General features: G+C 64.9%; 57 protein-coding genes, 1 tRNA gene and 1 other RNA gene (2 of these 59 running past the window's edge). 36 read left to right on the forward strand and 23 right to left on the reverse strand.

Annotated elements, in window-relative coordinates:
- The 3 genes in view from ACFMPD_RS04025 to ACFMPD_RS04035 are tightly spaced (at most 2 nt apart) and all read right to left on the reverse strand, a layout consistent with a single transcriptional unit that may run on beyond the window.
- Positions 1-2,035: the 5' portion of a xanthine dehydrogenase family protein molybdopterin-binding subunit gene (locus ACFMPD_RS04025; RefSeq protein WP_380992049.1), read on the reverse strand. Its footprint begins 215 nt before the window's first position; only the first 2,035 of its 2,250 coding nucleotides appear in the window; it begins with the start codon at positions 2,033-2,035; its stop codon lies beyond the left edge, outside the window.
- Entirely contained in the window at positions 2,035-2,514 is a 480-nt protein-coding gene (locus ACFMPD_RS04030; RefSeq protein WP_380992051.1) for a (2Fe-2S)-binding protein, read from the reverse strand. Before ACFMPD_RS04030 ends, ACFMPD_RS04025 begins: the two co-directional genes overlap by 1 nt.
- Positions 2,515-2,516: 2 nt before the next feature.
- The gene (locus ACFMPD_RS04035; protein WP_380992053.1) at positions 2,517-3,386 is read right to left on the reverse strand and encodes an FAD binding domain-containing protein; all 870 of its coding nucleotides are present in this window, start codon (positions 3,384-3,386) and stop codon (positions 2,517-2,519) included.
- Between the two features lie 185 nt (positions 3,387-3,571).
- On the opposite strand from ACFMPD_RS04035, the gene ACFMPD_RS04040 reads away from it, so the two are divergent.
- From ACFMPD_RS04040 to ribD, 9 genes are all read left to right on the forward strand, one after another.
- Positions 3,572-3,982: a hypothetical protein gene (locus ACFMPD_RS04040; RefSeq protein WP_380992055.1), complete on the forward strand. Its 411-nt coding sequence runs from the start codon at positions 3,572-3,574 to the stop codon at positions 3,980-3,982.
- Between the two features lie 102 nt (positions 3,983-4,084).
- Positions 4,085-4,522 (forward strand): hypothetical protein, encoded by a 438-nt coding sequence (locus ACFMPD_RS04045; RefSeq protein WP_380992057.1) that lies wholly within the window; start codon positions 4,085-4,087, stop codon positions 4,520-4,522.
- A 40-nt stretch (positions 4,523-4,562) separates the two neighbouring features.
- On the forward strand, positions 4,563-4,979 hold the full coding sequence (locus ACFMPD_RS04050) for a hypothetical protein (protein WP_380992059.1): 417 nt from the start codon (positions 4,563-4,565) through the stop codon (positions 4,977-4,979).
- Between the two features lie 14 nt (positions 4,980-4,993).
- Entirely contained in the window at positions 4,994-5,425 is a 432-nt protein-coding gene (locus ACFMPD_RS04055) for a secondary thiamine-phosphate synthase enzyme YjbQ (protein WP_380992061.1), read from the forward strand.
- A 58-nt stretch (positions 5,426-5,483) separates the two neighbouring features.
- Positions 5,484-6,008 carry a ubiquinone anaerobic biosynthesis accessory factor UbiT gene (gene ubiT / locus ACFMPD_RS04060; RefSeq protein ID WP_380992063.1) on the forward strand — a complete coding sequence of 175 codons (525 nt, stop codon included), beginning with the start codon at positions 5,484-5,486 and terminating at the stop codon, positions 6,006-6,008.
- The gene (gene ubiU, locus ACFMPD_RS04065) at positions 6,005-7,003 is read left to right on the forward strand and encodes a ubiquinone anaerobic biosynthesis protein UbiU (RefSeq protein ID WP_380992065.1); all 999 of its coding nucleotides are present in this window, start codon (positions 6,005-6,007) and stop codon (positions 7,001-7,003) included. The genes ubiT and ubiU overlap by 4 nt, the downstream gene beginning before the upstream one ends.
- A 17-nt stretch (positions 7,004-7,020) precedes the next feature.
- Entirely contained in the window at positions 7,021-7,932 is a 912-nt protein-coding gene (gene ubiV / locus ACFMPD_RS04070; RefSeq protein WP_380992067.1) for a ubiquinone anaerobic biosynthesis protein UbiV, read from the forward strand.
- Positions 7,933-8,073: 141 nt separating this feature from the next.
- Complete coding sequence (gene nrdR / locus ACFMPD_RS04075; protein ID WP_380992069.1) at positions 8,074-8,538, forward strand: transcriptional regulator NrdR; 465 nt, start codon at positions 8,074-8,076, stop codon at positions 8,536-8,538.
- Complete coding sequence (gene ribD, locus ACFMPD_RS04080) at positions 8,535-9,632, forward strand: bifunctional diaminohydroxyphosphoribosylaminopyrimidine deaminase/5-amino-6-(5-phosphoribosylamino)uracil reductase RibD (protein ID WP_380992071.1); 1,098 nt, start codon at positions 8,535-8,537, stop codon at positions 9,630-9,632. The genes nrdR and ribD overlap by 4 nt, the downstream gene beginning before the upstream one ends.
- Before the next feature lie 14 nt (positions 9,633-9,646).
- Here the strand turns inward: ribD and ACFMPD_RS04085 are convergent, their stop codons facing one another.
- From ACFMPD_RS04085 to ACFMPD_RS04095, 3 genes are all read right to left on the reverse strand, one after another.
- A complete protein-coding gene (locus ACFMPD_RS04085; RefSeq protein WP_380992073.1) occupies positions 9,647-11,650 on the reverse strand; it encodes a capsular polysaccharide biosynthesis protein in 2,004 nt (667 codons plus the stop codon).
- Between the two features lie 2 nt (positions 11,651-11,652).
- Complete coding sequence (locus ACFMPD_RS04090) at positions 11,653-12,744, reverse strand: polysaccharide biosynthesis/export family protein (protein ID WP_380992317.1); 1,092 nt, start codon at positions 12,742-12,744, stop codon at positions 11,653-11,655.
- A 118-nt stretch (positions 12,745-12,862) separates the two neighbouring features.
- Positions 12,863-14,170 carry a capsule biosynthesis protein gene (locus tag ACFMPD_RS04095; protein ID WP_380992075.1) on the reverse strand — a complete coding sequence of 436 codons (1,308 nt, stop codon included), beginning with the start codon at positions 14,168-14,170 and terminating at the stop codon, positions 12,863-12,865.
- A 163-nt stretch (positions 14,171-14,333) separates the two neighbouring features.
- Here ACFMPD_RS04095 and ACFMPD_RS04100 point away from each other — a divergent pair, with 163 nt between their 5' ends.
- The 5 genes from ACFMPD_RS04100 (at position 14,334) to ACFMPD_RS04120 (ending at position 17,801) form a co-directional block, all read left to right on the forward strand.
- The gene (locus tag ACFMPD_RS04100; protein ID WP_380992319.1) at positions 14,334-14,933 is read left to right on the forward strand and encodes a riboflavin synthase; all 600 of its coding nucleotides are present in this window, start codon (positions 14,334-14,336) and stop codon (positions 14,931-14,933) included.
- Between the two features lie 280 nt (positions 14,934-15,213).
- Positions 15,214-16,335: a 3,4-dihydroxy-2-butanone-4-phosphate synthase gene (gene ribB / locus ACFMPD_RS04105; RefSeq protein ID WP_380992077.1), complete on the forward strand. Its 1,122-nt coding sequence runs from the start codon at positions 15,214-15,216 to the stop codon at positions 16,333-16,335.
- A 2-nt stretch (positions 16,336-16,337) separates the two neighbouring features.
- Entirely contained in the window at positions 16,338-16,889 is a 552-nt protein-coding gene (locus tag ACFMPD_RS04110) for a 6,7-dimethyl-8-ribityllumazine synthase (protein ID WP_380992079.1), read from the forward strand.
- Positions 16,886-17,368, forward strand: a complete 483-nt coding sequence (gene nusB / locus ACFMPD_RS04115; RefSeq protein ID WP_380992081.1) for a transcription antitermination factor NusB — start codon at positions 16,886-16,888, stop codon at positions 17,366-17,368. Before ACFMPD_RS04110 ends, nusB begins: the two co-directional genes overlap by 4 nt.
- Positions 17,369-17,477: 109 nt before the next feature.
- Positions 17,478-17,801, forward strand: coding sequence for a hypothetical protein (locus tag ACFMPD_RS04120; protein WP_380992083.1), 324 nt, complete (start codon positions 17,478-17,480; stop codon positions 17,799-17,801).
- 171 nt (positions 17,802-17,972) lie between these two features.
- Here ACFMPD_RS04120 and ssrS read toward each other — a convergent pair.
- The 3 genes from ssrS to ACFMPD_RS04130 form a co-directional block, all read right to left on the reverse strand.
- Positions 17,973-18,125: non-coding RNA, 6S RNA (gene ssrS / locus ACFMPD_RS17580), on the reverse strand.
- Between the two features lie 47 nt (positions 18,126-18,172).
- Positions 18,173-18,592, reverse strand: coding sequence for an SRPBCC family protein (locus tag ACFMPD_RS04125; RefSeq protein WP_380992085.1), 420 nt, complete (start codon positions 18,590-18,592; stop codon positions 18,173-18,175).
- Positions 18,589-18,909 carry an ArsR/SmtB family transcription factor gene (locus ACFMPD_RS04130; RefSeq protein WP_380992087.1) on the reverse strand — a complete coding sequence of 107 codons (321 nt, stop codon included), beginning with the start codon at positions 18,907-18,909 and terminating at the stop codon, positions 18,589-18,591. The genes ACFMPD_RS04125 and ACFMPD_RS04130 overlap by 4 nt, the downstream gene beginning before the upstream one ends.
- Positions 18,910-19,034: 125 nt before the next feature.
- On the opposite strand from ACFMPD_RS04130, the gene ACFMPD_RS04135 reads away from it, so the two are divergent.
- Positions 19,035-19,505, forward strand: a complete 471-nt coding sequence (locus ACFMPD_RS04135) for an MmcB family DNA repair protein (protein ID WP_380992089.1) — start codon at positions 19,035-19,037, stop codon at positions 19,503-19,505.
- Between the two features lie 18 nt (positions 19,506-19,523).
- Here ACFMPD_RS04135 and ACFMPD_RS04140 read toward each other — a convergent pair whose 3' ends face one another.
- A complete protein-coding gene (locus ACFMPD_RS04140; RefSeq protein ID WP_380992091.1) occupies positions 19,524-19,730 on the reverse strand; it encodes a DUF6324 family protein in 207 nt (68 codons plus the stop codon).
- Between the two features lie 78 nt (positions 19,731-19,808).
- Between ACFMPD_RS04140 and ACFMPD_RS04145 the strand changes: the two genes are divergently transcribed.
- Positions 19,809-20,300, forward strand: coding sequence for a GNAT family N-acetyltransferase (locus ACFMPD_RS04145; RefSeq protein ID WP_380992093.1), 492 nt, complete (start codon positions 19,809-19,811; stop codon positions 20,298-20,300).
- 44 nt (positions 20,301-20,344) lie between these two features.
- Positions 20,345-20,421 (forward strand) — tRNA-His (locus ACFMPD_RS04150).
- A gap of 101 nt (positions 20,422-20,522) precedes the next feature.
- Here the strand turns inward: ACFMPD_RS04150 and ACFMPD_RS04155 are convergent.
- Positions 20,523-22,067: a caspase family protein gene (locus tag ACFMPD_RS04155; RefSeq protein ID WP_380992095.1), complete on the reverse strand. Its 1,545-nt coding sequence runs from the start codon at positions 22,065-22,067 to the stop codon at positions 20,523-20,525.
- 85 nt (positions 22,068-22,152) lie between these two features.
- Positions 22,153-22,473 (reverse strand): DUF6476 family protein, encoded by a 321-nt coding sequence (locus ACFMPD_RS04160; RefSeq protein ID WP_380992097.1) that lies wholly within the window; start codon positions 22,471-22,473, stop codon positions 22,153-22,155.
- Here ACFMPD_RS04160 and ACFMPD_RS04165 point away from each other — a divergent pair, their 5' ends adjacent.
- From ACFMPD_RS04165 to ACFMPD_RS04175, 3 genes are all read left to right on the forward strand, one after another.
- Entirely contained in the window at positions 22,474-23,526 is a 1,053-nt protein-coding gene (locus tag ACFMPD_RS04165; RefSeq protein ID WP_380992099.1) for an RluA family pseudouridine synthase, read from the forward strand. It abuts the gene before it with no gap.
- Between the two features lie 162 nt (positions 23,527-23,688).
- Positions 23,689-24,585, forward strand: coding sequence for an RNA polymerase sigma factor RpoH (rpoH, locus tag ACFMPD_RS04170; protein ID WP_380992101.1), 897 nt, complete (start codon positions 23,689-23,691; stop codon positions 24,583-24,585).
- A 181-nt stretch (positions 24,586-24,766) separates the two neighbouring features.
- Complete coding sequence (locus ACFMPD_RS04175) at positions 24,767-25,036, forward strand: DksA/TraR family C4-type zinc finger protein (protein ID WP_380992103.1); 270 nt, start codon at positions 24,767-24,769, stop codon at positions 25,034-25,036.
- A gap of 12 nt (positions 25,037-25,048) precedes the next feature.
- Here the strand turns inward: ACFMPD_RS04175 and ACFMPD_RS04180 are convergent, their stop codons facing one another.
- From ACFMPD_RS04180 to ACFMPD_RS04195, 4 genes are all read right to left on the reverse strand, one after another.
- A complete protein-coding gene (locus tag ACFMPD_RS04180) occupies positions 25,049-25,870 on the reverse strand; it encodes a class I SAM-dependent methyltransferase (RefSeq protein WP_380992105.1) in 822 nt (273 codons plus the stop codon).
- Between the two features lie 57 nt (positions 25,871-25,927).
- Complete coding sequence (locus ACFMPD_RS04185; RefSeq protein ID WP_380992107.1) at positions 25,928-27,751, reverse strand: M3 family oligoendopeptidase; 1,824 nt, start codon at positions 27,749-27,751, stop codon at positions 25,928-25,930.
- A 152-nt stretch (positions 27,752-27,903) separates the two neighbouring features.
- On the reverse strand, positions 27,904-28,881 hold the full coding sequence (locus ACFMPD_RS04190; RefSeq protein ID WP_380992109.1) for an alpha/beta fold hydrolase: 978 nt from the start codon (positions 28,879-28,881) through the stop codon (positions 27,904-27,906).
- A complete protein-coding gene (locus ACFMPD_RS04195; protein WP_380992111.1) occupies positions 28,881-29,171 on the reverse strand; it encodes an SCP2 sterol-binding domain-containing protein in 291 nt (96 codons plus the stop codon). Before ACFMPD_RS04195 ends, ACFMPD_RS04190 begins: the two co-directional genes overlap by 1 nt.
- Positions 29,172-29,243: 72 nt before the next feature.
- Between ACFMPD_RS04195 and ACFMPD_RS04200 the strand changes: the two genes are divergently transcribed.
- From ACFMPD_RS04200 to ACFMPD_RS04225, 6 genes are all read left to right on the forward strand, one after another.
- Positions 29,244-29,822, forward strand: a complete 579-nt coding sequence (locus tag ACFMPD_RS04200) for a hypothetical protein (protein ID WP_380992321.1) — start codon at positions 29,244-29,246, stop codon at positions 29,820-29,822.
- Positions 29,823-29,868: 46 nt separating this feature from the next.
- Positions 29,869-32,904, forward strand: coding sequence for a helicase-related protein (locus ACFMPD_RS04205; RefSeq protein WP_380992113.1), 3,036 nt, complete (start codon positions 29,869-29,871; stop codon positions 32,902-32,904).
- 2 nt (positions 32,905-32,906) lie between these two features.
- Positions 32,907-33,269 (forward strand): RNA-binding S4 domain-containing protein, encoded by a 363-nt coding sequence (locus ACFMPD_RS04210; protein WP_380992115.1) that lies wholly within the window; start codon positions 32,907-32,909, stop codon positions 33,267-33,269.
- A 150-nt stretch (positions 33,270-33,419) separates the two neighbouring features.
- Positions 33,420-33,758 (forward strand): ferredoxin FdxA, encoded by a 339-nt coding sequence (fdxA, locus tag ACFMPD_RS04215; protein ID WP_380992117.1) that lies wholly within the window; start codon positions 33,420-33,422, stop codon positions 33,756-33,758.
- A 264-nt stretch (positions 33,759-34,022) separates the two neighbouring features.
- Complete coding sequence (locus ACFMPD_RS04220) at positions 34,023-34,532, forward strand: CarD family transcriptional regulator (protein WP_380992119.1); 510 nt, start codon at positions 34,023-34,025, stop codon at positions 34,530-34,532.
- A 116-nt stretch (positions 34,533-34,648) separates the two neighbouring features.
- Positions 34,649-36,280 carry an MFS transporter gene (locus ACFMPD_RS04225; RefSeq protein WP_380992121.1) on the forward strand — a complete coding sequence of 544 codons (1,632 nt, stop codon included), beginning with the start codon at positions 34,649-34,651 and terminating at the stop codon, positions 36,278-36,280.
- Here the strand turns inward: ACFMPD_RS04225 and cobS are convergent.
- Positions 36,277-37,035 (reverse strand): adenosylcobinamide-GDP ribazoletransferase, encoded by a 759-nt coding sequence (gene cobS, locus ACFMPD_RS04230; protein WP_380992123.1) that lies wholly within the window; start codon positions 37,033-37,035, stop codon positions 36,277-36,279. The two genes, ACFMPD_RS04225 and cobS, sit on opposite strands and share 4 nt — an antisense overlap.
- A gap of 78 nt (positions 37,036-37,113) precedes the next feature.
- Between cobS and cobT the strand changes: the two genes are divergently transcribed.
- The gene (cobT, locus tag ACFMPD_RS04235; protein WP_380992125.1) at positions 37,114-38,130 is read left to right on the forward strand and encodes a nicotinate-nucleotide--dimethylbenzimidazole phosphoribosyltransferase; all 1,017 of its coding nucleotides are present in this window, start codon (positions 37,114-37,116) and stop codon (positions 38,128-38,130) included.
- Between the two features lie 122 nt (positions 38,131-38,252).
- Here cobT and ACFMPD_RS04240 read toward each other — a convergent pair whose 3' ends face one another.
- Positions 38,253-40,130, reverse strand: a complete 1,878-nt coding sequence (locus tag ACFMPD_RS04240; protein WP_380992127.1) for a monovalent cation:proton antiporter-2 (CPA2) family protein — start codon at positions 40,128-40,130, stop codon at positions 38,253-38,255.
- Between the two features lie 32 nt (positions 40,131-40,162).
- Complete coding sequence (locus ACFMPD_RS04245; RefSeq protein ID WP_380992129.1) at positions 40,163-40,618, reverse strand: Lrp/AsnC family transcriptional regulator; 456 nt, start codon at positions 40,616-40,618, stop codon at positions 40,163-40,165.
- Positions 40,619-40,763: 145 nt separating this feature from the next.
- Between ACFMPD_RS04245 and hppD the strand changes: the two genes are divergently transcribed.
- A complete protein-coding gene (gene hppD, locus ACFMPD_RS04250) occupies positions 40,764-41,858 on the forward strand; it encodes a 4-hydroxyphenylpyruvate dioxygenase (RefSeq protein WP_380992131.1) in 1,095 nt (364 codons plus the stop codon).
- A gap of 97 nt (positions 41,859-41,955) precedes the next feature.
- On the opposite strand, the gene ACFMPD_RS04255 is transcribed toward hppD, so the two are convergent.
- Complete coding sequence (locus tag ACFMPD_RS04255) at positions 41,956-44,412, reverse strand: hypothetical protein (RefSeq protein WP_380992133.1); 2,457 nt, start codon at positions 44,410-44,412, stop codon at positions 41,956-41,958.
- 166 nt (positions 44,413-44,578) lie between these two features.
- On the opposite strand from ACFMPD_RS04255, the gene ACFMPD_RS04260 reads away from it, so the two are divergent.
- Complete coding sequence (locus tag ACFMPD_RS04260; protein WP_380992135.1) at positions 44,579-45,286, forward strand: SIMPL domain-containing protein; 708 nt, start codon at positions 44,579-44,581, stop codon at positions 45,284-45,286.
- 46 nt (positions 45,287-45,332) lie between these two features.
- On the opposite strand, the gene ACFMPD_RS04265 is transcribed toward ACFMPD_RS04260, so the two are convergent.
- Positions 45,333-46,625 (reverse strand): O-acetylhomoserine aminocarboxypropyltransferase/cysteine synthase family protein, encoded by a 1,293-nt coding sequence (locus tag ACFMPD_RS04265; protein WP_380992137.1) that lies wholly within the window; start codon positions 46,623-46,625, stop codon positions 45,333-45,335.
- A gap of 93 nt (positions 46,626-46,718) precedes the next feature.
- Positions 46,719-47,723: a hypothetical protein gene (locus tag ACFMPD_RS04270; protein ID WP_380992139.1), complete on the reverse strand. Its 1,005-nt coding sequence runs from the start codon at positions 47,721-47,723 to the stop codon at positions 46,719-46,721.
- 196 nt (positions 47,724-47,919) lie between these two features.
- Between ACFMPD_RS04270 and ACFMPD_RS04275 the strand changes: the two genes are divergently transcribed.
- The 4 genes from ACFMPD_RS04275 (at position 47,920) to preA (ending at position 52,143) form a co-directional block, all read left to right on the forward strand.
- Entirely contained in the window at positions 47,920-48,558 is a 639-nt protein-coding gene (locus tag ACFMPD_RS04275) for a hypothetical protein (protein ID WP_380992141.1), read from the forward strand.
- 51 nt (positions 48,559-48,609) lie between these two features.
- Positions 48,610-49,248 carry a cupin domain-containing protein gene (locus tag ACFMPD_RS04280; protein ID WP_380992143.1) on the forward strand — a complete coding sequence of 213 codons (639 nt, stop codon included), beginning with the start codon at positions 48,610-48,612 and terminating at the stop codon, positions 49,246-49,248.
- A gap of 147 nt (positions 49,249-49,395) precedes the next feature.
- Positions 49,396-50,733 (forward strand): NAD(P)-dependent oxidoreductase, encoded by a 1,338-nt coding sequence (locus tag ACFMPD_RS04285; protein WP_380992145.1) that lies wholly within the window; start codon positions 49,396-49,398, stop codon positions 50,731-50,733.
- Positions 50,734-50,838: 105 nt separating this feature from the next.
- Positions 50,839-52,143 carry an NAD-dependent dihydropyrimidine dehydrogenase subunit PreA gene (gene preA, locus ACFMPD_RS04290; protein WP_380992147.1) on the forward strand — a complete coding sequence of 435 codons (1,305 nt, stop codon included), beginning with the start codon at positions 50,839-50,841 and terminating at the stop codon, positions 52,141-52,143.
- Positions 52,144-52,192: 49 nt separating this feature from the next.
- Here the strand turns inward: preA and ACFMPD_RS04295 are convergent, their stop codons facing one another.
- The gene (locus ACFMPD_RS04295; RefSeq protein WP_380992149.1) at positions 52,193-52,807 is read right to left on the reverse strand and encodes a TetR family transcriptional regulator C-terminal domain-containing protein; all 615 of its coding nucleotides are present in this window, start codon (positions 52,805-52,807) and stop codon (positions 52,193-52,195) included.
- A 167-nt stretch (positions 52,808-52,974) separates the two neighbouring features.
- On the opposite strand from ACFMPD_RS04295, the gene ACFMPD_RS04300 reads away from it, so the two are divergent.
- From ACFMPD_RS04300 to hydA, 3 genes are all read left to right on the forward strand, one after another.
- Positions 52,975-54,225 carry a Zn-dependent hydrolase gene (locus ACFMPD_RS04300; RefSeq protein WP_380992151.1) on the forward strand — a complete coding sequence of 417 codons (1,251 nt, stop codon included), beginning with the start codon at positions 52,975-52,977 and terminating at the stop codon, positions 54,223-54,225.
- A gap of 117 nt (positions 54,226-54,342) precedes the next feature.
- Positions 54,343-54,561: a GIY-YIG nuclease family protein gene (locus tag ACFMPD_RS04305; RefSeq protein WP_380992153.1), complete on the forward strand. Its 219-nt coding sequence runs from the start codon at positions 54,343-54,345 to the stop codon at positions 54,559-54,561.
- 121 nt (positions 54,562-54,682) lie between these two features.
- Positions 54,683-54,728 carry the beginning of a dihydropyrimidinase gene (gene hydA / locus ACFMPD_RS04310; protein ID WP_380992155.1) on the forward strand. Its footprint extends 1,406 nt past the window's final position, so 46 of the gene's 1,452 nt are visible here — the first part of the coding sequence; the start codon lies at positions 54,683-54,685; its stop codon lies beyond the right edge, outside the window.

Consider the following 54,728-nt stretch of genomic DNA (forward strand, 5'->3'; position numbering starts at 1 on the left):
CCGGAATGCGGTAATCCAGGAACAGCGGATTCTGCAGGCGGCCATCGGCGCCATAGATATATTCCTCGTTCAGCGCCCAGCCGATGCCCTGCGCCGCGCCGCCTTGAAACTGACCCTCGACATAGGTCGGGTGGATCGCCTTGCCGGCATCCTGCACCACGGTATAGCGCAAGACCGATGTCTTGCCGGTTTCCGGGTCGACCTCGGCATCGACGATATGAGTGGCGAAACTGGCCCCGGCACCCTCGGGATTCGCCTCGTAGTGACCCGAGATCGGCCCGCCCGTGCGCCCCATGGTGGCGACGATTTCCGCAATGCTCAGCGGGTCGAAATCGCCCGCGTTCGGCCCGGAGGGTTTGGCGCTGCCGTCTTCCCATATCACCGCTTCTTCATCGATACCCCATTTGGCGGCGGCCCGTGCGCAGAGTTTCCGCGTCACGTCGCGCGCCGCCTTGATGGTCGCCAGCCCGCTCGCATAGGTCGCGCGGGACCCGTGGCTTTGTTCGTTAAAGCCCAGCGATGCCGTATCGGCGATCGTCACCCGGACGTTTTCATAGGGGATACCCAGTTCTTCCGCCGCCATCAGCGCCATCGAGGCGCGGCTGCCGCCGATATCCGGCGTGCCCACCATCACCTGCACCGAACCGTCCTCGCTGAGGGCCATCGAAACGCTGGTTTCCATGCCGAAATTGAACCAGAAACCGCAGGAAATTCCGCGCCCTTGTCCGGGTTTCAGCGGGGCCGCGTAATGCGGGTGCGCCTTGGCGGCCTCCAGCGTTTCCGCCAGGCCGATACGGTCGAACTTGGGGCCATAGCTGGCCTTGGTGCCCTCGCGGCTGGCGTTTTTCAGCCGTACCTCGATCGGGTCCAGCCCTAGCTGGTTGCACAGTTCGTCGATCACCGATTCAACGGCAAAGGCCGCCATCGGCGAGCCGGGCGCGCGATAGGCCGCCTGTTTCGGGCGGTTGCTCATCACGTCAAACCCGACCTGACGCACATGTTCCAGAGCATAGGGCGCAAAGGCGCACATGGCGGTCATTTCGCAGGGGGCGCCGGGAAAGGCGCCACCCTGCAAGCGGAATACGCCCTCTGCGGCGGTGATCGTGCCGTCCTTTTTCATGCCGATCTTGACATCCATCGATGTGGATGACGTCGGCCCCGTGGCGCGGAACACCTCGGCCCGGTTCATCACCAGCTTGACCGGCTTGTTGGTCTTGCGTGCAAGCGCCAGCGCGACAGGTTCGATAAAGACCGTGGTCTTGCCACCGAACCCGCCGCCGATCTCGCTGGCCGTGACCCGCAGGTTGGCGGTTTCCAGCCCCAGCAGCGCGGCACAGACCTTTTGCACATTCCAGTGCCCCTGCGTGCAGCACCACAGCTCGCCCTTGCCGTCGCTGCCCAGCGTGCCCAGACAGGCATGCGGTTCGATATAGCCCTGATGGGTGGCTTCCGTCTTGAAATGATCTTCGATCACCAGATCGGCGGCGGCGAAACCGGTGTTCACATCGCCATGGCCGCTTTCGTGATAGCGCACCACGTTGGGATGCAGGCCCGGCGGCACCGATTTGTTGGCCGCGCCTTCGCGGATCACCGGCGCATCCTCGGCCATCGCCGCATCGACATCGGTGACATGGGGCAGAACCTCGTATTCGACCTCGATCAACTTGACGGCGTCCCGCGCGATCAGGGCGCTGGTGGCGGCGACCGCGGCGACCGCATGCCCGTCATAGAGCGCCGTGTCGCCGGCCATGATGTTTTCCAGGATGTTCCAGTCCTCGCCCGTCAAACCGGTCACGAAATCGGCGCGGGTAACGATGCCCTTGACCCCGGCCAGCGCCTCGGCCTGACGAGTGTCGACCTTTTTGATCCGTGCATGGGCGTGCGGGCTGCGCAATATTGCGGCATGCAGCATGCCGGGCGCGGTGGCATCGGCACCGAATCGGGCCCGGCCGGTGACCTTGTCGACTCCGTCGGGGCGGTCGGGACGGGTGCCGACCTTGGTAAAGCCGGTGCTTTTCTGAGTGTCCAGTGCCATTACGAAGCCTCCCGCATCTCTGCCGCCGTATCCATCACGGCACGGATGATCTTGTCATATCCGGTGCAGCGGCAGAGATTGCCGGCCAGCCAATAACGCACCTCGGTCTCGGTCGGGTCCGGGTTGCGATCCAGCAGCGCCTTGGTGGCGACCAGAATGCCCGGGGTGCAGATGCCGCATTGCAGGGCGGCATGTTCGATGAATTTCTTTTGCAGCGGATGCAGCGCCTCGCCGGTGGCCAGGCCCTCGATGGTGCCGATCTCGCGGCCCTCGGCCTCGGCGCCCAGCACCAGGCAGGAACAGACCAGACGCCCGTCCAGGGTGATCGAACAGGCGCCGCAATCGCCGGTGCCGCAGCCTTCCTTGGCGCCGGTCAGGCCCAGCCGGTCGCGCAGCACGTCCAGCACGGTTTCGCGCGGATCGCACAGGAATTCGACGGCATCGCCGTTGATGGTGGTTGAGACGTGTATCTTGGACATGGTCAGCCCCTTTCCCCGGCCTTGGCGCGGTCATAGGCGATGCGGGCGGCGCGCTGTGCCAGCACGCCCGCCACATGGGTGCGGAACTTGACGGTGCCGCGTTTGTCGTCGATCGGATCGCAGGCGGCCGAAGCCGCCGCCGCCAGGGCCGCCAGCGCCGCGTCATCCAGCGTGGTTCCGACGATCGCGGCGGCCGCCTCGGGCACCAGCCGTACGGTCGGCGCGACGGCCCCCAGCGCCACGCGCGCCTCGGCGATGCTGTCGCCGTCCAGCCGCAGGTTGATACCACAGCCGACCACCGCGATGTCCATTTCGGTGCGCGGAATGAAACGCAGATAGGCATCGCCGCCCCGGTTGCCGCGCGGCGGTACATGCACGGCAGAGATCATCTCGCCCCGGGCCAGGCTGGTCCGGCCCGGGCCGGTGGGAATATCCTCGACGGGCACCTCGCGGGTGCCGTCGGGACCGGTCACTGAAACGGTGACACCGGCGGCCACCATCGCCGGCACCGCGTCGGCAGCAGGCGAGCCGTTGCACAGGTTGCCGACCATCGTGCAGCGGCCCTGGATCTGGGTCGAACCGATCAGGTCGGTGGCCTCGACCAGCCCCGGCCAGTCGCGCCCCAGTTCGGCATGTTCGGTCATTTCCGCTCCCGAAACGGCGATTCCGATGCGCCACCCGCCTGTCTCGGTCCGGACGATCTGTTTTACACCGTCGATTCCCTTGATGTTGATCAGCGTATCCGGAATGACGATATCGGAACGCAACTGTACCAGAACATCGGTCCCCCCCGCCAGAAAGCGCGTAATGCCTTGAGACCGCGTCGCAATTTCAACGGCCTCTTCGAAACTGTCCGGGTTGTGATATTCCATGTGGCAATCTCCCCTTTGCCTGTCCGGCAAAGTCTTTCAGATCATCCGGCCCACGGCAACCATTGGCGTAAAGTCACCCAGACGCGGCGGTGGAAAATGTTGCCCTGGGTCAAATCGGCGTGAAATCTCCTGTACCTGGCCAGGGGATGGACTAGCCTAGGGGGAACAACTTGGAGATGCACAGGATGAAGAACGGCCTTTATAGTGTGGCGCTGGTGGCGGGTCTGGTGGCGGCTTTGCCGCAGGCCGGTGCCGCCTTTACCAGCCGCGGCGGTACCAAGGTGAACCCGGTGAACGCCGCAATATTCGAAGTGGTACCCAAGACCGGCGGCAGCGGTGGTGTCTTTTGGTGTGGCGCGGCGGATTTTGCGCAGCGTCAGATGAAAGCCCCGTGGCAGGCCCGGATTTTTGTCGCGCGCGGGCGTGGCCCCAGCGTAACCACCGGCAAACGCTCTGCGGTGCAGTTCACGCTGGATCCGGCTGCTGCCGGGATCCAGCCGGCCGAGTCGTCGCTCAGCGTGAACGAATTTGCGGTCGGTGAAAGCATGTCGGTGCAGCAGGCCTTTTACTATTGTCAGAAGCAGGCGCTGTTCTGAGCGGGTCCTGCTGCCCGACCGGACCTTGGGCAGGCCGTTCCTGACAGGCTGGCCGACATGTGATACCCTGTTGCGCATCAGTGAGTGGCAGATGAAACGAGTATGAGCGAGGTGAGAACCGTGTCCTTTTTCCCGAAACTGGTCCTGGCAGGGATCCTGGCCCTCAGCCCGACCTGGGCGTCGGCGTGGTGGGCAATGAACCGGCACGAGGTGTTTCCCGTCTCCGATGGCGTATACGAAGTGGTCGCGCGGGTCGGTTCCAGCGCGTCCGATTTCTGGTGCGGGGCAGGGGATTTCGCCCAGCGGGTGATCGGACTGCCTGCGGCCGAGCGCATCTATATCTGGCGCGGCATCGGTCCCAGCGTGAACCGGCCCGGACGCAAGGCCGTGCAATTCGCCCTGACACCGCCGCCCGGCGCCGATACCACGGCATCACTGACCCTGTCGGTCAAGGCGGTCGGCGACAACCTGGCGCGGCATGCGGCAGTGCAATATTGCTATCAACATGACGGTGATGACATCTGGCGGCGGCGGTGGTAACCCGGCGGCAGGCAGACCCGACAGGACAGGAGCATTTCCCATGAACTGGCAGAATTCGACCTTGGCGGCGCTGGCAATGGCGCTGGCATCGGCCATCCTGCCCGGATCGGCCGCCGCCTGGGTGGCGGGCAACAGCCAGCACGTCAATCCGGTCTCGCCGGACGTGTTCGAGGTGGTTGGCCGGGCCGGGTCATCGAACGTGGACTACTGGTGCGCGGCGGGCGATTATGCGCGCCGGGTGCTGGATGCACCGCTGCACCAGCGCATTTATCTGGTGCGTGGGCGCGCCCATGCCGAAACTGAAAACCGCAAATCGGCGGTGCAGTTCTCGCTGCTGCAACCGGTCGATGCGGATACCCGGACCGGGCTGCTGTTGTCCGCCACCCGCGTCGGCGAGAATCTCAGTGCGGCGATGGCGTTCAACTATTGCCTGCAGCGCAAGTCGGACACCGGCTGACCGGCACTGTCGCAATGGCCTGCCAGACACAGTTCACCATCCGCACCTCGGGGGCCGGGCTGTATGAATTCACCCGGGACGTGACGCGCTGGGTCGATGCAGCCGGGCCGGACAATGGGCTGCTGACGCTGTTCGTCCGGCATACCTCGTGTTCGCTGGTGATCCAGGAAAACGCCGATCCGCTGGTTCAGGGCGATCTGGCAGCGTTCTTTCACCGGCTGGTCCCGCCCAGCACCGATCCGGCCATGTCCTATCTGCGCCATACCTACGAGGGACCCGACGACATGCCGGCGCATATCAAGGCGGCGCTGCTGCCGGTCAGCCTGTCGGTTCCGGTCGCCGATGGGCGTCCGCTGTTGGGCACCTGGCAGGGCATATTTCTGTTCGAACATCGCGATGCGCCGCATGCGCGTACCATCGCTGCCCATTTGCAGGGAAACGATTGATTGCCTGACTTGATAATTATCAAGTAATGTCGGCCGACTCTGGTGCTATAGGCGGCGCATGACAGAGATCGTTCATGAAAACCGCGCCGAATCGCGTACCGGGCTTGGCCGCTTGCGGCCGTCGCCGCCGCTGTTTCTTTTGCAACCCGTGCTGGCCCGTGTGGCGCGTCGCGTCGCGCATCTGCACCCGTCGCTTTTTGACCGGCTGGGGCCGCATCGCCGCGCGCGCTATGTCATCGACCCGCAGGGGTTGCCGTTTCTGCTGGTGCTGCAGCCTGACCCAGAGGATCTGCAGTTCCGCGCGGTCTCGCGAAAGGCCGAACCGCAAAGCGATGCCCGCATTGCCGGCGGGTTTTTCGACCTGCTGGGGCTGGTGGATGGCAATACCGACGGCGACGCGCTGTTCTTTTCCCGCGATCTGGAGATCACCGGCAACACCGAGGCCGTGGTCTGTCTGCGCAACGCGCTGGACGATGTCGAGGGCTCGATCGCCGAGGACGCGGCCGGGTTGTTCGGCGCCGCCGGACGCGGCATTCTGACCGCGTTGCGCCGCGCCGGAGAGAAAAGAAAGGCCCGCGCATGAAACGTCCCGAACTGATCTGCCCCGCCGGCACCCCGGCGGCCCTGCGCACGGCGGTGGATGCCGGGGCCGACGCGGTCTATTGCGGCTTTCAGAACGCCACCAACGCGCGCAATTTTCCGGGTCTGAATTTTACCCCGGACGAGATGGCCCAGGGCGTGGCTTATGCCCATGCCAAGGGCGCCAAGGTGCTGCTGGCGGTCAACAGTTTTCCCACGGCGGGGCGGTTCGATCTGTGGCGCGACGCCGCCGATACCGGCGCCCGGATCGGCGTCGATGCGCTGATCGTGGCCGATATCGGCGTTGCCGCCTATGTCGCCGAACATCACCCGGATATGCGCTTGCATCTGTCGGTGCAGGCCGCCGCCTCCAGCCCCGAGGCGATCCGCTATTACGTGCAGGAATTCGGGGTCAAACGGGTGGTGCTGCCGCGCATCCTGACGGTGCCGGAGATCCGCGAGGTCAAGGCCGAGATCCCCTGCGAGATCGAGACCTTCATCTTTGGCAATCACGGGCTGATGGTCGAGGGGCGCTGCAGCCTGACCAACTATGTCACCGGCCTGTCCACCAACATGGACGGGGTCTGTTCACCCGCCGCGCAGGTGCAGTACGACAAGCGACCGGACGGCTCGGTCGACACCCGTCTGGGCGATTTCACCATCGACCGCTTCGGCAATGGCGAACAGGCCGGTTATCCGACGATCTGCAAGGGCCGCTATCTCGCGCCGAACCGCGACGATGCCTATTACGCGTTCGAGGAACCGGTCAGCCTGAACCTGGCCAAGCTGCTGCCCGCCCTGATCGACGCCGGGGTCGAGGCCTTCAAGATCGAGGGCCGGCAACGCTCGCGCGCCTATGTGCGCCAGGTCGTGTCGGCATTTCGCGGTGCCGTCGATCAGATCCTGGCCGGCGATCAGCCGGAACTGGCCGATCTGGTGGCCCTGACCGAGGGTCAGAAACAGACCGAGGGCGCGGCTGCGAGCAAGAAATGGCGATAGGGAACGGGGCGGAAAACATGGCGGCAAAACTGACTCTGGGGCCGATCCTGTATCACTGGGAGGCCGAGGCCAAGCGCGATTTCTATGCCCGCATCGCCGACGAGGCGCCGGTGGACATCGTCTATCTGGGCGAGGTGATCTGTTCCAAGCGCACGCCGTTCTTTGACCGGCACATGCCCGAGGTGATCGACCGGTTGGAACGCGGCGGCAAGCAGGTGGTGCTGGCGTCGCTCTCCGAGGTCGTGATCAAGCGCGAACGCAACATGATGCGTGACTTTTGCGCCATCGACAGCCACGAGATCGAGCTGAACAACACCGCCGGTCTGCAGCAGATCGACGGGCGGCCGCACCGGATCGGGCCGCTGATGAACACCTATAACGAGCAAACCCTGCGCTGGCTGGTGAACAAGGGCGCAACCCATGTGACCCTGCCGGTCGAACTGCCACGCGCGGTGGTCGGGCATATGGCCCGGGCGGCGGCGGAACTGGGCGTGGGCGCCGAGGTCCAGGTGTTCGGACGGGCCTCGCTGGCGCTGTCGGCGCGCTGCTATCACGCGCGCGCGCATTGCCGGACCAAGGATAATTGCCAGTTCGTCTGCGAAGAGGACCCGGACGGCATGCCCCTGACTACCGTCACCGGCCAGCCGTTTCTGACGATCAACGGCATCCAGACCCTGTCGCAATCCTATGTCAACCTGGCCGCGCAGATCGACGAGATGACCGCAATGGGCATCGGGCATTTCCGGATCATGCCGCAGATGGCGGACATGGTCGCGGTGGCCCGGATCTTTGCAGACCGCATTGCCGGGCGCCGATCCGGCAGCGAAACCGCCCAGGCGCTGGCCGCGCTGGACCTGCAGCCGCCCCTGTCGGACGGGTTCTGGCATGGCCGCGAAGGCCACCGCCAGTTCGGGCCGAAAGTCGCCTGATCCGCGGACCGCGCCGGGCGGAATTCCGCATTTTGCGGTCCAATTTCCCCTCTACCCAAATTCTGGGAGAGTCCCTATAGTTTTTGCCAAGTGAGCCAGAGCGCCCACAACAAGTGGCAAGAATTTGAGGGGGGACGGCTGATGCGCTGCCCGTTTTGCGGAAATATCGACACTCAGGTCAAGGATTCACGGCCCGCAGAGGATCATGTGGCGATCCGGCGGCGGCGGTTCTGCCCGGCCTGTGGCGGGCGGTTCACCACCTATGAACGGGTGCAGCTGCGCGACCTCGTGGTGATCAAGACCAGTGGCAAGCGCGAAGAATTCGATCGCGACAAACTGGAGCGCTCGATCCGTATTTCCATGCAGAAGCGTCCCATCGAACCAGAGCGCATCGACCAGATGATTTCGGGCATCGTGCGGCGGCTGGAAAGCATGGGCGAAACCGACATTTCCTCCAGCAAGATCGGCGAGATCGTGATGGAGGCGCTGGCCCGGATCGACACCGTGGCCTATGTGCGCTTTGCCAGCGTCTACAAGAATTTTCAGGCCGCCGATGATTTCGAGGATTTCGTGCACGAGCTGCGTCCGCAGACCCCCGAAGAGTGAGCGCCGAGGACACAAGGTTCATGGCGCTGGCCCTGTCACTGGGACGGCGCGGACAGGGGGCGTGCTGGCCGAACCCGGCGGTGGGCTGCGTTCTGGTGCGCGCCGGCCGGGTTGTGGGGCGCGGCTGGACCCAGCCCGGCGGACGGCCCCATGCCGAGACCATGGCGTTGGCGCAGGCCGGCGACAAGGCGCGCGGCGCGACCGCCTATGTGACGCTGGAACCCTGCGCGCATCACGGCGAAACGCCGCCCTGTTGCGATGCGCTGATTGCTGCCGGCGTGGCGCGCGTGGTGGCGCCGGTGCAGGACAGCGATGCCCGCGTCGCCGGGCAGGGGTTTCAGGCTCTGCGCGCGCAGAGCATTGCGGTGACAACCGGCGTGCTGGCCGAGGATGCGGCGCGGGATCATGCCGGTTTTTTTCTGCGCACCGAACAGGGCCGGCCGCTGGTCACCCTGAAACTGGCCAGCAGCTTTGACGGCCGCATCGCCACCGCCACAGGACAGAGCCAGTGGATCACCGGGCCCCAGGCCCGCCGTGTGGTGCACGCGATGCGGGCGCGCCACGATGCGGTGATGGTGGGGGCCGGGACGGCACGGGCCGACGATCCGTCGCTGACCGTGCGCGATCTGGGCATCGCGCGCCAGCCGGTGCGCGTGGTGGTGTCGCGGCATCTGGACCTGCCGCTGCTGGGTCAGCTGGCGCGCAGCGCGCGCGACATTCCGCTGTGGCTGTGCCATGGCGAAGGGTGCGACGCGGAGCGTCTGAAAGCCTGGCAGGGGCTGGGCGCGAAACTGTTTTCCTGCCCGCTGCGCGGCGGTCAGGTGAACCCGACGGCGGTGCTGGCCGCACTGGGTGAAGCCGGGCTGACCCGGGTGTTCTGCGAGGGCGGCAGCGCGCTGGCCGCATCGCTGCTGGCCACCGACCTGGTGGACGAACTGGTCGGATTCACCGCCGGTCTGACCATCGGCGGCGACGGTCTGCCGGCCATCGGCGCGCTGGGGCTGGACAAGCTGGCCTATGCGCCGCGCTTTGAACTGGTCGAAAGCCGGGTCGTGGGCACCGATATCCTGCATCGGTGGCGGCGCGCGCTGTAGAAAAGGCCCGGCGGCTAGCGCCACAGCGGCGCGAACGAGGCGAACAATCCCTGCAGCCGCGACAGCGTCCGGAGGCCGGCGCCCGGGCGATACAATTGCGGCCCGGCCAGACGCGCAACGGCGACTTCGACGGGGCAAATCAGACCGGTCACCGGGTCCAGATAGCGCGGGTAATCGATCAACGCGGCATGCAGCAGCCCCATCAGGTCGGGACGGGCCGTGCGCCGGTCGGCCGGAACGTCGCCCAGATCGGTGGTCAGCCCCCACCCGGCATAGAATGGCGCCCCCAGCGTGGTCACCGCAACCCCGCGCAACAGCGCCTCGAACCCCAGCAGCGAGGTCATCGTCCAGACCTCGTTTACCGCCGTCAGCAGGGCGGCGGGATCGGTCCGGGTGGCGATCACGTCGGCGCAATCGGCGGCGATCGCGCCGGGGCGCAGCCCGGCCTCAACATCGGGATGTGGCTTGTAGATCAACACCGCATCCGGGTGCTGCTTGCGCGCCGCCCTGAGCAGATCGGCATTGCGGCGGACGCGGCTGGTGCCGGTCAGGACCGAGGCATCGTCCTCGACCTGTCCGGGCACCAGCACCCGGTACCCGTCCGGCAGGTCGGGCAGGGCGCCGCCCAGATTGTATTTGCTCAAGCCCGCATCGGTCAGGGCCGCGCACAGGCGTTCGGCGCGCCGCCGCTGGGCCGGGCGCAGGTCGACCCGCCCGGCGATCAGCCGTTCCAGCCGGCTGGGTCGCGTCGGATCGTAATGGATGCCCAGATCGTCCGCCACCAGCGACAGCGGCGGCACCAGCGCCGCCCCCAGCCCGCGCGAGCGCAGGAACCCGTCCTCGACGCGGGTGACGGACAGATCGGGGGGGGCCTTGGTGGCCCAGGCCAACTGCCGCCGCCCGCCCGGGTCGGGCAGGGTGCGGGTGAACCGCACGGGCTTTTGCTGGCCGAACATCCTCTGCATCGGGCGGCGTTTCCACAGGCGGATGCCCGAGGCGACCCAGCCGGTGTGGTCCTGCCGCCAGGCGCGTGTCTGCGCCTCGAGATTGTCCAGCACAGTTTCCAGTTCGCACAGGCGGTCGCGGAACGGGTCGTACCAGGTGGGGTAGAGGATCATGGCGGCGGCGAACAGCTGCGACCGGGTCAGGCGGCGGCTGCGCCGGGGCACCGGGTTCTGATCCCCGGTCAGCCCCCAGCCGGCGTAAAAGGGCTGGCCAAAGACCCGGGGCCTGTGGCCGGCCAGGATGGCCTCGAATCCCATCTGCGAACTGACGGTATAGACCCCGACGGCGCCTTCGAGCAGGCTCCACGGGCTGATCGGTTCGCGCAAGAGTTGCACCCGGGCACTGACGTCGGCGGCCGAGAAATACCCGGGGCGATGGCCGGCGGCGGTCTCGGGGTGGGTCTTGATGATCACCCGCGCGCCGGGGTGTTCCTCTTGTGCAAAGACCAGCATTTCGCGGAACAGCGCGGTATCGCCGCGGCTGGCCGTGACCGAGGCGTCGCCGCGGGTCTGGTCGATCACCAGCACATATCCCGGGTCGGGGGCGGGGATGGCTGGATCAAAGGCGTTGTACTTGCTCAGATGCGCCTCGCGCAGCCGCTGCATGGCCTCGCGGGCGCGATCCAGCAGCGCGGTATCGTCCAGCGGCGCCGTCGCCAGCAGATGTTCCAGATCGGAGGACCGGGCGGCGTCGAAATGCACGCCACCGCGATCCAGAACCAGACCGATCGCCGGCTCGCCGGCGCGCCCGGGATGCAGCGAGCGCAGAAAGGCGTCCTCGACCGACAGCAATGGCAGGTTGCGCCGCGCGGCGATATGACGACCGCGATGGGCGGTCGGGCTGTTGCCCCAGACGCCGACCAGATCGCCGGGTCCGGGCAGGCCGAGCCGAAGGTCATATCCCGCCAGCGCCAGGATGCGGCGCACGCGTTTTTGCGTCAGAAAGCCGGCGTTGAACACGAACAGGCGCGGGCGGTCCTCTGAGATCGTCCCGTCTGCGCCGGTGGCGATCATGCCTATTGTGTCAGCGTCGCGACATTGGCAATCGGCGTCAGACCGCCGGCAATCAGCGAAATCGACTTGGTCCACTGGGCATAGGGCGCTTCGGTGACATAGATCGTATCGTCGTCGCGAATGACGAATTCGCGGGCCAGGAACATGCCTTTGGGTTCTTTCAGGTTCAGCACATAGACGATGCGCTGTGGCCCGGACAGGTCGCCGCGGGCCAGAACCTTTTTGGCGATGTCGGTGCGTTCGGTGCGATAGACAAAGATGCCGGTGGGGTCGGATGCGGTCGAGATCAACCCGCCGACCTGGGCGATCGCCTCGATGGCCGACAAATCCTGGGATTCAAAGCGCACGCGGGCCTGCTGGCTGGTGGCGCCGATGGCGGTGAACGAACGCGTGTCCTCTTCGACCAGGATCTTGTCGCCGCCGCGCAGCGCGATGTCCAGCCGGGGGTTCTGAAACAGGTCCTGGAACCAGATCTTGCCGCGCTGATTGCCACGGATGACGGTGACCTGGGCGATCTCCGGCGCGATGATCACGCCGCCTGCCTTGGCCAACATTGCCGACAGCGAACGGGTAGAGCGTTCGATGGGATAGACGCCCTGCGCCCCGACCGAGCCAACCAGCGACACGGTCGAGCCATCGCCGGCGAGGCGGCGCACCTGCACCTGCGGATCCGGGGTCTGGTCCTGCAGTTTTTCGGTGATCAGTTCGCGCAGCTCGTTGGGCGTATTGCCCGCCGCCCTGAGACGACCGGCATAGGGCACAAAGATGAACCCGGCGCTGTCGACCTGGACCTCTTCCAGGATGGTCGAACTTGAGGTTTCGCCGGTCAGCAGCCCGTCATCAACATTTTCCCAGATCGTCAGGCCCAGAACATCACCGGGCCGGATCGTGTCCGAAGTCAGTTGCGGCGCGGTGGCGAAGGCGTTGGAAAAACCCAGGGCGGGTTTCACCGCGGTTGTCCGGGCGACATAATCATTGACCGGAACGACAAAGGCCTTGCCCTGTTGTTCGACCGAGTCCTGAATGATCTGCCCCTTGCTGGGGCCGACCCGGGGCAGGCTGCAGGCCGTCAAAAGGCTAAGGGCCACGGCCATGCCAATGGGCACAAGCCCGTTTATCGCAACGAATTTCACTGCACGATCTCCTCGGTCTGCCCGTTTTTTGACGGGTCTTAACGACAAGTTAACGCGAATGCACGAAAAATACCAGCGCCTAGGGTTGTTTCGCCTGCGTCACAACACGCAACGGCGGAGCCGCCGGGGCGGCTGCGCGGGTCAGCGTTTCATACGGGCCGGATGCTGCCAGCATCCGGTCGATGACATGGCGCAGCAATTGCCGCCGCCCGCGGGTCGAATAATAGCCGCCGGGCACCTGGCTGGTTTGCAGCAGGTAGCGACGATAGTCCCTGTAGGCCGCGGCGTCCGGTCGTCGCGGCGCGGCAAAGAAGGCGGCCAGCGGCTGTTGCGAGACGAATTCCGGCTTGTCATAGACCGCCCGGCCGAACACCCGCAGCGGCAGGCCGCGCCACAGGGCCTGCTGTCCCGCGGTCGAGTTGATCGTGACCGCCGACCGGGCTTCGTCCAGCAGGCGGGCCAGCTTGCCGCCGCGCACGAAATGTACCCGTCCGGTCAGCCCGTGATCGCGGGCCAGACGACGCAGCAGACGGCGCAGGTTCACGCGATCATCCTGCAGCGGGTGCGCCTTGACGACCAGGTGATGATGGCGCGGCGCGCCCTGGGCGAAACCGGCCACCAGTTCGGCCAGGAACTCGGACATGCTGGAAAAGCGCGAATGGCTCTGCACGCTGCTGTCATGGTCCAGCTGCAGCATCGCCAGGTGATAGGGAAAGCCGCCGCGCCGGATGCGCCACGTGGCGATGCTGCGGTCCAGCGCATGTGCGGGCAACAGCAGCAGCCGGCGCAGGTGCAGGCGGAATTCCTGATGCACCCTGAGATCGCGATGCGGGCGGAAATGCCGATACCCGCGATTCCGGAACATGACGAACCAGTGGTATAGCGCGCCATAGAACATGTGCTGGCGCATATCGCCCCAATGGGCGGGGGGCAAAGGCGCGTCGGTCTCGGTCAAGGCCAGCGCCGCCTGCATCTGGTCCACGCTGGTCTGCATCAGGCGGGAATGGCCGTTTGCGCCGTCGCGTTCGTAGGTCACCCAGTAGGGGCGCAGATAGCCCTCCTCGAACACATGCACGGCAAGGCCCCGCGCCCGCGCCGCCGCGATCGCGGCCGTATGGATCGGTCGTGTGTCGCCGTACAGAACCAGATCGGTGACCTGGCGTTCGGTCAGCAGGCCGGCCACGGTTTGCGGCCAGTCCTCGGGCGTGCCGCGATAGGGGATGTAGCCCGCGCGATGAAAACAGAACGCCTGGTCACCGGCGTTGAAGCCGACGCGCCATACCGTGGCGCCGGCCTGGCGCAACAGCCGCCCGATGGCGTCAAAGAACGGACCGTGCGGTCCCTGCAGGAACAGGAAGACCCGGTCGGTCGTGTCCGCTGGCGGCATGTCGCCTCCTTGCTGTCGGGTGCCGGACGGGACGGGCTCCGGCCTGTCTGTCTGGCGGACTATGACCGGAATGGTTGTATCGCACAAGAACAGGGGACTTGCCGCGCCGGGCCGCGCTGTTTAGGTCACAGGGCGCATGGATCATTACGAGGGGACGGCGGGCATGTTCACCGGCATCATTACCGACATCGGCACGGTTCGCGAACTGCAGCGGCAGGGCGACCTGCGGGTGCGGATCGAAACCGGCTATGACACCAACGATATCGATATCGGCGCCTCGATTGCCAGCGACGGGGTCTGCCTGACGGTGATCGCGCTGGGTGCAGACTGGTATGACGTGCAGGTCAGCGCCGAGACGGTCTCGAAAACCAACCTGGGGGGCTGGGAACCCGGCACCCGGGTGAACCTGGAACGCGCCCTGCGGGTGGGTGACGAACTGGGCGGGCATATCGTGTCCGGCCATGTGGATGGAGTGGCCGAGGTGGTTTCTGTCGTCGACGAGGGCGACAGCACGCGCGTGACCCTGCGGGCACCCGCCGATCTGGCCCGTTTCATCGCGCCCAAGGGGTCTGTGGCGCTGAACGGCACGTCACTGACGGTCAACGAGGTCTCGGGGCGCGATTTCGGAATCAATTTCATCCCGCACACCAAAGAGGTCACCACCTGGGGCAAGGTCCGGGTCGGCGACCGGATCAATCTGGAAATCGATACGCTGGCCCGCTATGTGGCCCGGCTGGCCGAGGCCGGCACGCCGGCGCCTTAACCGCAGATCCCGCCCTGACCGTACGGGGCGGCGGTGGTGCCTTGGCGCGTCGGCACGCAATCCGGCGCTTGGCGGCTGCGTCTCCGGGGCACCTTGGCACCGGCACCCGGCGGGTCGTGATACGGATCGCGATTCGGACCGGCAGAGGCGCGCGGCATCGGCGGCCGATCACCGCCCAGGCGCCAGATCGCAGTGGCAACGACGCCGCGTCGGGGACTGGCATTCGCGCTGTGCCTGCGCTATCTGGCGCTGACTCCGTTTCTGCCCGGAAAGGCATATCATGAGCTTTGCAACCCCCGGACCGGTCGAATCCGATCTGCGCGACGCGATTTCCCCGATCGAAGAGATCATAGCAGAGGCCCGGGCCGGGCGCATGTTCATCCTGGTCGATCACGAGGATCGCGAGAACGAAGGCGACCTGGTGATCGCGGCGGAATTCGCGACCGCCGAAGCAATCAACTTTATGGCCACCCATGGGCGTGGCCTGATCTGTCTGCCCATGACCGCCGAGCGCGTCGACCGGCTGGGCCTGCCGATGATGGCCGTCAACAATTCATCGCGCCACGAAACCCCGTTCACCGTGTCGATCGAGGCCCGCGAGGGGGTCAGCACCGGCATTTCCGCCCCCGACCGGGCGCATACCGTGGCCGTGGCGATCAACGAGCAGAACTCGATGGCAAAACTGGCCACGCCGGGACACATCTTTCCGCTGCGTGCCCGCAAGGGCGGGGTGCTGGTGCGCGCTGGCCATACCGAGGCCGCCGTGGACATCTCGCGCCTGGCCGGGCTGAATCCGGCCGGGGTGATCTGCGAGATCATGAACCCGGACGGCACCATGGCGCGGCTGCCCGAACTGATCGGGTTTGCCCGCGAACACGGCCTGAAGATCGGCACGATCTCCGATCTGATCGCTTATCGCAGCGTCAATGACAACCTGGTGGTGGAAACCGCGCGCCGCGGCGTCACGTCGGAGTTCGGCGGTGATTGGGACATGCGTATCTATACCGATCAGACCCATGGCGTTGAACATGTGGCGCTGATCAAGGGCGACATCACCACGCCGGAACCGGTGCTGATCCGAACCCATGCGCTGCACGAGGCCAGCGACGTTCTGGGGCTGGGTCCGAAATCTGTGCGCGAGCTGCCGCGTGCGATGGAACTGATCGCGGCCGAGGGGCGCGGGGTGGTCTGCCTGTTCCGCGAACCGCGCAATGCGCTCTATGCCGCCGAAGATGACGGGCCGCGCACCATCAAGCAGACCGGTCTGGGCGCCCAGATCCTGTCCAAGCTGGGATTGCACGAACTGATCCTTTTGACCGATTCCCCGCAAACGCGCTATCTGGGGCTGGACGCCTACGGGCTGTCCATCACCGGCACGCGCCCGATCCTGTCGGAGGGCTGAACATGGCCGGAACCGAAACCCATCACATCCTGGCGCGCCCGGTCTTTGACACGCCGGTCAAGCTGCTGATCGTTGTGGCCCCGTATTACAAGGATATCGCCGATGACCTGATTGCCGGTGCCAAGGCCGAGATCGAGGCCGCCGGCGGCAGCTGGGACCTGGCCGAGGTGCCCGGCGCGCTGGAAGTGCCGACCGCCATCGGCATCGCTGACCGCCAGTCGAATTTCGACGGTTACGTGGCGCTGGGCTGCGTCATTCGCGGCGAGACCACCCATTATGAAACCGTCTGCAACGACAGCAGTCGGGCCATCCAGATGCTGGGCCTGTCCGGCCTGTGCATCGGCAATGGCATCCTGACTGTCGAGAACCGCGACCAGGCGGTGGTGCGCGCCGATCCCGGCCAGCAGAACAAGGGCGGCGGCGCGGCGGCGGCGGCCTTGCATCTGATCGCGCTGGCCCGTAAGTGGGGCGGCCAGCGCAAGGGAGTCGGGTTCAAGGCGCCTTCGGACCCGATCCGGCTGGCGGACAGCAATGACGGACCTTCCACCGCATGAGCACCGAGACCTCGGCCCTGTCGGGCAACCAGAAACGCAAGATGAAATCCGCCGCCCGGCTCTATGCCGTGCAGGCGCTGTATCAGATGGAACAGCGCGGGCAGACCAGCGACCAGGTGGTGGCAGAGTTTTTGAACCATCGCTTTGGCGAGACCTATGACGGCGACGAGATGATCGACGGCGATGTCGCGCTGTTCCGCCGTCTGGTCGAGGACGCGGTGAACCATCAGGCGCGGATCGACCAGATGACCGACCGGGCGCTGGTGGCAAAATGGCCGATCGCGCGTATCGATCCGACCCTGCGCGGGTTGTTCCGCGCCGCCGGGGCCGAACTGGGCACCGGCAAGACGCCGCCCAAAGTGGTGATCGTCGAGTTCGTCGACATCGCCCGTGCCTTTTTCCCCGAGGGCCGCGAGCCGAAATTCGTCAATGCGGTGCTGGATCACATGGCCCGCGAGGCGCGGCCCGAAGCCTTTTGAGACCTGGGTCTTTTTTCGACCCGCTTCGCGGGCGGGCACGAAGAAGTTCACCAATTTCAGCTGGAATCCGGGCGTTTGCATGCTAAATTGAGAATGTAGGAGGTGCCCAATGCCGAAACTGGTTAAAATGTATATCCGTCATGTCGTGATCGGCTTTTGTATCGCCGCTGCCTTCGTGGCGATGCTGTTGTGGTTCAACGTGATGAACCTGTGGTACCTGGTGACTCATTCCGACGCTGGGATAATGGCGGTGTTCCTGCTGTGGTTCATGCACGGGATCGTGTTCGCCGGGGTCCAGTTCGGATGGGCGATCATGTCGCTGGCCGAAAAAAAGGATGGCGGACGGGGCGGAACGCCGGTTGCGCATGATCTTGCCGCGTTGCAGGTACCGGCCCGCGACAGCCGCAAGGCGCGGATCCGCCGGATGTCGTGAACATCAACCTCGTTGGCCACCCTGTGTAAAGGGGGTGGCACCCGGGTTCGCATGTCAGATCGCGAGATGGTCGGAACTGCGACGATCCACAAGGACGATCCGCAAGACGTGGCGCGTTTCGGATGCGAAAGTCGCCGGCAATCATCGCGCCGCTGGGATGGGAAATGTGACGGGACCACCAATCAGCCGTGTGGTTCTGATTCCCGAGGACCTGTATATACAGGTGGGCGCCAGGTAATCGGACCAGGATCCGAACAGAGCCAGCTCCCTCGGAATTGCTTAAGGCCACCGGAATGCAACCGTTCACGAACAGGGCAGAACCCGTCACCCGCATCAGATAGTCCCTGACGTTGCGCCGGGCAAGGGGCAGATCAGCCGGTTTCGTGCAAACTTGCCCGCATTCGGGCGATGTGGTCGTCCCAGCCCTTGTCCAGCGACAGCGTCAGACCAAACGCCTCGACCCCTTGCGGCAGACCGGAATGCTCCAGCGACAGGCGGGTGCCGCCGGGCACCGGTCGCAATGTCCACTTTACCAGGCTGACCGCATCGCCCATCGGTTTTACCGCAAAACTGTACTCAAGGTATTCCGGTGGCCGTGCCACCTTGACCGCGCCCCAGATCAGCAGGTCGCCACTGTCGGTGCCGTACATCTGCAGCGCTTCGCCTTGCTGCAGGGGCGCCTCTGGCCGGTGAAACCACAGCGCCAGCTTGTCCGGGTCCGTGAGATAGGCCCAGACCTGTTCGGGTGTGGCCCTGAGATAGATGGATTTCCGGATAACGGTTTCGGTCATGTCGCATCCCCTTCGATGGCGGATTTCAGGTCGTTCAGGCGGTTGTCCCAATAGCCGTCAAACCAGGCCAGCCAGTCCAGCACCGGGGCCAGACCGGCGGGATTCAGGCGGCTGACGCGCTCGCGTCCGCGCGGCACGATGGTGATCAGCCCGCCATCGGACAGCACTGTCAGGTGCTTGCGCACGGCGGCGCGGGTCATGTCGTACCGGTCGGTCAGCTGCGCGATGGTCATGTCGGTTTCGGCCAATTGCCGGACGATGTCGCGGCGTGTGGGGTCGGCCAGGGCGCGGAAACAGGGTTGGGTCGGGTCGGGCATCGGCAATCCCTAAAATAGTACCATAAGGTTTCATATAAGATGGAATACCTTTTGGTATCATGTCAAGTCCCGATACGAATCTCCGGGGGCTTGAACTTTGTTCACCTATTGTTCATGATTTGCCCATGAGCGAACGCAATCAGGACAGTTTCAAGCCGGGCCAGCTGTTGGCGCGCGGTGTCTGCCGTCTGCTGCGCGGGCATGGCTATGTGTCGGTCGAGGAATTCGTGCCCAGCCGGGGGCTGCGCGTCGACGTGATGGGGCTGGGACCCAAGGGTGAGCTATGGGTGATCGAATGCAAGTCCAGCCGCGCCGATTTTCAGGCGGACAGCAAATGGCAGGACTATCTGGCGTGGTGCGACCGCTATTTCTGGGCCGTGGATCAGGACTTTCCCAACGAACTGCTGCCATCGGATACCGGGCTGATGATTGCCGATGCCTATGACGCCGAGATCGTCCGCATGGCGCCCGAGGACAAGCTGGCACCGGCGCGGCGCAAGGTGCTGATCCAGAAATTCGCCACCCATGCCGCGCGGCGTCTGCACGGTCTGCGCGACCCCGGATCCGCGGCGTTTACCCTGTCTGGCAGTCGCTGACGCAAGAGCAGCGAGCCCTCAGCGCTTGGCCGCGCCCTTCTGGGTCAGAACCCGGGCCTGGGCCGCGGCAACGCGCAGTTCCTCGGCGATCTCGTCTGCCTCTTCGGGGTCGAAATCCATCGGAACCTCGACGCCCTTGGACTCGACGAAAATCCGAACCATGCCGGCATCCGTCGGGCCGATCTGCAGATTGGCCTCGATGTCCCTTTCGGTGTTGATCCCCATGGTGCTTCTCCGTGATTGCGCCACTCTGCTAGCTTGGCGGTGACCGAGAATCAAGCGCTCCGGCGGAAAGGAGTCTGGATGGGCAATGTGGACCTGCGTCGCTTTGAGGCGGCGGATCGCCCCTGGCTGGTGCAACAACACCGCGAGATCTATGCCCGTGACGACGGTTTCGACGAGACCTTCGCGGAACTCGTCGATGATATTCTGACCGATTTCGTCGCCTGCCACGACCCGGACCGCGAGCGTGGCTGGATCGTCCAGCAGGGCGGTGACCGGTTGGGCAGCATCTTTTGCGTTGACGCCGGCGAGGATGGGGCGAAAATCGCCAAGCTGCGCCTGTTCCTGCTGCTGCCGCGCGTGCGGGGGCTGGGATTGGGCAGGCGCATGTTGCGCAGTTCCATGCAGTTCGCCCGCCAGGCCGGCTATACCGGAATGCGGCTTTGGACCCATGAAAGCCACCGGGCCGCCTGTGCGCTTTATGCCGCCAGTGGCTGGCAATTGCAGTGCAGCCGTCCGGTGCATTCTTTTGGTGTCGATCTGGTCGAACAAAGCTGGCGGATTGACCTATAAGACGCTTGCATTCAGTATGCGTGTTGTCTAAATCGCGCCTGTGTGCCGCCTTAGCTCAGTTGGTTAGAGCGCCTGATTGTGGATCAGGAGGTCCCTGGTTCGAGCCCAGGAGGTGGTACCACCCCTCAATCCACAGACTGTTCCGTCATTGCCGGTCCAGCGCGGCCTGTTCAACGGTGTTCCTTGTGACGGTCCCCGATCGCGCGACGCGCGCGGGTGCGATCAGTACGAGATGGGGCTGCCGTCCCGGCATCCCGGCGAACTGCCGAATTGCGGACAATAGTTTGGCGGGTTCTTGAAGATCGTCTGCCCGGATTGCGACTTTTTCGTTTTGGGCGCGGTTTTTGCGACCGGGGCTCTTGCTGTCGGGGCCGCGACGGTCGGTTGTCGCTTTTTAGCTGGCGGGCGCGGTTTCGCCGCCGGTTTGCGCACCACCGCCACGGCCGGACATTTGATATCGTCGATCACAACCAGCCGGTCGATCACATCCGCCATGTCGGCGACCGAACTGTTCTTGTCGACCTTCAGCGGCACCTTGGCGCGGGCCGACAGCGTGCGCAGGCCGGCCGCCGTCTGGCGCCCATATATGCCGTCCAGGCGTCCGGGGTAGCAATTGCGCCCTTTCAGCAACCTCTGGATTTCCAGCAATGCTTGCTTGCGGGTCATTTCCGGTTCCGGGGTCGGCGGGACACGCAAGGACGGTGCCGTCGCCGCCGGCTGATCCAGCGCAGCCAACTGTTGCGGCTGCAGTGCCGGCTGCGGACGGGCCGTTAGCGGCGCGCTGCTGGACCGCGGCTCTGACGCGGCAGCGGCCGCCACTGCCGCCAGCCGGTCGCGGTTGCGTCGGGCCAGCACATAGAGCGTGTGACCGGAATGAGGCTGGTACTTGGTCAGAAACTCCTCCCAGGCCGTGGCCGTGTCCGAGATTTCCGCCGTGGCGAAATCGATGAGCAACGCGTTTTCATCCAGCGCCGCCGATGCGGGCGCCGTCGGTTTCGATTGCGCTGGTGCCTGGCTGTTCCTGTTCAGAATGTACTGGCTGCCGCCCAGCGAGGAATAGACAAAGGGCGCCGATCCGGGCACCGATTTGCGCAATTCGTCGCGTACTTGCCCCAGCAGCAGCCGGATATCCGCCGGCGGTCCGGACAGGGCGTTCAGAAAAGCCTTGGTAAAGGGCGAGTTTTCGCCCTCCAGACCGTCCGGCGTGACCTCGCCCGCCGCCGCGGCATAGGCGATCAGCGTGTCGGCCCCGGCATTGTTGACGATCGCCAGGCCGCGCCCGACATTGCGGCCCTTTTTCTCGCGCTGCATGCGCGTAATAAACGGGTTGTCGCGGCAGGCATCCAGCACGATCATCTTCATGCGCTTAGCCCCTGACAACTGCGCCAGAACATCCTGCATCTCGATCATCTCGAGCCGGGCATCGCGTTCGTCCGCGATGCGGGCATCCACCGGGATCAGATAGTTGCGTCCGGCGATCTCCATGCCATGCCCGGCATAATAGACCATCGCGACATCGGCCTGGTCGGCGCGATCGCGAAAGCCGCGCAACGTGGTCAGCATCTGGGCTCGGTTCATGTTGCCGGCGACGGTCACCTCGAACCCCTGCCGGCGCAGCGCCTCGGCCACCGCCTGCGCGTCGTTGATCGGGTTGGGCAGGGCCGGCACGGTCTGATAGTCGGAATTGCCGATCACAAGCGCCACGTTCCCGGCCCAGCTCGTGGCGGGCAGGATCAGCAACAGGACAAAAATCAAAAGAATACGCATGTGACTGACCTTGTTATGCCCAAGTTTGGCACAGAACGGCCGGTCTGTGCAACTTGGCTTCCTGCCGGCAGGAATGTGGCTGGGGTCAATCCGTCGTTTCGATCTGCACGGTCTGGCGCAGCGCGCCGCTGGTGGCGTCATAGATCAGGATACGATCGTCGGTGGTCACCACCGCGTACCAGTCCGGCCCATGGGTGACCGCCCGCGCAACGCTGCCTTGGGGCAAGGCAAGGACATCGGGCAGCGGGGCGCGTGCAACTGGCCGGTCCTGCGAGAAACGCATGACAAGCAGCGCCACGATCACTAAAAGCCCGAAGATCATCACCGCCGTCAGGGTCGTCACCAGTCGGCGCAGAAAGCGCAGGTTGGCCGGTTCCGCCACCGGCGGCTGAGAAGGATCGGTCATATGAGGCGCCATATCGAGTTCACTATTGCGGCGGACCCGCCACCGCGCCTTGATAAGGCGCTTTCCCGTGATGTGCCAGATGCGGCGGCCTTGTCGCGCACCCGTCTGGCGCGGCTGATCGCCCAGGGGGACGTGACGGTTGACGGGATGCCCATCACCGATGCCAAGGCCCGCGTCGCCGAGGGCGCGCGGGTGGTGCTGACTGTGCAGACCGCAAGCGACAGCCATATCGCGCCGGAACCCATCGCGCTGGAAATCGTGCACGAGGATGACGACCTGATCGTCGTCAACAAACCCGCCGGCATGGTGGTGCATCCGGCCCCCGGCACGCCCTCGGGCACTTTGGTGAACGCGCTGCTGCATCATTGCGGCGCGGCGCTGTCCGGTGTCGGCGGCGTCAAGCGGCCGGGCATCGTGCACCGCATCGACAAGGACACCAGCGGGCTGCTGGTGGTCGCCAAGAGCGATGCCGCGCATCAGGGGCTGGCGGCGCAGTTCCAGGCACACAGCGTCCAGCGCGTCTATCGCGCCCTGTGCTACGGGGTGCCCGATGCCAGCGATCCGCGCTTGCGCGGCATCCGCGGCGTCAGCTTTGAGCCGGGCAATATCCTGCGTCTGACCACGCAACTGGCGCGGCATCGCACCGACCGCCAGAAACAGGCGGTGCTGTTTCAGGGAGGGCGGCACGCGGTGACGCGGGCGCGCATCGTCCAGCGGTTCGGCACGCCGCCGGTGGCGGCGCTGATCGACTGCTGGCTGGAAACCGGACGCACGCATCAGATCCGGGTGCACATGGCCCATACCGGGCATGGGCTGATCGGCGATCCGGTCTATGGCGGGCGGCGCAAGGTGGCGGCAAGGGCGCTGCCGGCCGCCGCCGCGGGCGCCTTGCGCGATTTTCCGCGGCAGGCCCTGCATGCCGGTGTTTTGGGTTTCGTGCATCCGGTCAGCGGCGAAACGGTCCAGTTCAATGCAGAGATACCGGCGGACATGCGCGCCCTGATCGCGGCGCTGCAGGCGCCGGCGGATGGTTCTGACGGGCAGGGCGCATGACGGTCCTGGCGCGCTGTCATGATCCGCACATGCGCGTGAGACCGCTGACATATCCCTTTCCCTGGTCCGGTGCAGCCATAATATAGTATAACATGCCCTTGACCGGGCAATATGAGCTACCATATGCATGTTAACCCGTTATACATTTGAAGGGATACGACAATGGCCAATTATGCGAATTTGCCCGCGCCGACGCCCGAGGGCGGCCTGAACCGGTACATGCAGGAGATTCGCAAGTTTCCCCTGCTGGAGCCGGAAGAGGAATACATGCTGGCAAAACGCTGGGTCGAGGAACAGGACACCGAGGCCGCGCACAGGATGGTCACCAGCCATCTGCGCCTGGCGGCCAAGATCGCTATGGGCTATCGCGGCTATGGGCTGCCGCAGGCCGAGGTGATTTCAGAGGCCAATGTCGGTCTGATGCAGGCGGTCAAGCGGTTCGACCCGGAAAAGGGGTTCCGCCTTGCGACCTATGCCATGTGGTGGATCCGTGCCAGCATTCAGGAATACATCCTGCGCAGCTGGTCGCTGGTGAAACTGGGCACGACGTCGGCACAGAAAAAGCTGTTCTTCAACCTGCGTAAGGCCAAGGCCAAGATCGGCGCGCTGGAAGAGGGCGACCTGCGCCCCGAGAACGTCAAGCAGATCGCCACCGATCTCGGGGTGACCGAGGACGAGGTGATCAGCATGAACCGGCGGATGTCCGGCGGCGATGCCTCGCTGAACGCCACTGTCGGCAGCGAAGGCGAAGGTACCATGCAGTGGCAGGACTGGCTGGAAGACGAGGATGCCGACCAGGCCAGCGACTACGAGGCGCGGGACGAGCTGGAGGCGCGTCGGGAATTGCTGGCGCAGGCGCTGGATGTTCTCAACGACCGCGAAAAGGACATCCTGACGCAACGCCGCCTGGCCGACCAGCCGGTGACGCTGGAGGAACTGAGCGGACAGTACAATGTCAGCCGCGAACGTATTCGCCAGATCGAGGTGCGGGCCTTTGAAAAGCTGCAGAAAAAGATGCGCGACCTGGCCCGCGAAAAGGGCATGCTGGCAAACGCCTGATCCCAGGACGGGCGTGCCAGAATCTGACGGACGTGAAATGGCTGCCGATCCCGGCAGCCATTTCAGTTTTTATCCCAAGGCTTTGTCGGTCTGGTTTCAAGCGGCGCGTTAGCTGTTGCGGCAGGGGCTTGGCGCAGGACCGGGTCCGGCGTATCCTGCCGGCCCTGGACAGGAGGGTCACATGGCCGGAGGATGGGCGCGCGACGGCGCGGTGAGCGAACAGATCGAAGCCTCGATCAGCGACGAACTGGCCCGGTTGAAGGCGCGCAAGGTACCCGTCGGCGACAGCCTGACCAATTGCGCGGAATGCGACGAACCGATTTCCGAAAAACGCCGCGCGGCCCTGCCCGGTGTCAAATTGTGCATCGACTGCCAGCAAGAGCGCGACGGTGCCCACAAGAGGCGCGGCGGCATCAACCGCCGCGGGTCCAAGGACAGCCAGCTGAAATGATCCGGGCGCGGGTCAGGCCGGGCGTTGCGCCGAAATCATCAGGGCCGGCATCGGAATGTCGATGCCGGCGGCGGTTTCGAAGTTCCGGATCCGCCGCAGGATCTCGGATTTGATCGCATCCTGCGCGGCGGGGGTCTGGCTTTCGATCATCATCGTGCCCCGGACCAGCCCCTGTTCGATCATGGCAATCATCGTTTCCGGCTGCTCTGGTTGCCAGGAAATCGGCAGGACCCGAGTGGCGATCTCGACGAAACCGGCGGCGGCAAAGGCGTCGCGGGCTTCGGTCTCGTCACCAAACCGCTGCAAGGGCGGCGCGGGCGGCAGGGGCAGGTCCAGCGTGCCGCATGCCTCGATCGCGCCGATCAGCAACCCGAAGAAGCCGTTGCCGTGTTCCGGCCCGCGCCAGGCGGTCGCAACATACCGCCCGCCGGGGCGCAGCACCCTGTGCGCTTCGGCGATCGCGCGGTCCGGATCGGAAAAATGCAGCAGGCCGAAACAGCAGGTCACCAGATCCTGGCTCTGGTCGGGCAGGGGCAGGTTCTCGGCATCGCCCTGCACAAAGCTCAGTTCCGGATGGGCCGCGCGCGCCACATCCACCATGTCGGGCGCGAAATCCAGACCCACCGCAGCGGCGCCCCGCTCGGCCAGCATCGCGGTCAGGTGCCCCGGTCCGCAACAGATGTCCATGACCGCAAGCCCGGACAGGTCCGTGCCGGCCGCTGCAAGAACATCGGGAAAGGCCTGCGACGATATCCGGCCGAACCAGTCGTCATAGCCTTTGGCGCGTTTCTGCCAGCCCGCCAGTTCCAGGTCCTTGAATGTCGCCTCGCTCATCTCTGCCCCTCCGTCCGGTTTCGCCGGGCAGCATAGCACGAGACCGGTGGCGGGGGACTATTCTTCTTCCATCGCCTCCAGTTCGTCGATGAAGCCCGAAATCATCGACAGGCCCTTGTCCCAGAATGTCGGGTCAGATGCGTCGAGGCCAAAGGGCGCGAGGAGCTCTTTGTGGTGCTGCGATCCGCCGGCTTTCAGCATCTCGAAATACTTGTCCTCGAAACCCGGATCACCCTGGGCATAGACCGAATACAGCGCGTTCACCAACCCGTCGCCAAAGGCATAGGCATAGACGTAGAACGGCGAATGCACGAAATGCGGGATATAGGCCCAGAAGGTTTCGTAGCCGTCCATGAAATCAAAAGCCGGACCCAGGCTTTCGGCCTGCACGCTCATCCACAGGGCGTTGATGTCGTCAGGGGTCAATTCACCCTCGCGCCGTGCCGCGTGCAGCTTGCATTCGAAATCGTAGAACGCGATCTGGCGCACGACCGTGTTGATCATGTCCTCGACCTTGCCGGCCAGCAGCACCTTGCGCTGCTGCGGCGTTTCGGCGCCGTCCAGCATCTTGCGAAAGGTCAGCATCTCGCCAAAGACGCTGGCGGTTTCGGCCAGGGTCAGCGGTGTCGAGGACAGCATCTCGCCCTGACCGGCGGCCAGCACCTGATGCACGCCGTGGCCCAGTTCGTGCGCCAGGGTCATGACATCGCGCGGCTTGCCCAGATAGTTCAGCATCACATAGGGATGCACGTCGGTGACCGTCGGATGGGCAAAGGCGCCCGGCGCCTTGCCGGGCTTGACCGCGGCGTCGATCCATCCCTTGGAAAAGAACGGTGCGGCGATCTCGCCCATGCGCGGATCAAAGGCGTTATAGGCATCCATCACCGTCTTTTCGGCGCTGGCCCAGTCGACGATGCGGGTGTCCTCCATCGGCAAAGGCGCGTTGCGGTCCCAGACCTGCATCCGCTCCAGCCCAAGCCATTTGCGTTTCAGCTCGTAATAGCGGTGGCTGAGGCGGGGATAGGCGGCAACGACCGCGCTGCGCAGCGCCTCGACCACCTCGGGTTCGACATCGTTGGACAGGTGCCGGCCGGTCTGGGCCGTGGGCATCTTGCGCCAGCGGTCGATCACCTCTTTTTCCTTGGCCTGGGTGTTGTGCACGCGGGCAAAGGTCTTGATGTTCTCGGCAAATACATCCGCCAGTTCCCGCGCCGCCGCCTCGCGTTTCGCGCGGTCCTGTTCGGTCAGCAGGTTCAGCGTGCCCTCGATGTTCAGAACCTCGTCATCGACCTGAAACTCCAGCCCGGCGATGGTCTCGTCAAACAGCTTTTCCCAGGCATCGCCGACGACGCCCAGATCGTGCAGGAATTTTTCCAGCTCATCGCTCAGCTGATAGGGTTTCATCGCGCGGATGCGGTCAAAGACCGGCTTGTAACGCGCCAGATCGGCGTTGGCGTCGAAATGCGCCGCCAGGGCGTCGTCATCCAACCGGTTCAGTTCCAGCGTGAAGAACACCAGCGGCGTGGTGAAATCGGTGATCTTTTCCTGCATGTCGGACATGAACTTGGCCCGGTCCGCATCGGTGGTCTTTTGGTAATAGCGCAGCCCGGCAAAGGACATGATGCGACCGGCCACAGCACTGATACGTTCGTTACGCTGCACGCAGTCCAACAGGCCGGTGGCATCCAGACCGGCCAACTTGCCCTCGTAATCCGTGGCAAAATCGGCGCAGGCCTTTTCCAGCCAGTCCAGATCGCGCTGCAGTTCCGGCGCGGTCTCGCCGGTATAGAGATCACTCAGATCCCAGACCGGAAGATCGCCCAGATCGCGGGAGCCGGAACCGGCATTGGCATCGCGAACGGGAAAGGGAAGGTTGAACATGAAGGACCTCATTTTCTGGCGTTGCGGTCTATCTAGGACGCCCGCGCCGGCATCACAAGCGACGCGGCGGGTTCCGGGATGAAAGATGGGAAAGGCGGCTGCGAGGTCGAGGGTCTGCCGTCCAGTTCCAGCCGCCGCGACGGCTGGCACGCTCAGGCGATCGCGGCTGCCTTTTTGCCGTTGCAATTGTGGCCGCCGGTGAACAGCGCCTCAAGCCGGTCGAACACCCGGGTCCGGATGGCAGGCGTTTCCATCAGGACTTCGTGGCGGGCGTAGGGCACGACATCCAGAGTGCCGCAGGGCCAGCTTTCGATCCGGCGATGCACTGCATCGCAGTCGATAATCTGTTCCTCGGAGCCCAGAAAAGTCACGCAGGGCACATCCGGCGAGGCCTGGCGTGACAGATACCGGCATTCGCCGAGGCTTTCGCGCAGCCAGACCAGCGTCGGCCCGCCAATGCCCAGTTCGGGATGCGCCGTTAACTGGTCCTGCATCATCCGGTACTGGCCGGGGTCGCCGGTCAGCGCGTTGCCCGCAAAGGGCTGCGATTGCACATAGCCCTCGTGGCGGGTGCTGGGAGGCAGGCGGGTGCCCATGCCCATGATCGGCGCGACATGCGACAGCGCCCAGCCAAAGGGCCGCACGACCGAGGACATGTAGATGCCCCACATCGGGCCGGTAAAGGCGCAGGTCTGGATCGGCAGGCCTTCGATCACCGCCCGCAGGCCGATGCCGCCCCCCATGGAATGGCCGATCAGGTGCAGGGGCTGCGGCAGCTCGGCGGCCCGGGTCACCTGCAGAACCGCGGCCAGATCCAGTTGATAGTCGGTGAACCGGTCCACATGGCCCAGCCGCACGTCATCCAGCAGCCGATCGGCCAGGCCCTGACCGCGCCAGTCCACCACCACGGTTGCAAAGCCACGCCGGGCCAGTTCGCCCGCCGTGTCGCCGTATTTCTCGATATATTCCGTGCGCCCCGGCAGCATCAGAACGGTGCCGCGCGCGGCCCCCTCTGGCCGCCAATAGGCGATGCGGATACGCACGCCATCCGACGTTTGCGCCCAACAGGCCGTGCCCCCCGGGGGCACGCCGACCATGTCGTCGAACAGAGGCGCCGGTGTCAGGGACATCAGGACAGAACCGTCGCCAGCTTCATGGCCATGCCCATATCGCCATCGACCGTCAGCTTGCCGGTCATAAAGGCGTTGGTGGGGTTGGTCTCGCCTTCGAAAATCGCCCGAAATGTGTCGGCGTCGGCGCTCAGGGTGACATCGGCGTCTTCGTCGCCCACCCGGACGCCGGCGGCGTCCAGCATGATCGCGCCTTCGTCGGCCACGACAAATTTTGCCGTGCCGTCGAAATCGGCCGAATTCAGTTTGCTGTTCAGTTCGGCCGCAGCCTTTCCAAGAAATTCGCTCATTCTCACTCTCATCGCTGTTGGATGCGTACATGTCTGGAAATCATGGCGCATGACGCTACACTGCACAACGATATGAGCATTGATCACCCCATTCACAAAGCTATCGTCGCGGCAATTCTGGCCATAGTCATGAATTCCATACCTTTGCCTGTCGCGGCGGCGGATCAGGCCGATATGCGCGACGAGGCGGCGTTGCTTTCGGCACTGGCCGTGGCCGGACCCGACGAAGCGCGGCGGCTGGACCGGCAATTGCAGCGCCTGTGGTCGGATAGTGGCTCAGCGGCGATGGATCTGCTGCTGGAACGCGGCCGCCAGGCCTTGCAGGACGAGGACCCGCAGGCCGCAATCGAGCATCTGACGGCCCTGACCGACCATGCCCCGGACTTTGCCGAGGGCTGGACAGCGCGGGCCTCGGCCTATTTCCAGGCCGATCTGGCTGGTCCGGCGCTGGCCGATCTCGAGCGGGCGCTGGCGCTGAACCCGAACAATTACAACGCCATGATCGGGTTGGGCGCGATCCTGGAGTCCTTTGGCGATAAACGCAGGGCTTATCTGGCCTACCGGCGGGCGCAGGCTATACATCCCCATCACGAGGACATAACCAAGGCGCTGGACCGGCTGCGGTCGGGGGTCGAGGGCGAGGCGCTCTAGGGCGCGGCAGCCGGGATCGTTCAGGTAAGCGCGCAAGGAGCGACAGGTGACCGGGTCAACACGGGTCGTGGCGGTTCTGGGGCCGACCAACACGGGCAAGACGCATTACGCCATCGAGCGGATGCTGGGACACCGCACCGGGGTGATCGGCCTGCCGCTGCGCCTGCTGGCGCGCGAAGTCTATGACCGGATTGTCGCGATTCGCGGACCCTCGGTGGTGGCGCTGGTCACCGGCGAGGAACGCATCGCGCCGCCGCGCACGAAATACTGGGTCTGTACCGTGGAAGCGATGCCCGAAGGCATGGGGTGCGATTTTCTGGCGGTGGACGAGATCCAGCTCTGCGCCGATCCCGAGCGCGGCCATGTGTTCACCGACCGGCTGCTGCGCGCGCGCGGCTTGCAGGAAACCCTGTTTTTAGGCAGCGACACCATGCGCGGACCGATCCGGGCGCTGGTGCCCGAGGCTCAGTTCCAGAGCCGCGAGCGGATGTCGCAACTGGTCTATGCCGGCGCGAAAAAGATCAGCCGCATGCCGGCGCGCAGCGCGATCGTCGGGTTCTCGGTGGAAAGCGTCTATGCCATCGCCGAACTGATCCGCCGGCAAAAGGGCGGCGCGGCGGTGGTGATGGGGGCGCTGTCGCCGCGCACCCGCAATGCCCAGGTGGCGCTGTATCAGAATGGCGAGGTGGACTATCTGGTCGCCACCGACGCCATCGGCATGGGGCTGAACCTGGATATCGACCATGTCGCCTTTTCGTCCCTGACCAAGTTCGACGGCCGCCGCATGCGTCCTCTGGCGCCCAACGAACTGGCGCAGATCGCCGGACGCGCCGGGCGCGGCATGTCCAACGGCAGTTTCGGTGTCACCGGCGAGGCGCCGCCGCTGGATGACGGCGTGGCGCAGGCGATCATGGATCACCGGTTCACGCCGCTGAGCAAGTTGAACTGGCGCAGCGCCGCGCTGGATTTCGGCAGTATCGACCGGCTGATCCGGGCGCTGGAGGTGGCCCCGGAGAACGAACATCTGGTCAAGGCCCGCGAGGCCGACGATCTGGGGGCGCTGAAATCGCTGGCCCAGATCGACGAGGTTGCCGCGCGCGCCTCGGACCCGGCCTCGGTGCGGCTGTTGTGGGATGTCTGCCGCATTCCGGATTTCCGGGGCATCAGCCATGCCGAACATGCCGGGCTGCTGGAAACCATCTTTGGCCACCTGCATCAGACCGGGCAAGTGCCCGACGATTGGCTGGCGCGCCAGATCCGGCGCATCGACCGGACCGATGGCGATATCGACACGCTGAGCAAACGATTGGCATTTATCCGCACATGGACCTATGTGGCGCAGCGCAAGGGCTGGACCCGTGACGAAAGCCATTGGCGCGGGCAAACCCGCGCTGTAGAAGACAGGGTGTCGGACGCGCTGCACGAGCGCCTGACACAAAGATTTGTGGACCGGCGCACATCCGTGCTCTTGCGCCGGCTCAAGCAAAAGGAGGCCCTTTTGGCCGAAGTGAACGACAAGGGTGAAGTGACCGTCGAAGGCGAATATGTCGGACGGTTGGAAGGGTTCCGGTTTTCCGCCGACAAGACCGCTGCGGCGGGGGCCGAGGAAAAGGCGGTCAAGACCGCGTCGCTGCAAGCGCTGGCGCCGCAGTTCCATCTGCGCGCCGACCGTTTTTACAACGCGCCCGATACCGAGATCGACTATACCGAACAGGGCGGACTGATGTGGGGTGAACACGCGGTCGGCAAGCTGGTCGCCGGCGCCGAGCCGCTGAAGCCGCAGGTCGAGGTCTTCGTCGACGAATCCGCCGGCCCCGACGTGGCGCAAAAGGTGCAGCGGCGTCTGCAGCATTTCATCGACCGCAAGGTGGCCGCCTTGTTAGAGCCGCTGCTGAACCTGCAGCGCGACGAGGAACTGTCCGGCCTGGCCCGCGGCTTTGCCTATCGTATGGTCGAGGCGCTGGGCGTGCTGCCCCGCGCCGAGATCGCTCAGGAGGTCAAGGAACTGGACCAGGATGCGCGCGGCGCCCTGCGCAAGCACGGCATCCGGTTCGGTCAGTTCACCATCTTCATGCCGCTGCTGCTGAAACCGGCCCCGACGCGGCTGCGCCTGGTTCTGTGGGCGCTGGCCAAGGGGTTGCAGGAATTTCCCGAGGCGCCGCCGCCCGGCTTGGTCACCGTGCCCGCCACGGGCGACGCGCCCGAAGGCTATCTCGCCATGTGCGGATACCGTGCCGCCGGAGAGCGGGCGCTGCGCATCGACATGCTGGAACGCCTGGCCGACATGCTGCGGGTCGAGGACAGTCGGGGCGGGTTCGAGGCCAAGCCCGACATGCTGTCGATCACCGGCACCACGCTGGAGCAGTTTGCCGATCTGATGCGGGGGTTGGGCTACAAGGCCGAGCGCGGCGAACGTATCAAGGTCAAGGCACCTGCTGCCGAGCCTGCCCCGGCAACAGTCGGTAATGCGAAACCGCCAGAGGCCGCCGCCGAGACCGTGGAGCCGGCCACTGACAGCCCGACGCCAAAGGATGCGGCCAGCGATACCGCCCCCGCAGCCGCGCCGGCTGAAACCGATGCGCCTGTTGCGGAGGAACCGGTCGCGACGGCGCTGAAAGAATCAGGCCCGTCCGTCCCGGGCGAACCCGATGCGACCGCCCCGGCTGAAACCGATGCGCCCGTTCCGGTTGATGTAGATACGCCCGTTCCGGTCGATGTAGATGCGCCCGTTCCGGTTGATGTAGATACGCCCGTTCCGGTCGATGTAGATGCGCCCGTTCCGGTCGACACATCCAAGGCGGAACCCGAGATGGAGGTGTTTTATACCTTTACATGGGGGCGTCAGCCAGGTGTTTCCCGAGGGCGCGGGCAGCGCACTGGCAACAAGTTCCAGGGCAAAGGGGCTGGCAAGGGGCCGGGCAAAGGCAAGGGCAAGCCGCGCGGCAAGGGGCCGCAACGCGACGGTGATCGCGGTGGTCAGAAAGCCAAGACCTTTACTGCCCGTCCGCCCAGGCCGGAAAAGAAGATCGATCCGGACAACCCCTTTGCCGCCGCGCTGATGGGGCTGAAGGACAACAAGTAGCGGTGTCCTGCGCCTCGGCACAGCGGTTGCGGCTGGACAAATGGCTGTGGCAGGCGCGGTTCTTCAAGACCCGCAGCCTGGCGGCGCGCCAGGTCAGCGGCGGCCATGTGCGGGTGAATGGTGCGCGGGTGACCAAACCCGCCTGTGCCGTCGGTGCCGGCGACGTGCTGACCTTTGCCCAGGCCCGGCAGGTACGGGTGGTGCGGATCGCGGCGCTGGGCGTTCGCCGCGGTCCGGCCAGCGAGGCGCAGACCCTGTACGAGGACCTGTCGCCACCCGAGCCGCTGGAACCGGCGCCGGTCCGGGTCGGCGGGCGTCCGACGAAAAAAGCCCGGCGGGCACTGGACGCGCTGCGCGACGACTAGCCTTGGACAGGGTGTTCTTGCTGCGTGCCGATTGCCGGAATTCGGTCCTTTTGTGCCGCCCTGGCGCGGAGCCTGAGGCCGAATGACGTCTTGAAGAACCGGCGGGGCTGATTTAGCAAGGCCGCCAAAGCGTGAACCGGAAAGCCGATCATGACCTATATCGTCAACGACAACTGCATTGCCTGCAAATACACCGACTGCGTCGAAGTCTGTCCCGTGGATTGCTTCTATGAGGGTGAGAACATGCTGGTGATCCACCCGGACGAATGCATCGACTGCGGCGTCTGTGAACCGGAATGCCCGGCCGATGCGATTCGTCCGGACACCGAACCGGACATGGACAAATGGGTTGAATTCAATCGCAAATACTCGGAAATGTGGCCGGTCATCATCACCAAGAAGGATCCGCTGCCCGAAGCCGAAGACCGAGACGGCGAATCCGGCAAGCTGGAAAAGTACTTTTCCGAGGCGCCGGGCGAGGGCGGCTGACCGAATCGCTGCCCGGCTCCGGAGCGAATCAGCAGGCTTTGAGATAAGTCGCTGAAATACATCACTGAACCAAAAGTTTCCGTCAGGTCCACTTTCGGTCTCTGCGCTTTTGTGCTATATTTTCGTCATAAATGGTGTCAATGACCGGAACCGTCTTGTGTATAGGGCGGTACAGCTAGCCAAGATTGACCGTCAGACGGGGCATGCGATTGTCCCGCTGCGGCTTTTTGCGGTCAGCGCCGGTGGCAAGCAAGGAACACATGTATGACCAAAACGAAAAAGCTGGATTTCCGTCCCAATGAATATGTCGTCTATCCCGCGCACGGCGTCGGACAGATCGTTTCGGTCGAGGAGCAGGAAGTCGCCGGCATCAAGCTGGAGCTGTTCGTGATCTCTTTCGAGAAAGACAAGATGACGCTGAGGGTGCCGACGGACAAGGCCACAGAGATCGGCATGCGCTCGCTCAGTTCGCCCGATGTCATTACCAAGGCGATGACCACGCTCAAGGGCAAGGCCAAGGTCAAGCGGGCCATGTGGTCGCGCCGGGCGCAGGAGTATGAGCAGAAAATCAACTCGGGCGATCTGATCGCGATCGCCGAGGTGGTGCGCGACCTGCACCGCACCGACGATCAGCGCGAGCAGAGCTATTCCGAACGCCAGCTTTATGAGGCGGCGCTGGAACGGCTGACCCGCGAGGTCGCCGCCGTTGGCGGGGGCGACGAGACCCTGGCCGCCAAGCAGGTCGACGATGTGCTGATGTCGCGCGCGGCCTGAACCGACCACGAGACAGCTGCAAGGCCGCGCCCGCCGGGCGCGGCTTTTTTGTGCCCAAGGCAGCGTGGGTGTCGGTTTGATTGCAAGGCGCTCGCCGGTCGGGCAGAAACGATCGCATGACAGACCGTGTTGCGCAAAATTGGATCGACCGGGTGATCTTGGATCTGGGACGCCAGATGCGCTGGTCGTTCCTGCCGCCGCTGATGATCTATTTTTCCTATGGCGTTTCGGGGCTGACAGCGATTGTCGGCACCTTCTTCGTCAAGGATTATCTGGGCCTGTCCGCGGCCTTTCTGGCCGGCATCGCGTTCTGGGCCGGGCTGCCCTGGGCGCTGAAGATGCCGCTGGGGCACCTGGTCGACCTGATCTGGCGGTTCAAGGCGCTGCTGGTCTATCTGGGCGCCGGGCTGATCGCCGCCAGCCTGCTGATCATGTATCTGCTGATCACGCAGCCCGCGCGAATGGCCGGTCTGCTGCCGATCGAGGTCTGGTACGTGACCAGCGCGCTGCTGGCGCCCTGCGGTTATGTCATCCAGGACGCGGTGGCCGATGCCATGTCAGTCGAGGCCGTACCGAAGTACCAGCCGGACGGCGCGCCGGTTCCGCCGGATCAGTCCAAGGCGATGCACACGACGATGCAGACGCTGGGACGGTTCTCTCTGATCAGCGGCACGGTGGCAGTGGCGTTGCTGAACATTTTCATGTTTTCCGGCGCCGAGGAACTGGCCGAGACGGAAAAGGCCGCGATCTATGCCCGCATCTATCTGATCGCGCTGGCCATTCCACTGATTTCGATTTCCGGCGTGCTGCTGGCGGCGATCCAGAAACGCAGGCTGCGCCGCCGGTTGCATCGTCAGGGCAAGTCGCCGGACGAGGTCGAGATCGCGCTGGGGCGGGCCGGGGAAGAGGTCGCGCCGAACCACTGGTATTTCACCGGCGGTCTGGTGTTCGTCCTGTTGTCGCTGGCCATCGGGTTGTCCGATCTGGCCTATTCCCAAGAGATCGTGTTTGCCGGGTCTATGGCCATCGTGCTGTTCCTGATGCGCCAACTGATCGCGGCGCTGGATCCGGTCAAGGCGCGGGCGCTGATCGGCACCGCGATCATCATCTTTGTGTTTCGCGCCGTGCCTCTGCCGGGGCAGGGCGCGACATGGTTCGAGATCGACGTTCTGGGCTTTGACGAGCAGTTTCTGTCGGTGCTCTCGCTGATCACCTCGGTCCTGACACTGGCCGGGATCATCCTGTTGCGTCCGCTGATGGCGCAAAAGCCGATCACGTTCATCGTCATTCTGCTGACGCTGGTGGCGGGCATCCTGTCGCTGCCCAATATCGGCTTGTTCTACGGGCTGCATCACTGGACGGCGGCGTTGACCGGCGGCATCGTCGATGCCCGGTTCATCGCGATCATGGACACGGCAGTGGAATCGCCGCTGGGGCAGGTGGCGATGATTCCGATGCTGGCCTGGATTGCCCGCAACGCGCCGACGCATCTCAAGGCGACCTTTTTCGCGGTGATGGCCTCGTTCACCAATCTGGCCCTGTCCGCCAGCGCGCTGGCGACGAAATATCTGAACCAGATTTTCGTCATCACCCGCGAGGTGCGCGACCGCGCGACGGATCTGATCACGGTGCCGGCGGATTATTCGCAATTGGGCTGGCTGCTGATCACCGTGGCGGGGCTGGGTGTGGCCCTGCCGCTGATCACCATCGCGCTGGTGCAGTCGTCGCGTCTGAGAACCACGGATTAGACGGCGCAGAGGGCCAGCAGGGCGGCAAGCTCGGCGAGCTGTTGCGCCGCCCCCAGAATGTCGCCGGTCTGCCCGCCGATCCGGGCGCGGGCCACCAGCGCCAGAACGCAGACGGCCAGCAACACCGTCAGCACCGGCGCCAGAACTGGCGGTCCCACTGCCAGCCAGCCCAGTCCGAAGCCCAGCACCACGGACAGGGACACGCTGTTGTGAGTCGGTGCACCTACCTGACGTGACAACCCGCCGGCACGGGCCGGCGGCAGCGCCCGCATCAGCACCGGCAGTCCCGCCCGCGAAAGAACTGCGGCAGCCACAACCGGCGCGCCGCCCTGCGGCATCAGAACGGTCAGGGCGGCCCAGCGCAGACCGACGGTCAGAACCAGCGCCAGCACGCCATAGGTGCCGATGGCGCTGTCTTTCATGATTTCAAGCCGCCGTTCCGGCGTCCACCCGCCCCAAAGCCCGTCGGCAGTGTCGGCCAGGCCGTCCTCGTGCATGGCACCGGTGGCCAGGATCTGCACCGCCAGTACCAGACCCGCCGCGACCGGTGCCGGCAGTCCCAGCGCCAGTGCTGCCAGCCCGGCGGCACCGGCCAGCACTCCGACGACCGCCCCGACCAGCGGAAAGGCCCAGACGGCCCCGGCCTGACACTCAAAGGCGGCGCGCGGCAGGCGCGGCATCGGCAGGCGGGTCATCAGGGTCAGCGCCAGCACAAGATCGGTCAGGGCCGTGCGGGCTGTGTCGACTTTACGCATCGGCGGGCCTTTCCGGGTCTTGTGGTGAACGGTGCAGTGTTTAAACACCGGGGGCAGACCCGATGCAATGAGGCTTGTATGCTGCCCGATCTGACCGACCTGACCATGTTCCGCGCCGCGCTGGCTGACGCGCCGGCTGCCGATGTCCCAGCCCGCCAGGGGGCCGAGGCGCGAAACGGTCAGTTGACCAAGCCGCCGGGCGCACTGGGCCGGCTAGAGGATCTGGCGATCTGGTATGCCGGCTGGCGCGGCGATCCGCGGCCGCAGATCACGGCGCCGCAGGTCATCGTCTTTGCCGGCAATCACGGCGTGACCGCGCAGGGCGTGTCGGCCTTTCCCGCCGAAGTCACCGTACAGATGGTGGCCAATTTCCAGCATGGCGGGGCTGCGATCAACCAACTGGCAAAAGCGGCCGGGGCACGGATGGACGTGCATGCGCTGGAACTGGAGCGGCCGACCGGCGATTTCACCGAGACAGACGCAATGACCGAGGCCGATTGCCTGGCCGCATTGCAGGCCGGCTGGACGGCGGTGGACCCGGCGGCGGATCTGCTGGTGGTGGGCGAGATGGGGATCGGCAACACCACCTCGGCGGCGGCGATCTGCCACGCGCTGTTCGGCGGGGCGGCGGCGGACTGGACCGGGCGCGGCACCGGTGTCGACGATGCCGGGCTGCAACTCAAGACCGACGTTGTCGCCCGTGGCGTCGCCCGGCACGGGGCAGACCGCCCGGACGGGATGCAGGTGCTGGCGCGGCTGGGCGGGCGCGAGATTGCCGCCATGGCGGGCGCGATCGCCGCAGCCCGGCAGTTGCGCATCCCGGTCATTCTCGACGGTTTCATCTGCGGCGCGGCGGCGGCCTGTCTGCAGGACATCGCGACCGGTGCGCTGGATCACGCGGTGGCGGGCCATCTCAGCGCTGAGGGCGCCCATGGCCGGCTGTTGCAGCAGCTGGACAAGACGCCGCTGCTGACCCTGGGCCTGCGGCTGGGCGAAGGGTCCGGGGGCGCGCTGGCCATCAACATCCTGAAATCGGCCGTCGCCTGCCACAGCGGCATGGCGACTTTTGCCGAGGCGGGTGTCAGCGATGCCTGACGCCGGTTGATGCCTGACGCCTGTTGCGGTCGTGCGGCGCATGAACCCGGCCCATTGTGCGTGACCGGGCGGTACCGCGTGCGGAACAGGCAAACCGACCGGCGCCGCGACGGGAGGAGAACTCAGGCCGATTTCTTGTCTTTCTCGTTCTCGCGATTCAGCAGTGCGATCTCCAGTTCCTTTTCCAGTTCCTTGGCGCGGGCGACATAGGCGGCGTTTTCGCGCGCCGGAACGTTCGGATCCCAGACTTCGGCCAGTTGCTGCACCGCATAGCGGTCATGGGCATAGAACGTGCGTTCGGCGCTGTCGGCCTCGAACTCGCTGAGCCCGACATTTTCCAGCACATAGCGCCCGGCGCGCAGACTGCTGTCAAAGGTCTCGCGCACGATGTCGTCGGCCCCGGCCCGGTACAGGTGATAGACATGATTGCGATCATAGGCGCGGGCGATGATGTGCAGGTCCGGGCGTTCGCGGCGGGCAAAGGCGACCAAGCGGGTCACTGCGTCCTTGTCGTTCATCGCCGCCACCAGCACGCGTGCCTTGGCCAGACCCGCGGCCTTGAGCAGTTCCGGTCGGGTGGGATCGCCCAGAAAGCCTTTGAAGCCGTAGCGGCGCATCAGCTGGATGGTCTCCATGTTGCTGTCCAGCACCACCGTCTTGAAGCCGCTGGCCTGGACCAGACGGTTCACGATCTGCCCGAACCGGCCAATGCCGGCGATGATCACCGGCCCCTGTTCGTCGATGGCGTCCGGCTCATAGCTGGGCCCGCCATCGCGCATGCGGCTCGAGATGAAATCGTAGAATATGAACAGCAGCGGCGTGATCAGCATCGACAGCGCGATGATCAGCAACAGCTTTTCCGAGACCGCGATCGGGATGACGTGCTGCTGCACCGAAAAGGCGATCAGAACGAACCCGAATTCACCGGCCTGGGCCAGGCTGAGAGTGAACAGCCAGCGATTGTGCCCTTTCAGGCCAAAGGCCCGACCGAGCAGGTAAAGGATCAGCCCTTTGGCCACGATCACCAGCAGGGCCAGCCCGATCAGATCACCGGGTTCGGCAAAGAACAGGCCGAAATTAATGCCTGCTCCGACCGTGATAAAGAACAGTCCCAGCAACAGCCCCTTGAACGGTTCAAGGTCGCTTTCCAGTTCGTGCCGGAACTCGCTGTTGGCCAGAACCACGCCGGCCAGAAACGCGCCAAGGGCGGGCGACAGGCCAACCAGCGTCATCAGGAACGAGATGCCGACGACGATCATCAGCGCCAGCGCGGTGTACATCTCGCGCAGGCGCGAGGCGTGGATGTAGCGAAAGACCGGGCGCGTCAGATATATCCCCGCCAGCACCACCGCCGCGACCGCGCCGATGGTCACCAGGGTGACCCCCCAACCCGGCAACCCTTCGACCAGCGACAGGGTCTTGCCATGATGTTCGGCATCCGCGGTCAACCGTTCGATCGAGCCATCGCCCCGGATCATCGCCACCGGCGCGGCGGCCAGCAGCGGCAGGAAAGCCAGGATCGGGATCACCGCGATATCCTGGGTCAGCAGAACGGAAAACGCTGATCGGCCGCCGCCGGTCTGCATCAACCCCTTTTCCGACAGGGTTTGCAGCACGATCGCGGTCGAGGACAGCGACAGCGCCAACCCGATCGCCAGCGCCACGGACCAGTCCTGACCCGCCGCCATCGCGGCCACCATCAGCGCCAGGGTGCTGATCAGGATCTGCAATCCGCCTAGTCCGATCAGCCGGTGTCGCATGTCCCAAAGCGCGCGCGGTTCCAGTTCGAGTCCGATCAGGAACAGCATCATCACGACGCCAAACTCGGCAAAATGCTGCAATTCCTGGGTTTCGCTGCCGACAAGACCCAGGATCGGGCCGATAATGATGCCGGCGGCCAGATAGCCCAGCACCGAGCCCAGCCCCAGCCGTGCCGCAATCGGCACCGCGATGACGGCGGCGGCCAGATAGATCGAGGCCTGATAAAGAAATGCTTCCATGTGGCGGGATGTCCTTTCAGAACCGCATTGGGTCAGGTGGGCAGAGGCGCGTCGCGTTTCAATTGATCCATGACGATCTGGCTGTGCACCCGGGCAACGGCAGGATGCGGCAGCAGCACGTCGTGGATCAGGCTGTTCAGGGCGGGCAGGTCATCGCAATAGACACGCAGCAGATAATCGGCTTCGCCGGTCATCGTCCAGGCGCTGGTGATCTCGCAGCGCGCCCGCACAAGGCGGGCAAAGCTTTTGGACTGTTCCGGCCCGTGGCTCGACAGTTGGACCTGCACAAAGCCCTGAACCCGCAGCCCCAGCCGCACGGGATCCAGCCGCGCCGAATAGCCCTGGATGTATCCGTCGACTTCCAGCCGCTGGCGCCGGCGGCCGGCCTGGCTGGGCGACAGGTTCAACATTTCGCCCAATTGCTGGGCCGTCAGATGCGCATCCTGTTGCAGCGCGGCCAGCAGACGGGTGTCGGTCGAATCCAGCATATGCGGGTTTTCCTCGGTTTGGTCATACCTAGTGCAGTTTTTCCGCACATCCAACAGGTGGCCCCATGCAAAACGCGCAGATGGCGCATCGGAATCGCACTATATGATGTCTTAGCGAACAGTATAACCGACAGGAGACGCAACCATGGGTCCTTTTCCGCATAACGCGCCGAAATCCGAGATCACCGCCGAGAATCCGGCCGGCACGGACGGATTCGAATTCGTCGAGTTCGCGCATCCGGAGCCCGAGGAACTTCGGACGCTGTTCGCGCGCATGGGATATGCGCTGACCGCACGCCACAAGCGCAAGAATATCGAACTGTGGCAGCAGGGCGACATCACCTATGTGCTGAATGCCGACCCGAACAGCTTTGCCGCGCGCTTTGTCGCCGAACACGGTCCCTGTGCGCCGTCGATGGGCTGGCGTGTGGTCGATGCCAAACATGCGTTCGATCACGCGGTTTCCAAAGGCGCCGAACCCTACGAGGGCGACGACAAGACGATGGATGTGCCGGCGATCAAGGGCATCGGCGGCAGTCTGATCTATTTCATCGACCAGTATTACGAAACCAGCCCCTACAACACCGAATTCGAATGGTTAGCCCCGTCCAAGCCGCGCGGCGTCGGGTTCCACTATCTCGACCACCTCACGCACAACGTGTTCAAGGGCAACATGGACAAATGGTTCCGGTTCTACGGTGATCTGTTCAACTTCAAGGAAATCCGGTTTTTCGACATCGAAGGCAAATTCACCGGGCTGTTCAGCCGTGCGCTGACCTCGCCCTGCGGCCGCATTCGTATTCCGATCAACGAGGATCGCGGAGAAACCGGCCAGATCGTCGCCTATCTGAAAAAATACAAGGGCGAGGGCATTCAGCACATCGCCGTGGGCACCGACGACATCTATGCCAGCACCGATGCGATCGCGGAGAGGGGCATAAAGTTCATGCCCGGGCCGCCGGCAACCTATTACCAGCTCAGCAAGGATCGTGTCGCGGGTCACGACGAGCCACTGGACCGGATGCAGAAACACGGTATCCTGATCGACGGCGAAGGTGTCGTGGACGGCGGCGAAACCAGGATCCTGCTGCAGATCTTCAGCAAGACGGTGATCGGGCCGATCTTTTTCGAGTTCATCCAGCGCAAGGGCGATGACGGGTTCGGCGAAGGCAATTTCAAGGCGCTCTTCGAAAGCATCGAGCAGGAACAGATCGACAGCGGTGAACTGGCCGCGCCATAGTTTGGGAGGACGGCGACCGGAGGAGGGTCGCCGGAACGGAGGGGCGCCGCAGGCTTTTTGACCTGCGGCGCCATTTTTTGTTCAGCAAAGGTGTCCGCTAGCCGTTGGGAATTTTCAGGGTCAGGTTACGCCCGCGCTTCTGATAGCGCAGTTCGCTGTCGCCGATGGCCAGAATGCGACCGCCATCGACCTTGTCCCCGACCTTGACCTTCTTGTAGCGCCCGCTGGGCAGGCGCACGAGGGCGCGCCGCTTGCCAGGTGTGCCATAGACACCGATCAGATTGATGCGTTTCAGGTTGATGGCATTGTCCATCGTCGCGCGACGCGCCACCGAGGCAGAGGTTGGGATTTTGGGTTGAACCGCGCGCGGCGCGATGGGTTTGGGGACGATGGGTTTGGCGGCGGTGGCGGCGGCCTGGGCCGAGGGGCCGGCAGACTGGCGTTGCGCCCTGTCGACCAAAGCCGCGAAATTGCGCGGGCGCGGCCCGGGCCGGCGCGAGACGACCACCGCCTGCGCGGTCGGGGTCTCGTCGGTTTCTGCCTCTTGTTTGGCGGTGCGCGGGCGCGGTTTCGGGCGCACCTTGCGCAACTCGACCAGCGACCGCCCGCCCAGACGGGCGCGCTCGTTCTGTTCGACCAGGTCAGTGGGGCGCGGGCGCGGGCGCAGCTTGGCCAGACGGTCGCGCAGCAGATCGGCCTCGTCCGGGGGTTCGATTTCGAACCGGGTCGGCGGGGCCGGCGGTACCTTTGCCGGGCGGCCGAGATAGACCATGATCCCGTCCGGGGTCATCGTGCCCTCGGGGCTGGGGCGCACCAACCCATCGGCATCCAGCGCAAAAGCTGTGCCGGCCGCGGCCGGGGATGAAACCGCGGCGGGGGGGTGGTCGGCGTCAAACCCCGCAACCGGTGGCAGCGCCAGCGCATCCTGGGACAGGTCCCGGCGGTCGATCGACACTTCGTACAGGTTGTCCGCCGACGCGCTGTCCAGGGCGGGCGGTGGCGCCGGGGCAACCGGCCAGATGCCCGTTGCAGCATACCGGGCCTTTGCCTGTTCCGGCGACTGGTCGGGTATCGGCGCGGTTTGCGCAGAGTCTGGGTCGCCGGCGGCCGCGTTAGGGGGCCGGTTGGCGCTTGTATCGGGGGCGGCTTGCGGGAGCGTGGCCGGGGCAACCGCCGGATCGGCGACAGGCAGGGTGGCCACCTGTTCGCCGGGATCGGGTGCCCGGTCGAGCAGCCCGGACACACCATCGTCGAGAAACAGCGCTGACCAAACCGCCACGGCTGCCAGAAAGACCAGCAGACCCACCGTCAGCATCAGCCCGAGATGTCGTGGTTTGCCGCCCACCTGCTTGCCCTGGCGCGCGCCAAAGACGGTCATGCGGTCGGTTTCGTCCTCGCTGGGCCCGGCCTCGGTCGTGGCGGGCTGGCTGGCCGGGGGCAGAGGTTGTGCCGTCGCCGACCTCGCGGGGCGAGCTGGGAGACTGGCCGGAGCTGCGGGCGTTTCGGCAGGATCGTCCGGCAGATCAAGCGTTGCCGCCGTGACCGACAGGGGCGGTTTGGGCGGTTTGGCCGGGGTATGCGACGACGGTGCGGGTTGCAGTTGCATGCGTCGGGCCGCAGGCTGCGCTGGTTCAGAGGCGGATCGGTCCGATGCAGGTGTCTGATTGGCCCGCGTGGCCCCCGCCAGATGCGGAGCGCCGCCGGTTTTTCCGGATTTGCGACGCCGGCTGGCAAATCCCGCTGCGTTGGCTTCCGGTTCGGACGATTCCGGTTTGCGCGGTTCCTGACCGAACGATTCCGCAGGTGGCGCGGGTTGCGCGCCAGTGTTGGATTTCGCCGGCGACGCGGGCGAGACCCGCGCCCGGTCGGGCGCCGTGTTATCCGGCGGCTCATCTGCGGTGCCGGGCTTGGACCCGTTCGGTTCCGGCGCCGTATCCGGGCTTGGTGCCGCTGCGCTGGGCGCTTTTGCCTGCGGGCGCGCCTCGGGCGGATCGGTCAGACGCGTCCGGGGCATTTCGGCCGGGCCGACCACCTTTACCGGCGCGATATCGCGCTCGACGTCGTCGGTGCGTCCGCTTTTATGGCTGGTGCCAAAAAAAGGCTCGCCGGCAAATCCGGTTCCCGGCGGAATGGCGACAAAGCTGATCGGCACGAATCCGTGCTCCAGAGCAAAGCTCTCGGCCTCTTCCAGCGTTTCCAGTGCCACCGCGGCGATATGGGTCACATCGTCGTCGAAACTGAGGTCAAAGGCCAGATCCGCGACATCGTAGGGCGTTGCGCCCTGAAGCGCGGCGCGCGCCATTTCGTGCCGGGTCTCGCCGTGAAACGATCCGGTCTGGACCGACATATACCGGATCTGGTCGTTGGGAAGGACGATCTTGCAGGTCGGCCCGTCCGGCTCCAGCGCCAGCGCGTCGGCGCGCAGCCCGGCCATCGCTGCGGCCAGATCCGGCGCCTCCAGCGCCACTTCGCCGACCAGACGCCAGCCATCCGCTGCGCGGTGCGACAGCGAAATACCATCATAGGATAAGGAGAGCGCGAAAACCGGCTTCATCAAACAGACAACCCAACCCAATCTGCAGGACCTGCCATTCGGGCCGGCCTGCGCCGGGCGAGTTTAGTGCAGGTGGATGCCAAGGAAAAGGAAAAGACGGGCCTGCCCTTGCGCCACCGGCAGAGCGGTGCCCATGTTGCAGTGACAGACACAGGAGGCTGGCAGGATGAGACAAGGAATGCGTGCAATGGTGGCGGCGACCGTGACAAGCTTGGCGCTGACCGGCGTCGCTTGGGCCGATCCGGCAGAGCGGCAGATTACGGTGACAGCGCAGGGCCAGGTCGAGGCGGTGCCCGACATGGCGACGATCACGCTGGGCGTCACCCACGAGGCCGAAGAAGCCGGCACCGCGATGGCGGCCACCTCGGCCGCCGTGGCCAGGATGCTAGAACAGGTGCAGGGCCTGGGCATTCAACCGCGCGATGTCCAGACCCGGCGGTTCTCGGTGCACCCGATCTGGTCCGGCCGCGGGTCATCGGGTTCGGAACCGCCCAGGATCACTGGATTCGTGGCCAGCAACATGGTGATGGTCCGCATTCGCGATCTCTTGGCGCTGGGTCCGGTGCTGGATGCGGTGATCGCCAGTGGCGCGAACGATTTCAATGGCTTGCAGTTCAGTGTTCAAGAGCCCCAGGCGCTGCAGGATGCGGCGCGCAAGGCGGCGGTCGAAAATGCCATCGCGCAGGCCCGGTTGCTGGCCGAGTCGGCGGGCGTCGCCTTGGGACCTGTGGTGTCGATCACCGATCACGGTGGCAATTCTGCGCGTCCGGTGATGATGGAAATGGCCGCAGCGCGCGATGCCTCCGTCCCGGTCGCCGCCGGCGAAGTCAGCCTGACGGCGTCGGTGTCGATGGTCTTTGCCATCGCGGACTAAGCATTTCGCGGCAAGGCGGGGCCGCCAGAACCGGCCCCGCCAGTTCTCAGGCCGTGGCTTGAGTCAGCGCTTGATCCAGGTCGGCGATCAGATCCTTGGCATCCTCGATGCCGATCGAGATGCGCACCATGTTCGGGCTGGCGCCGGCGGCCTCTTGCTGTTCCGGTGTCAGCTGGCGGTGGGTGGTGCTGGCCGAATGGATGACCAGCGAGCGGGTGTCGCCAAGGTTCGCCACGTGGCTGAAGATTTCCAGCGCGTTGACCAGCTTGATGCAGGCGTCATAGCCGCCCTTGACGGCAAAGGTGAACAGCCCGCCGGCCCCCTTGGGACAGACCTTCTCGACCCGGTGGAAATAGGGCGAGGATTCCAGCCCGGCATAGGTGACCGACTCGACCCGCGGATCGGCTTCCAGCCATTTGGCGACGGTCACGGCGTTTTCGACATGACGCTGCATGCGCAGCGACAGGGTCTCGATGCCCATCAAGGTGTAATGCGCCGCCTGCGGGTTCATCGTCATGCCCAGATCGCGCAACCCGATGGCCAGCCCGTGAAAGGTAAAGGCCAGCGGACCGAACGTCTCGTGGAACTTCAACCCGTGATAGGCCGGTTCCGGCGCGCTGAGCGAGGGGAACTTGTCATTGGCGGACCAGTCGAACTTGCCCGAGTCGACGATGCAGCCGCCGGTGACCGTACCGTTGCCGGTCAGGTACTTGGTGGTGGAATGCACGACCAGGGTGGCCCCCAGATCGAACGGGCGGCACAGATAGGGCGTGGCGCTGGTGTTGTCGACGATCAGCGGAATGCCGGCGGCGTCGGTGATTTGAGAGATCGCCGCGATATCGGTGATATAGCCGCCCGGGTTGGCGATGGATTCGCAGAACACCGCGCGGGTGTTGTCGTCGATGGCCGCCTTGACCGCGTCCAGATCGTCGAAGTCGACAAAGGTGGCGGTCCAGCCGAAGCGCTTGATCGTGTTGCTGAACTGGGTGACCGTGCCGCCATACAGACGGGTCGAGGCGACGACGTTCATGCCCGGCTGCATCAGCGGGAACAGCGCCATGATCTGGGCCGCGTGTCCGGACGAGCAGCAGACCGCGCCGACGCCCCCCTCGAGCGTGGCGATACGTTCCTGCAGAACCGCCACCGTGGGATTGGTCAGGCGAGAGTAGATATAACCGACTTCCTGCAGATTGAACAACGCGGCGGCATGGTCGGCGTCGCGGAACACATAGGCCGTGGTCTGATAGATCGGCGTTTGCCGTGCTCCGGTGGCCGGGTCGGGCCGGGCGCCGGCGTGGATCTGCAACGTGTCAAAGCCGTGATTGGGGCCGTCGGTCATGAAAGAAACTCCCTGCGTGTTGATCGGCGACCAGACCTAAGCGATCGTCTGCGCCATGACAACGGGGCGCGCGCGGTTCGGGCGTCGCGGTGACTAGCGGATCCAAAAGCCGGCGGAGCGGATCCGGTTGCGCAGGGCCTGTTCGCTGCGTGGCAGGTTCTCGCGGTCGAACATCGCCCGCAGTTTGGCACCGCGCCCCTGATAGACCAGCCGTTTCATCGGCTCGTGGTTCTTCAACACCTTTTTGATCCAGTTCGGCGCCGATACCGTCTCCATCACCTGCACGACGTCGTCAGCCTCGCGCGCATACAGCAGAGGGATGCGGCGATAGTGACAGCTGACCTCGCCGTCCAGATATCCCTCGGGCAGTGCGTCTTGGCCCCCGCCCATGGCATGTACGACCAGCGGCAGAACCACCTGGTCCAGCCAGGGAAACAGGCTTTGGCACACCAGTTCCGGCGGCGGGTCGTCGCGCACCGAGCGGGCATAGTCCAGGTACCGCCGGCCAAAGACATGCGGGCAGGCACCATAGAAAAAGCCGGCGTTGAAATAAAGATAGCGGCGCCAGTGGTTGATCGGCTGGGCCGGGTCCTGGCTGCTGTCGAAATCCAGATCGAACCGGTCATAGAGCGATTTCCAGATTTCGTGCTGACCGGGGCCGTACAAGGTCGGCTCGGGCCAGGTGCCTTCGCGGCGCAGCGACGCCGAGGGACGGTCAAAATCGAACGGCACGGACATCAGGTCGCCGGTGATCAGCGTGTCGGTGTCGAAAAACACAAAGGGCTCGTCTGGCGGCAGCGCCAGCAGCGCCTCGATCTTGTTGCCGAAAGGATAGCTTTGGCCAAAGACTTGATTGTCAAAGGGCAGAATTTCGGCCTGCAGCCGGTCCAGCACCCGCAATACCGCGCGATTGCGCAGCGTGGGGTTGCGGTCCCAGGCCGGACCGTTGCGCGGGGTCGCCACGAAAAGCCGGCCGGGAAACGCCGGATTGGTCCGGCGCAGCGAGGCGGCAAACAGCATCGCCTCGTATTGCAGACGCCCGGCCTGGCCGACGACCATCACATTGAACCGTTGGGGCGGAGCCTGTCTGTTTACCATTGGTTTTCCAGCCGCTGAAATTTTGCTGCGGCATCTGCCGTTGTTGTTACTATAGTCACGACAGGATTAACAAAAGCCCGCATTTGACCTGTCATTGCGTTCCGGGGAGGCTGGGGCAGGCTCGGGCGGCCGGCGAGCTGTAAAACGGGGGCCAGAAGCGGGCACCATATAGCGGCAACACAAAGAAAGGCGCTCCATGTTCGAAGTACTGATGCTGATGATTTCGGTGGTTGTCCAGTCGGCGGGCGAGATCGCCGGCTCGGCCGGCGCAGCGTCGCAACTGGCGCAGCCGGCGGTACAGCAGACCCCGGCGGACGAAAGCAACCAGATGGGCCTGGCCGAAGATGTCGCCGTGACGGCGCCAGATGCGACGCCCGATGGGTCGGAGCAACAGGCCGAACAGGCCCCCGAACCGGTGGCCCCGCCCGCGTTTCTGACACCGGCCGAACCGCAGTTGGTGGCCGAACCGCAGGTGCCGACCGGCAAGTTCACCACCGCGCTCGAGGTCAAGCCGATCCTGAATGCGACGCGCGGCAACTGGATCACCGTCCGCGAATTCAATGGCCGCGACCTGCTCTATGTCACGCATCTGTGGTCCTGGCGGTGCGGATTGCTGGAACTGCGCGTCGGTCTGAACGGCAATCCGCCCGAACCCTGGCCGCTGCCCGAATGCCATCTGGACGCGGCAACGCCCGCCGCGATTCTGGAGACGGACGGTCTGCCCTATCGCGACTTTCAGCAGGGCTCGATTGCGATGATCGAAGTCCAGATCACCTATGACGATTTGACCACGGACCGCGCCAAGTACAACCGGCAGGGCATTCAGATACCCTGAGACCGTTCCGGGGCTGCCCCGGGTGGCGCGACCACAACAGGAGGCTGCCGCATGAAATTGAACGCCGAATTTTCGCACCGGGCGGCCGTGCATTTCGATCAGACGCCCTGGGTGCCGTCGCCTGCGCGCGGGGTGCAGCGCAAGATGCTGGACCGGATCGGTGACGAGGTGGCGCGCGCCACAACCATCGTGCGGTTCGAACCGGGCAGCGCCTTTGCGCCCCATACCCATGACGGAGGCGAGGAATTCCTGGTTCTGGACGGGGTGTTTCAGGATGAAACCGGAGATTTCCCGGTTGGCAGCTACGTGCGCAACCCGCCGACATCGCGGCACAGCCCGGCCGCGGCTGCGGGCGCGACGATCCTGGTCAAGCTGCATCAGATGCACCCCGAGGACCGGACCCGTCTGCATGTGAACGCGTTGGCAGCCACCAGCGAATGTCTGCCGCTTTATCGCGACGATCACGAGGATGTGCGCATCGAAATCTGGGCACCGGATGCCCGGATCGACCGGGATATGTCCGATGGGGGCGAGGTCTTTGTGATCTCGGGCGGCTTTGTCGAATCCGGCGAGAAATTCGTCCGCTGGGACTGGCTGCGCCTGCCGCCCGGATCGCGGTTGCGCGCCGATGCCGGGTCCGATGGGGCACGGGTCTGGCTCAAGACCGGACATTTGGCCGGGATGGTCTGATCTCTGTACTGGCGCCATGCGTTTGGACAGCTAAGCCCGCTTGGAAGTGAAAAATTTGACCAATCGGTAAAAAATTATTGCCAAATGTGCCAGATGTGGCACTCTGAGAGGCAGCAAATAGCAACGCAGATCATCAGGGAGACAGTCATGGCGACAGGCCAGATGGCACCGGGCATCGTGGCGGGGCGCTTGACCAGCGATGCGCTAGCCGAGAATTTTCGTGACCTGCACCCGGCCTTTGCGCCGCATGAAGCGGCGGTGGCGGCGGACAGGTGCTATTTCTGTCACGACGCGCCCTGCGTGACCGCCTGTCCGACCGATATCGACATCCCGTTGTTCATCCGGCAGATCCAGACCGGTCATCCGCGAGCCGCAGCGCGGACGATTTTCGACCAGAATATTCTGGGCGGCATGTGCGCCCGGGTCTGCCCGACCGAGACCCTGTGCGAACAGGCCTGTGTCCGCGAGATCGCCGAGGGCAGACCGGTCGAGATCGGCCGATTGCAGCGCCATGCGACCGACGCGGCGATGGCGGAGGCGGCACATCCCTATACCCGGGCCAGGCCCACGGGCAAGACGGTGGCGGTGGTCGGGGCCGGGCCGGCCGGACTGGCCTGTGCGCACCGGCTGGCGATGCTGGGCCATGATGTCGTGATCCACGAAGCCCGGTCCAAATCCGGCGGTCTGAACGAGTTCGGCATCGCCGCCTACAAATCGACACAGGGCTTCGCCCAGGCCGAGGTGGACTGGCTGCTGCAGATTGGCGGCATAACCGTGCGGACCGACATGGCGCTGGGCCCGGCGCTTTCTTTGCAGCAGTTGTGCGACGGGTTCGACGCGGTGTTCCTGGCGATCGGCCTTTCGGGGGTGAATGCCCTGCGCGGCCCGGGGGCGGACATGGCAGGCGTGCGCGATGCGGTCGGCTTCATCGCCGATCTGCGTCAGGCCGACGACCTGTCCACCTTGCCGGTCGGGCGCAACGTTGTGGTCATCGGTGGTGGCATGACCGCGATCGACGCGGCGATACAATCCCGGCTGCTGGGGGCCGAAACGGTCACGATCGCCTACCGTCGGGGTCGCGAGGCGATGGCGGCCAGCCGGTTCGAACAGGATCTGGCCACGTCAAAGGGCGTGCGGATCCTGACCAATGTCCAACCGGTCAAGATTCTGGGCAATGGCGCGGTCCGCGAAATCGAACTGGAATACACCGACAGTTCCGGCGTCGCGCTGAGAGGTACCGGCGAGACCTTTCGCCTGGCCGCGGATCAGGTGTTGCGGGCTATCGGTCAGACGCTGGATGACTCGCCGCAGAACCTGACGCTGGAGCAGGGTAAGATCGCTGTCACCGGACCGGGTCGGACCAGCCTGGACGGGGTCTGGGCAGGCGGCGACTGCGCCAGTGGCGGCGAAGATCTGACGGTGACCGCGGTGGCCGAGGGACGCAACGCGGCCATGGACATTCACGCCCGGCTGACCGCGGGTTGAACCCGGCCCCGGACCTGATCCGGGGCCTCGTGGCTGGTTGCGTCGACGGCCAGGCAGCAGGTCCCGGATCAGGTCCGGGACGGGACAGAGACAAGGAACGAAACGATGGCGGATCTGACGAGCGACTTTCTGGGGATCAGCAGCCCCAACCCGTTCTGGCTGGCCTCGGCGCCGCCGACCGACAAGGAGTACAACGTGCGCCGCGCCTTCGAGGCTGGCTGGGGCGGTGTCGTGTGGAAGACGCTGGGCGCTGAGGGGCCGCCTGTGGTCAATGTGAACGGGCCGCGTTATGGCGCGATCCATGGCGCGGACCGGCGGTTGCTGGGCTTGAACAATATCGAACTGATCACCGACCGTCCGCTTGAGGTGAATCTCGAGGAAATGGCACGGGTCAAGGCGGATTATCCGGACCGGGTCCTGATCGCCTCGATCATGGTGCCCTGTGAAGAGGCAGCCTGGAAGGCCATTCTGCCGCGTGTGGCGGAAACCGGTGCCGACGGGATCGAACTGAACTTCGGTTGCCCGCACGGGATGAGCGAGCGCGGCATGGGCAGCGCCGTAGGGCAGGTTCCGGACTATATCGAAATGGTCACCCGCTGGTGCAAACAGTATTATGACCGTCCGGTGATCGTGAAGCTGACCCCGAACATCACCGACATCCGCCATCCGGCGCGGGCGGCGCACGCGGGCGGCGCCGACGCCGTGTCGCTGATCAACACGATCAGTTCGATCACCTCGGTAAATCTGGACACGTTCAGCCCGGAACCGTCCATCGACGGCAAGGGCAGCCATGGCGGCTATTGCGGACCCGCGGTCAAGCCGATTGCGATGAACATGGTGGCCGAGATCGCCCGCGACCCGGCGACCCGCGGCCTGCCGATCAGCGGCATCGGCGGGGTGACCACCTGGCGCGATGCCGCCGAATTCATGGCGTTGGGTTGCGGCAATGTCCAGGTCTGTACCGCGGCCATGACCTATGGATTCAAGGTCGTGCAGGAGATGATCACCGGCCTGTCGCAGTGGATGGACGAAAAAGGTTATGGCTCCACCGCGGATTTCATCGGCAGGGCGGTGCCCAACGTCACCGACTGGCAATATCTGAACCTGAACTATGTCGCCAAGGCCCGGATCGATCAGGACGCCTGCATCAAATGTGGCCGCTGCTATGCCGCCTGCGAGGACACCAGCCATCAGGCCATCGCCATGAAGGCGGACCGGGTGTTCGAGGTGATCGACGCGGAATGCGTCGCCTGCAACCTGTGCGTCGATGTCTGCCCGGTGGAAAACTGCATCTCGATGGTTCGGGTGCCGCCCGGCCAGGTCGATCCCCGAACCGGTCGCGAGGTTCAGGCAGAATATGCCAACTGGACCACGCATCCGAACAACCCCGCCGCGCAGGCGGCCGAATGATGTTTATTGAACCGTCTCTCGGGGCTGGGTCCCCGGTTTTTGCGCCGCCTCAGGGCGACGGCGTCAGCAGGCGCCGGTACAGCGTCTCGAGAAATTCGGCGGCACCGTCAAACGGGTCTTCGTCACCCAGCACGGCACGGACCTGAACATCGAAATCAGCGTAGTGCTGCGTCAGGGACCAGATCGAAAAGATCAGGTGGTGCGGATGCACCGGAGCGATCCGGCCAGCCCGTGCCCAGCCCGCAATGACCCCGGCCTTGTCATCGACCAGCGTCTTGAGGTCGCCGGTCAGGGCGGCGTGTATGCGGGGTGCGCCCTGCACGATCTCGTTGGCGAACAGCCGGCTTTCGCGCGGAAAATCTCGGCTCATTTCCAGTTTCCGGTTCACGTAGCCCAGCAATTCGGCAAGCGGTTCGCCCGCGGGATCAAGCGCGCGCAGCGGATCCAGCCAGGTGTCCAGCAACTGCGCAAGCAGGGCATTGTGCATCGCTTCCTTGGACGGAAAATAATACAGCAGGTTGGGTTTGCTCAGTCCCGCGGCTTCGGCGATCTGATCCACGGTTGCACCGCGAAATCCATTGGCGGAAAATACCTCCAGCGCCGCTTCCATGATGGTCGCCTGATTGCGGGCCTGAATCTTGGTGGCGGGGCGGGAAGGGGGCATGGGCACGACGTGTCCTCGTTGGCCTGAAGTCCGGTGTTTTGGCGTTGCTTCGGGCACCGGATGCCGCGTCAGCTTCTTGACTGATCACCCTGCCGTGATAGCGTTACTTTGACCAGTTGGTCAAATCATTCAAGCATAAGCGGAAGAATCCGCAGTTGGGGGGACACATGGCGGCACCGGCGCAGAACCTGAAGGTCAACGGCGAGCGGCTGTGGGACAGCCTGATGGACATGGCCCGGATCGGTCCGGGCGTCGCGGGCGGCAACAACCGCCAGACGCTGACGGACGAGGATGGCGAAGGGCGCGCGCTGTTTCAGAAATGGTGCCAGGCCGCGGGCTGCAGCATGGGGCTGGATCAGATGGGCAACATGTTCGCCCGGCGCGAAGGCACCGAGCCCGAGGCGCTGCCGGTCTATGTCGGCAGCCATCTCGACACCCAGCCGACCGGCGGGAAATATGACGGTGTGCTGGGGGTGCTGGCCGGGCTCGAGATTATCCGCACGCTGAACGACACCGGAATCCGCACCAGACGCCCGATCGTGGTGACCAACTGGACCAACGAAGAGGGCACGCGCTTTGCCCCGGCAATGCTGGCCTCGGGCGTGTTCGCCGGTGTGCACAGTCAGGACTGGGCCTATGATCGCAAGGATGCCGAGGGGCTGACATTCGGCGATGAGCTGGCGCGCATCGGCTGGCGCGGCGCGGAAGAGACCGGCGCCCGCAAGATGCACGCCTTTTTCGAACTGCATATCGAGCAGGGACCGATCTTGGAGGCCGAGGACAAGCATATCGGCGTCGTCACCCACGGCCAGGGGCTCAGCTGGACCCAGGTGACGGTGACGGGCAAGGACAGCCACACCGGCTCGACCCCGATGCCGATGCGCCGCAATGCCGGTCTGGGCATGGCGCGCATCCTGGAAAAAGTCGACGAGATTGCCCTAAGCCACGCACCGGATGCCGTCGGCGCGGCCGGTCATATCGACGTCTATCCGAACTCGCGCAACGTGATCCCGGGCAAGGTCGTCTTCACGGTGGATTTCCGCAGCCCCGAGCTGAGCGTGATCGAGGATATGGAAGCGCGCCTGCGCAGCGAGGCACAGAAGATCGCCGACGCCATGGGGCTGGGCGTCGCGTTCGAAAAGGTCGGTGGGTTCGATCCCGTCGCCTTTGACGGGGACTGCGTGGCGGCGGTGCGCAACGCGGCCGACCGGTTGGGCTATTCGCATCGCGATCTGATCTCGGGGGCGGGGCATGATGCCTGCTGGATCAACCGCGTCGCGCCAACTGCCATGGTCATGTGCCCTTGCGTCGATGGCCTGAGCCACAACGAGGCCGAAGAAATCTCGCCCGAATGGGCCGCCGCCGGGGCGAATGTGCTGTTTCATGCGGTTGTCGAGACGGCGGAGATTGTGGAGTGATCTCTGCGCGTATCCATCCCGTCCCGGGCTTGACCCGGGACCTTGTGCCCGAAGGTCCCGGGTCAAGCCCGGGACGCGGTTTACCGCCCGTTAACCAATGCCGGCAAATGTCGGAAGATGCCGCATTTCGTTTACATTATGGCATCGCGTCCGGGCGGAGCCCTTTTTACCGGACGCACCCACGCATTGCGCCAGAGCGTCGAAGCGCATCGCGCCGGCCTGTCGTCGCACACGGCCCGGTACAATATCCGCCGGCTGGTCTGGTTCGAACCGCACGAAACCCTGCAGGCGGCACAACTGCGCGAGCGTCGGATCAAGCGTTGGAAGCGCAACTAGAAAATCGCGCTGATCACCCAATCCAACCCGGATTGGGCCGACATAACCGCCCGCATACCCAACTGAGCCGGCGCAGGGTCCCGGCGCCAGGCCGGGACGGGGGCAGCCAGGGAGAAGACCGATGACAGTCATCAGGAACGGAACCATCGTCACCGCCGATCTGACCT

The sequence above is a fragment of the Sedimentitalea sediminis genome, assembly GCF_042687825.1.
Classification (GTDB): domain Bacteria; phylum Pseudomonadota; class Alphaproteobacteria; order Rhodobacterales; family Rhodobacteraceae; genus Sedimentitalea.

Excerpts from the sequence above, each read along its gene's own strand:
- ACFMPD_RS04030 (WP_380992051.1), bottom strand. The coding sequence starts at position 2,514 with ATGTCCAAGATACACGTCTCAACCACCATCAACGGCGATGCCGTCGAA.
- ACFMPD_RS04035 (WP_380992053.1), bottom strand. The coding sequence starts at position 3,386 with ATGGAATATCACAACCCGGACAGTTTCGAAGAGGCCGTTGAAATTGCG.
- ACFMPD_RS04040 (WP_380992055.1), top strand. The coding sequence starts at position 3,572 with ATGAAGAACGGCCTTTATAGTGTGGCGCTGGTGGCGGGTCTGGTGGCG.
- ACFMPD_RS04045 (WP_380992057.1), top strand. The coding sequence starts at position 4,085 with ATGAGCGAGGTGAGAACCGTGTCCTTTTTCCCGAAACTGGTCCTGGCA.
- ACFMPD_RS04050 (WP_380992059.1), top strand. The coding sequence starts at position 4,563 with ATGAACTGGCAGAATTCGACCTTGGCGGCGCTGGCAATGGCGCTGGCA.
- ACFMPD_RS04055 (WP_380992061.1), top strand. The coding sequence starts at position 4,994 with ATGGCCTGCCAGACACAGTTCACCATCCGCACCTCGGGGGCCGGGCTG.
- ubiT (WP_380992063.1), top strand. The coding sequence starts at position 5,484 with ATGACAGAGATCGTTCATGAAAACCGCGCCGAATCGCGTACCGGGCTT.
- ubiU (WP_380992065.1), top strand. The coding sequence starts at position 6,005 with ATGAAACGTCCCGAACTGATCTGCCCCGCCGGCACCCCGGCGGCCCTG.
- ubiV (WP_380992067.1), top strand. The coding sequence starts at position 7,021 with ATGGCGGCAAAACTGACTCTGGGGCCGATCCTGTATCACTGGGAGGCC.
- nrdR (WP_380992069.1), top strand. The coding sequence starts at position 8,074 with ATGCGCTGCCCGTTTTGCGGAAATATCGACACTCAGGTCAAGGATTCA.
- ACFMPD_RS04085 (WP_380992073.1), bottom strand. The coding sequence starts at position 11,650 with ATGATCGCCACCGGCGCAGACGGGACGATCTCAGAGGACCGCCCGCGC.
- ACFMPD_RS04090 (WP_380992317.1), bottom strand. The coding sequence starts at position 12,744 with ATGGCCGTGGCCCTTAGCCTTTTGACGGCCTGCAGCCTGCCCCGGGTC.
- ACFMPD_RS04095 (WP_380992075.1), bottom strand. The coding sequence starts at position 14,170 with ATGCCGCCAGCGGACACGACCGACCGGGTCTTCCTGTTCCTGCAGGGA.
- ACFMPD_RS04100 (WP_380992319.1), top strand. The coding sequence starts at position 14,334 with ATGTTCACCGGCATCATTACCGACATCGGCACGGTTCGCGAACTGCAG.
- ribB (WP_380992077.1), top strand. The coding sequence starts at position 15,214 with ATGAGCTTTGCAACCCCCGGACCGGTCGAATCCGATCTGCGCGACGCG.
- ACFMPD_RS04110 (WP_380992079.1), top strand. The coding sequence starts at position 16,338 with ATGGCCGGAACCGAAACCCATCACATCCTGGCGCGCCCGGTCTTTGAC.
- nusB (WP_380992081.1), top strand. The coding sequence starts at position 16,886 with ATGAGCACCGAGACCTCGGCCCTGTCGGGCAACCAGAAACGCAAGATG.
- ACFMPD_RS04120 (WP_380992083.1), top strand. The coding sequence starts at position 17,478 with ATGCCGAAACTGGTTAAAATGTATATCCGTCATGTCGTGATCGGCTTT.
- ACFMPD_RS04125 (WP_380992085.1), bottom strand. The coding sequence starts at position 18,592 with ATGACCGAAACCGTTATCCGGAAATCCATCTATCTCAGGGCCACACCC.
- ACFMPD_RS04130 (WP_380992087.1), bottom strand. The coding sequence starts at position 18,909 with ATGCCCGACCCGACCCAACCCTGTTTCCGCGCCCTGGCCGACCCCACA.
- ACFMPD_RS04135 (WP_380992089.1), top strand. The coding sequence starts at position 19,035 with ATGAGCGAACGCAATCAGGACAGTTTCAAGCCGGGCCAGCTGTTGGCG.
- ACFMPD_RS04140 (WP_380992091.1), bottom strand. The coding sequence starts at position 19,730 with ATGGGGATCAACACCGAAAGGGACATCGAGGCCAATCTGCAGATCGGC.
- ACFMPD_RS04145 (WP_380992093.1), top strand. The coding sequence starts at position 19,809 with ATGGGCAATGTGGACCTGCGTCGCTTTGAGGCGGCGGATCGCCCCTGG.
- ACFMPD_RS04155 (WP_380992095.1), bottom strand. The coding sequence starts at position 22,067 with ATGCGTATTCTTTTGATTTTTGTCCTGTTGCTGATCCTGCCCGCCACG.
- ACFMPD_RS04160 (WP_380992097.1), bottom strand. The coding sequence starts at position 22,473 with ATGACCGATCCTTCTCAGCCGCCGGTGGCGGAACCGGCCAACCTGCGC.
- ACFMPD_RS04165 (WP_380992099.1), top strand. The coding sequence starts at position 22,474 with ATGAGGCGCCATATCGAGTTCACTATTGCGGCGGACCCGCCACCGCGC.
- rpoH (WP_380992101.1), top strand. The coding sequence starts at position 23,689 with ATGGCCAATTATGCGAATTTGCCCGCGCCGACGCCCGAGGGCGGCCTG.
- ACFMPD_RS04175 (WP_380992103.1), top strand. The coding sequence starts at position 24,767 with ATGGCCGGAGGATGGGCGCGCGACGGCGCGGTGAGCGAACAGATCGAA.
- ACFMPD_RS04180 (WP_380992105.1), bottom strand. The coding sequence starts at position 25,870 with ATGAGCGAGGCGACATTCAAGGACCTGGAACTGGCGGGCTGGCAGAAA.
- ACFMPD_RS04185 (WP_380992107.1), bottom strand. The coding sequence starts at position 27,751 with ATGTTCAACCTTCCCTTTCCCGTTCGCGATGCCAATGCCGGTTCCGGC.
- ACFMPD_RS04190 (WP_380992109.1), bottom strand. The coding sequence starts at position 28,881 with ATGTCCCTGACACCGGCGCCTCTGTTCGACGACATGGTCGGCGTGCCC.
- ACFMPD_RS04195 (WP_380992111.1), bottom strand. The coding sequence starts at position 29,171 with ATGAGCGAATTTCTTGGAAAGGCTGCGGCCGAACTGAACAGCAAACTG.
- ACFMPD_RS04200 (WP_380992321.1), top strand. The coding sequence starts at position 29,244 with ATGAGCATTGATCACCCCATTCACAAAGCTATCGTCGCGGCAATTCTG.
- fdxA (WP_380992117.1), top strand. The coding sequence starts at position 33,420 with ATGACCTATATCGTCAACGACAACTGCATTGCCTGCAAATACACCGAC.
- ACFMPD_RS04220 (WP_380992119.1), top strand. The coding sequence starts at position 34,023 with ATGACCAAAACGAAAAAGCTGGATTTCCGTCCCAATGAATATGTCGTC.
- ACFMPD_RS04225 (WP_380992121.1), top strand. The coding sequence starts at position 34,649 with ATGACAGACCGTGTTGCGCAAAATTGGATCGACCGGGTGATCTTGGAT.
- cobS (WP_380992123.1), bottom strand. The coding sequence starts at position 37,035 with ATGCGTAAAGTCGACACAGCCCGCACGGCCCTGACCGATCTTGTGCTG.
- cobT (WP_380992125.1), top strand. The coding sequence starts at position 37,114 with ATGCTGCCCGATCTGACCGACCTGACCATGTTCCGCGCCGCGCTGGCT.
- ACFMPD_RS04240 (WP_380992127.1), bottom strand. The coding sequence starts at position 40,130 with ATGGAAGCATTTCTTTATCAGGCCTCGATCTATCTGGCCGCCGCCGTC.
- ACFMPD_RS04245 (WP_380992129.1), bottom strand. The coding sequence starts at position 40,618 with ATGCTGGATTCGACCGACACCCGTCTGCTGGCCGCGCTGCAACAGGAT.
- hppD (WP_380992131.1), top strand. The coding sequence starts at position 40,764 with ATGGGTCCTTTTCCGCATAACGCGCCGAAATCCGAGATCACCGCCGAG.
- ACFMPD_RS04255 (WP_380992133.1), bottom strand. The coding sequence starts at position 44,412 with ATGAAGCCGGTTTTCGCGCTCTCCTTATCCTATGATGGTATTTCGCTG.
- ACFMPD_RS04260 (WP_380992135.1), top strand. The coding sequence starts at position 44,579 with ATGAGACAAGGAATGCGTGCAATGGTGGCGGCGACCGTGACAAGCTTG.
- ACFMPD_RS04265 (WP_380992137.1), bottom strand. The coding sequence starts at position 46,625 with ATGACCGACGGCCCCAATCACGGCTTTGACACGTTGCAGATCCACGCC.
- ACFMPD_RS04270 (WP_380992139.1), bottom strand. The coding sequence starts at position 47,723 with ATGGTAAACAGACAGGCTCCGCCCCAACGGTTCAATGTGATGGTCGTC.
- ACFMPD_RS04275 (WP_380992141.1), top strand. The coding sequence starts at position 47,920 with ATGTTCGAAGTACTGATGCTGATGATTTCGGTGGTTGTCCAGTCGGCG.
- ACFMPD_RS04280 (WP_380992143.1), top strand. The coding sequence starts at position 48,610 with ATGAAATTGAACGCCGAATTTTCGCACCGGGCGGCCGTGCATTTCGAT.
- ACFMPD_RS04285 (WP_380992145.1), top strand. The coding sequence starts at position 49,396 with ATGGCGACAGGCCAGATGGCACCGGGCATCGTGGCGGGGCGCTTGACC.
- preA (WP_380992147.1), top strand. The coding sequence starts at position 50,839 with ATGGCGGATCTGACGAGCGACTTTCTGGGGATCAGCAGCCCCAACCCG.
- ACFMPD_RS04295 (WP_380992149.1), bottom strand. The coding sequence starts at position 52,807 with ATGCCCCCTTCCCGCCCCGCCACCAAGATTCAGGCCCGCAATCAGGCG.
- ACFMPD_RS04300 (WP_380992151.1), top strand. The coding sequence starts at position 52,975 with ATGGCGGCACCGGCGCAGAACCTGAAGGTCAACGGCGAGCGGCTGTGG.
- ACFMPD_RS04305 (WP_380992153.1), top strand. The coding sequence starts at position 54,343 with ATGCCGCATTTCGTTTACATTATGGCATCGCGTCCGGGCGGAGCCCTT.